At 66.1% G+C, this 56,898-nt stretch carries 53 protein-coding genes, 1 pseudogene and 1 riboswitch (1 of these 55 only partly in view); of the genes and pseudogenes, 21 read left to right on the forward strand and 33 right to left on the reverse strand.

Annotated features, from left to right (window positions below):
* From F4827_RS03010 to F4827_RS03045, 8 genes are all read right to left on the reverse strand, one after another.
* On the reverse strand, positions 1–410 hold a 410-nt coding region (locus F4827_RS03010), incomplete at its 3' end, for an ABC transporter substrate-binding protein (RefSeq protein ID WP_260174945.1).
* A 379-nt stretch (positions 411–789) separates the two neighbouring features.
* Positions 790–3,012, reverse strand: coding sequence for a glycosyltransferase family 41 protein (locus F4827_RS03015; protein WP_183721399.1), 2,223 nt, complete (start codon positions 3,010–3,012; stop codon positions 790–792).
* 209 nt (positions 3,013–3,221) lie between these two features.
* Entirely contained in the window at positions 3,222–4,052 is an 831-nt protein-coding gene (gene metF, locus F4827_RS03020) for a methylenetetrahydrofolate reductase [NAD(P)H] (protein WP_183721402.1), read from the reverse strand.
* Positions 4,053–4,104: 52 nt separating this feature from the next.
* The gene (locus tag F4827_RS03025) at positions 4,105–4,458 is read right to left on the reverse strand and encodes a phage holin family protein (RefSeq protein WP_027816095.1); all 354 of its coding nucleotides are present in this window, start codon (positions 4,456–4,458) and stop codon (positions 4,105–4,107) included.
* Positions 4,459–4,674: 216 nt separating this feature from the next.
* Positions 4,675–6,093 carry an adenosylhomocysteinase gene (gene ahcY, locus F4827_RS03030; protein WP_183721404.1) on the reverse strand — a complete coding sequence of 473 codons (1,419 nt, stop codon included), beginning with the start codon at positions 6,091–6,093 and terminating at the stop codon, positions 4,675–4,677.
* Positions 6,094–6,126: 33 nt separating this feature from the next.
* Positions 6,127–6,257: riboswitch (S-adenosyl-L-homocysteine riboswitch) on the reverse strand.
* Between the two features lie 75 nt (positions 6,258–6,332).
* On the reverse strand, positions 6,333–7,103 hold the full coding sequence (locus F4827_RS03035) for a glycosyltransferase family A protein (protein WP_183721407.1): 771 nt from the start codon (positions 7,101–7,103) through the stop codon (positions 6,333–6,335).
* 178 nt (positions 7,104–7,281) lie between these two features.
* Positions 7,282–8,004: an LrgB family protein gene (locus tag F4827_RS03040; protein WP_183721410.1), complete on the reverse strand. Its 723-nt coding sequence runs from the start codon at positions 8,002–8,004 to the stop codon at positions 7,282–7,284.
* Positions 8,005–8,078: 74 nt separating this feature from the next.
* Entirely contained in the window at positions 8,079–8,540 is a 462-nt protein-coding gene (locus F4827_RS03045) for a CidA/LrgA family protein (protein ID WP_183721413.1), read from the reverse strand.
* Between the two features lie 129 nt (positions 8,541–8,669).
* Between F4827_RS03045 and F4827_RS03050 the strand changes: the two genes are divergently transcribed.
* Entirely contained in the window at positions 8,670–9,617 is a 948-nt protein-coding gene (locus F4827_RS03050) for a LysR family transcriptional regulator (protein WP_183721416.1), read from the forward strand.
* A 64-nt stretch (positions 9,618–9,681) separates the two neighbouring features.
* Here F4827_RS03050 and F4827_RS35780 read toward each other — a convergent pair whose 3' ends face one another.
* From F4827_RS35780 to F4827_RS03060, 3 genes are all read right to left on the reverse strand, one after another.
* Positions 9,682–10,599 carry an OmpA family protein gene (locus F4827_RS35780; protein WP_311672166.1) on the reverse strand — a complete coding sequence of 306 codons (918 nt, stop codon included), beginning with the start codon at positions 10,597–10,599 and terminating at the stop codon, positions 9,682–9,684.
* 123 nt (positions 10,600–10,722) lie between these two features.
* Positions 10,723–11,424 carry a DUF937 domain-containing protein gene (locus F4827_RS35105; protein WP_260174946.1) on the reverse strand — a complete coding sequence of 234 codons (702 nt, stop codon included), beginning with the start codon at positions 11,422–11,424 and terminating at the stop codon, positions 10,723–10,725.
* Positions 11,425–11,696: 272 nt separating this feature from the next.
* Positions 11,697–13,328: a GMC family oxidoreductase gene (locus F4827_RS03060; RefSeq protein WP_183721419.1), complete on the reverse strand. Its 1,632-nt coding sequence runs from the start codon at positions 13,326–13,328 to the stop codon at positions 11,697–11,699.
* A 495-nt stretch (positions 13,329–13,823) separates the two neighbouring features.
* Here F4827_RS03060 and F4827_RS03065 point away from each other — a divergent pair, with 495 nt between their 5' ends.
* Positions 13,824–15,623: an isovaleryl-CoA dehydrogenase gene (locus tag F4827_RS03065; protein WP_183721423.1), complete on the forward strand. Its 1,800-nt coding sequence runs from the start codon at positions 13,824–13,826 to the stop codon at positions 15,621–15,623.
* 33 nt (positions 15,624–15,656) lie between these two features.
* Entirely contained in the window at positions 15,657–17,102 is a 1,446-nt protein-coding gene (locus F4827_RS03070; RefSeq protein WP_183721427.1) for a coniferyl aldehyde dehydrogenase, read from the forward strand.
* Between the two features lie 22 nt (positions 17,103–17,124).
* Here the strand turns inward: F4827_RS03070 and F4827_RS03075 are convergent, their stop codons facing one another.
* From F4827_RS03075 to fliE, 5 genes are all read right to left on the reverse strand, one after another.
* On the reverse strand, positions 17,125–17,532 hold the full coding sequence (locus tag F4827_RS03075; RefSeq protein ID WP_183721430.1) for an EscU/YscU/HrcU family type III secretion system export apparatus switch protein: 408 nt from the start codon (positions 17,530–17,532) through the stop codon (positions 17,125–17,127).
* On the reverse strand, positions 17,532–19,058 hold the full coding sequence (locus F4827_RS03080; protein WP_183721434.1) for a flagellar hook-length control protein FliK: 1,527 nt from the start codon (positions 19,056–19,058) through the stop codon (positions 17,532–17,534). Before F4827_RS03080 ends, F4827_RS03075 begins: the two co-directional genes overlap by 1 nt.
* A gap of 123 nt (positions 19,059–19,181) precedes the next feature.
* Entirely contained in the window at positions 19,182–19,514 is a 333-nt protein-coding gene (locus tag F4827_RS03085; RefSeq protein WP_183721437.1) for a flagellar protein FliT, read from the reverse strand.
* Positions 19,511–19,957, reverse strand: a complete 447-nt coding sequence (fliS, locus tag F4827_RS03090; protein WP_183722680.1) for a flagellar export chaperone FliS — start codon at positions 19,955–19,957, stop codon at positions 19,511–19,513. Before fliS ends, F4827_RS03085 begins: the two co-directional genes overlap by 4 nt.
* Before the next feature lie 146 nt (positions 19,958–20,103).
* On the reverse strand, positions 20,104–20,454 hold the full coding sequence (fliE, locus tag F4827_RS03095) for a flagellar hook-basal body complex protein FliE (RefSeq protein ID WP_183721440.1): 351 nt from the start codon (positions 20,452–20,454) through the stop codon (positions 20,104–20,106).
* A gap of 333 nt (positions 20,455–20,787) precedes the next feature.
* Between fliE and fliF the strand changes: the two genes are divergently transcribed.
* From fliF to fliR, 13 genes are all read left to right on the forward strand, one after another.
* Positions 20,788–22,584: a flagellar basal-body MS-ring/collar protein FliF gene (fliF, locus tag F4827_RS03100; protein WP_183721443.1), complete on the forward strand. Its 1,797-nt coding sequence runs from the start codon at positions 20,788–20,790 to the stop codon at positions 22,582–22,584.
* Positions 22,574–23,569, forward strand: coding sequence for a flagellar motor switch protein FliG (fliG, locus tag F4827_RS03105; RefSeq protein ID WP_183721446.1), 996 nt, complete (start codon positions 22,574–22,576; stop codon positions 23,567–23,569). Before fliF ends, fliG begins: the two co-directional genes overlap by 11 nt.
* Complete coding sequence (gene fliH, locus F4827_RS03110; RefSeq protein ID WP_183721449.1) at positions 23,562–24,251, forward strand: flagellar assembly protein FliH; 690 nt, start codon at positions 23,562–23,564, stop codon at positions 24,249–24,251. Before fliG ends, fliH begins: the two co-directional genes overlap by 8 nt.
* A complete protein-coding gene (gene fliI / locus F4827_RS03115) occupies positions 24,245–25,879 on the forward strand; it encodes a flagellar protein export ATPase FliI (protein WP_260174949.1) in 1,635 nt (544 codons plus the stop codon). The genes fliH and fliI overlap by 7 nt, the downstream gene beginning before the upstream one ends.
* A gap of 40 nt (positions 25,880–25,919) precedes the next feature.
* Positions 25,920–26,369, forward strand: coding sequence for a flagellar export protein FliJ (fliJ, locus tag F4827_RS03120; protein ID WP_183721452.1), 450 nt, complete (start codon positions 25,920–25,922; stop codon positions 26,367–26,369).
* A gap of 143 nt (positions 26,370–26,512) precedes the next feature.
* On the forward strand, positions 26,513–28,060 hold the full coding sequence (locus F4827_RS03125) for a flagellar hook-length control protein FliK (protein WP_183721455.1): 1,548 nt from the start codon (positions 26,513–26,515) through the stop codon (positions 28,058–28,060).
* A gap of 396 nt (positions 28,061–28,456) precedes the next feature.
* On the forward strand, positions 28,457–28,960 hold the full coding sequence (fliL, locus tag F4827_RS03130) for a flagellar basal body-associated protein FliL (RefSeq protein ID WP_183721458.1): 504 nt from the start codon (positions 28,457–28,459) through the stop codon (positions 28,958–28,960).
* A gap of 57 nt (positions 28,961–29,017) precedes the next feature.
* The gene (fliM, locus tag F4827_RS03135) at positions 29,018–30,016 is read left to right on the forward strand and encodes a flagellar motor switch protein FliM (RefSeq protein ID WP_183722684.1); all 999 of its coding nucleotides are present in this window, start codon (positions 29,018–29,020) and stop codon (positions 30,014–30,016) included.
* A complete protein-coding gene (gene fliN, locus F4827_RS03140; protein ID WP_183721461.1) occupies positions 30,009–30,524 on the forward strand; it encodes a flagellar motor switch protein FliN in 516 nt (171 codons plus the stop codon). The genes fliM and fliN overlap by 8 nt, the downstream gene beginning before the upstream one ends.
* Positions 30,521–31,069 (forward strand): flagellar biosynthetic protein FliO, encoded by a 549-nt coding sequence (fliO, locus tag F4827_RS03145; protein ID WP_183721465.1) that lies wholly within the window; start codon positions 30,521–30,523, stop codon positions 31,067–31,069. The genes fliN and fliO overlap by 4 nt, the downstream gene beginning before the upstream one ends.
* 129 nt (positions 31,070–31,198) lie before the next feature.
* On the forward strand, positions 31,199–31,960 hold the full coding sequence (gene fliP, locus F4827_RS03150) for a flagellar type III secretion system pore protein FliP (RefSeq protein WP_183722686.1): 762 nt from the start codon (positions 31,199–31,201) through the stop codon (positions 31,958–31,960).
* 21 nt (positions 31,961–31,981) lie between these two features.
* A complete protein-coding gene (gene fliQ / locus F4827_RS03155; RefSeq protein ID WP_167070205.1) occupies positions 31,982–32,251 on the forward strand; it encodes a flagellar biosynthesis protein FliQ in 270 nt (89 codons plus the stop codon).
* A gap of 64 nt (positions 32,252–32,315) precedes the next feature.
* Positions 32,316–33,107: a flagellar biosynthetic protein FliR gene (fliR, locus tag F4827_RS03160; protein ID WP_183721468.1), complete on the forward strand. Its 792-nt coding sequence runs from the start codon at positions 32,316–32,318 to the stop codon at positions 33,105–33,107.
* 124 nt (positions 33,108–33,231) lie between these two features.
* On the opposite strand, the gene flgL is transcribed toward fliR, so the two are convergent.
* From flgL to F4827_RS03220, 12 genes are all read right to left on the reverse strand, one after another.
* A complete protein-coding gene (gene flgL / locus F4827_RS03165) occupies positions 33,232–34,473 on the reverse strand; it encodes a flagellar hook-associated protein FlgL (RefSeq protein ID WP_183721471.1) in 1,242 nt (413 codons plus the stop codon).
* Between the two features lie 14 nt (positions 34,474–34,487).
* Entirely contained in the window at positions 34,488–36,512 is a 2,025-nt protein-coding gene (gene flgK, locus F4827_RS03170; RefSeq protein ID WP_183721474.1) for a flagellar hook-associated protein FlgK, read from the reverse strand.
* Between the two features lie 282 nt (positions 36,513–36,794).
* Complete coding sequence (locus F4827_RS03175; protein ID WP_183721477.1) at positions 36,795–37,550, reverse strand: flagellar brake protein; 756 nt, start codon at positions 37,548–37,550, stop codon at positions 36,795–36,797.
* Positions 37,551–37,898: 348 nt separating this feature from the next.
* The gene (gene flgJ / locus F4827_RS03180) at positions 37,899–38,897 is read right to left on the reverse strand and encodes a flagellar assembly peptidoglycan hydrolase FlgJ (protein ID WP_183721480.1); all 999 of its coding nucleotides are present in this window, start codon (positions 38,895–38,897) and stop codon (positions 37,899–37,901) included.
* Positions 38,898–38,908: 11 nt separating this feature from the next.
* On the reverse strand, positions 38,909–40,108 hold the full coding sequence (locus F4827_RS03185) for a flagellar basal body P-ring protein FlgI (RefSeq protein WP_183721483.1): 1,200 nt from the start codon (positions 40,106–40,108) through the stop codon (positions 38,909–38,911).
* Entirely contained in the window at positions 40,102–40,842 is a 741-nt protein-coding gene (gene flgH / locus F4827_RS03190; RefSeq protein ID WP_183721486.1) for a flagellar basal body L-ring protein FlgH, read from the reverse strand. Before flgH ends, F4827_RS03185 begins: the two co-directional genes overlap by 7 nt.
* A gap of 71 nt (positions 40,843–40,913) precedes the next feature.
* Positions 40,914–41,702, reverse strand: coding sequence for a flagellar basal-body rod protein FlgG (gene flgG / locus F4827_RS03195; RefSeq protein WP_027816063.1), 789 nt, complete (start codon positions 41,700–41,702; stop codon positions 40,914–40,916).
* 57 nt (positions 41,703–41,759) lie between these two features.
* On the reverse strand, positions 41,760–42,518 hold the full coding sequence (gene flgF / locus F4827_RS03200) for a flagellar basal-body rod protein FlgF (protein WP_183721489.1): 759 nt from the start codon (positions 42,516–42,518) through the stop codon (positions 41,760–41,762).
* A gap of 32 nt (positions 42,519–42,550) precedes the next feature.
* Entirely contained in the window at positions 42,551–43,813 is a 1,263-nt protein-coding gene (gene flgE, locus F4827_RS03205; protein WP_183721492.1) for a flagellar hook protein FlgE, read from the reverse strand.
* 32 nt (positions 43,814–43,845) lie between these two features.
* Entirely contained in the window at positions 43,846–44,490 is a 645-nt protein-coding gene (locus tag F4827_RS03210; RefSeq protein ID WP_183722689.1) for a flagellar hook assembly protein FlgD, read from the reverse strand.
* 153 nt (positions 44,491–44,643) lie between these two features.
* Complete coding sequence (gene flgC / locus F4827_RS03215) at positions 44,644–45,069, reverse strand: flagellar basal body rod protein FlgC (protein WP_027816059.1); 426 nt, start codon at positions 45,067–45,069, stop codon at positions 44,644–44,646.
* A 78-nt stretch (positions 45,070–45,147) separates the two neighbouring features.
* Positions 45,148–45,693, reverse strand: a complete 546-nt coding sequence (locus F4827_RS03220; protein WP_183721495.1) for a flagellar basal body protein — start codon at positions 45,691–45,693, stop codon at positions 45,148–45,150.
* A gap of 227 nt (positions 45,694–45,920) precedes the next feature.
* On the opposite strand from F4827_RS03220, the gene flgA reads away from it, so the two are divergent.
* From flgA to F4827_RS03235, 3 genes are all read left to right on the forward strand, one after another.
* A complete protein-coding gene (gene flgA / locus F4827_RS03225; RefSeq protein ID WP_183721499.1) occupies positions 45,921–47,252 on the forward strand; it encodes a flagellar basal body P-ring formation chaperone FlgA in 1,332 nt (443 codons plus the stop codon).
* Positions 47,253–47,445: 193 nt separating this feature from the next.
* Positions 47,446–47,805, forward strand: coding sequence for a flagellar biosynthesis anti-sigma factor FlgM (gene flgM, locus F4827_RS03230; protein WP_183721502.1), 360 nt, complete (start codon positions 47,446–47,448; stop codon positions 47,803–47,805).
* Between the two features lie 59 nt (positions 47,806–47,864).
* A complete protein-coding gene (locus F4827_RS03235) occupies positions 47,865–48,311 on the forward strand; it encodes a flagella synthesis protein FlgN (protein ID WP_183721505.1) in 447 nt (148 codons plus the stop codon).
* A 202-nt stretch (positions 48,312–48,513) separates the two neighbouring features.
* Here the strand turns inward: F4827_RS03235 and F4827_RS03240 are convergent, their stop codons facing one another.
* From F4827_RS03240 to flhF, 3 genes and pseudogenes are all read right to left on the reverse strand, one after another.
* The gene (locus F4827_RS03240; RefSeq protein ID WP_183721508.1) at positions 48,514–49,245 is read right to left on the reverse strand and encodes an RNA polymerase sigma factor FliA; all 732 of its coding nucleotides are present in this window, start codon (positions 49,243–49,245) and stop codon (positions 48,514–48,516) included.
* 318 nt (positions 49,246–49,563) lie between these two features.
* Positions 49,564–50,403 (reverse strand): annotated as a pseudogene (locus F4827_RS03245) (MinD/ParA family protein); the annotation flags it as partial.
* Positions 50,396–52,492: a flagellar biosynthesis protein FlhF gene (gene flhF, locus F4827_RS03250; RefSeq protein ID WP_183721511.1), complete on the reverse strand. Its 2,097-nt coding sequence runs from the start codon at positions 52,490–52,492 to the stop codon at positions 50,396–50,398. The gene flhF and the pseudogene F4827_RS03245, both read right to left, overlap by 8 nt.
* 360 nt (positions 52,493–52,852) lie before the next feature.
* Between flhF and F4827_RS03255 the strand changes: the two genes are divergently transcribed.
* Together F4827_RS03255 and F4827_RS03260 are read left to right on the forward strand one after the other, a co-directional pair.
* Positions 52,853–53,101, forward strand: coding sequence for a type II toxin-antitoxin system Phd/YefM family antitoxin (locus F4827_RS03255; protein WP_183721514.1), 249 nt, complete (start codon positions 52,853–52,855; stop codon positions 53,099–53,101).
* Position 53,102: 1 nt separating this feature from the next.
* Positions 53,103–53,378: a type II toxin-antitoxin system RelE/ParE family toxin gene (locus F4827_RS03260; RefSeq protein WP_183721517.1), complete on the forward strand. Its 276-nt coding sequence runs from the start codon at positions 53,103–53,105 to the stop codon at positions 53,376–53,378.
* Between the two features lie 157 nt (positions 53,379–53,535).
* On the opposite strand, the gene flhA is transcribed toward F4827_RS03260, so the two are convergent.
* Positions 53,536–55,635 (reverse strand): flagellar biosynthesis protein FlhA, encoded by a 2,100-nt coding sequence (flhA, locus tag F4827_RS03265; RefSeq protein WP_183721520.1) that lies wholly within the window; start codon positions 55,633–55,635, stop codon positions 53,536–53,538.
* Positions 55,635–56,898, reverse strand: partial view of a flagellar biosynthesis protein FlhB gene (flhB, locus tag F4827_RS03270; protein ID WP_183721523.1) — the 3' portion only. Its footprint extends 35 nt past the window's final position; 1,264 of the gene's 1,299 nt are visible here — the last part of the coding sequence; its start codon lies beyond the right edge, outside the window — the gene reads right to left on this strand; its stop codon occupies positions 55,635–55,637. The genes flhA and flhB overlap by 1 nt, the downstream gene beginning before the upstream one ends.

Below are 56,898 nucleotides of genomic sequence, written 5' to 3' on the forward strand. Positions count from 1 at the left end.
TTCGGGTCGAGCATGCGCTGGAACGAGAACACCACGTCGTCGGCGTTGAATTCGCGCGAGGGCTTGAAGAACGAGGTGGTCTGGAACTTCACGCCGTGGCGCAGGTGGAACGTATAGGTCTTGCCGTCTGCGGAAACATCCCACGATTGCGCCAGACCCGGTTCGACCTTGGTGCCGCCGCGCTCGAACTCGACGAGACGGTTGTAGACGGTGAACGTGTTCGCGGTGAAGTCGGTGCCGGTGGTGTACTGCGCCGGATCGAAACCGGCCGGGCTGCCTTCCGAGCAGTAGACGAGCGTCTTGTTCGGAATGCTCTCGGCGTGCGCGAGCGGGGCGCCTGCAATCGAGGCCGCTGCGAGCGCCACGAAAGACGTCATCCGTGCTGCACGCAACAGGTTGTTTTGTTTCATGTTTCCTCCAGTTCGGTGCCGGCCTGGGCCAGCGTAGCGCGATCTTACAAGAGCGAGGGGCGCGCTCACAAGCTAGCCAAAAAGACCCGTCTCTCATGGAAAACGCCTGATTGACAGGCGTGCATCGGAATGTCTCACCGCTTCTTACTGATTACGGTTTAGCAGCGGTTTTTGCCATTTTTTATGCGATTTTTGCGTTTTCCTGGCCGCGCATACGCGGTTTTGGCGATTCTCCCGCCAGTCCGGTCCAAGCCCGGCGCAAAATTCGCGCCGGATCTCGCTTCGCTAAACATAGCGCATCGACATGTCTCCTGTCGTCTAGAGGACACGCTCGGGTGGCAGCGTCTGCCGGGTTTGCATTGGGCGTGCTTAAGCGTGCCTAAGCCTGCGCCTGGCGCGGGCCTGGCTGCGCCTCGCACCAGTCGCGCCACATCAGCCGGTAAGCCGCTTCCAGGTTGCGGGCGAAGCGCGCGCTGTCCATTAGCGGCGAAGCCTCCATGCGTGCGCGCAAGCTGGCGCGCAGCTCCGCCAGCCGCGGCAGGTCGCGCGCGAGCGACACCACCGTATGCACGTAGGCAGTGTCGTCATACGCCACCAGTTCCAGCAAACCGAGATTGGCGAGCAGCGACAGGCCCGCGCGGCCCACCGCCGAACGGCCCACCCGCGTGGGCACCGGCACGCCCATCCAGAGCGCGTCGAGGCTTGTGGTGTGGCCGTTGTACGGAAAGGTGTCGAGCGCGATATCGATTTGCGCCCAGGTGCGCAGATAGTCCGTGCGCGGCTGGAAGCCCACGAAACGCACGCGCGCGGCGTCGACGCCGTGCGCCGCCAGCCACGCAAGCAAGCGTTCGCGCGCCCTGCCCGGCGGCGCCATCAGCACGAGTCGCGCGTCGGGCAGCGCCGCGAAGATGCCGGACCATTGCGCGAAGGTTGCATCGGTGAGCTTGCAGGGATTGTTCAGGCAGCCGAACGTGATGTGCCCGGCCGTCACGGCCGGCAGCGCGCTCGCTTCGGGCGGCGCATCGATCTGCGCATAGCACCAGAACGTATCCGGCAGACGCAGCGATCGTTCGGTGTACTGCGCGTCGATGCCCGGCACGCCCGGCGGATCAAGCCACGGATCGGTCAGGCGCCAGCCGATCGCCGCACTGCCCGTGGTGCCCGGATAGGCGAGCCACGCCACCTGCACCGGCGCGGGACGGCGCGCAAACAGCGCACGCCGGGCCCCGGCCATATGCATGGTGAGATCGACGAGGATATCGATCCGGTCGTCGCGGATCTGCTGGGCGAGGTGCGCATCGTCGAGTTCGCGCACGTCGCGCCAGAGGCCGGCCGTCGCCGCGAGCCTGGCGGTGATGCCGTCGGGCTGTGCGCTCGAATAGCAGATGATTTCGAACTGGGCATGATCGTGCTGCGCGAACACGGGCAAGGTGAAGAGCGACTGGCAGTGGTCGCGGAAGTCGGGCGAGACATAGCCGATGCGCAGCCGGCGCTTGGCCACGGGCGACTCGTCGTGCGGATCGGGCAGATTCGCGCGCGCCGCGGCGGCGGCAAGATACGGGGCTTCGTGGCGAGCGGCGTAGCGCTGCGCTTCGGCAAGGATCGCCATGCCGTCGTCCGTCGCGAACTGGGTCGCGTAGACCAGATTGCAGTGCGCGGCTTCGTTGGCCGCGTCTCTCGCGAGCGCATGACGATAAGCGGCGAGCGCGGCTTCGATGTTGCCCGTGGCCTTGAGCGCGTTGCCGTAATTGCTCCAGGCATCGGCGAAATCCGGGCGCAGTTCGAGCGCGCGCGCGAAGGCGCGCAGCGCTTCGTCGATTTCGCCCCGATCAACGCATACGTTGCCGTAGTTGCTCAAGGCGGGCGCATTTGCGGGCGCAAGCGCAATGGCGCGCGTCAGCACGTTTCGCGCTTCGTCCATGCGGCCCGCGTTGCGCAGCAGCACGCCGAGATTGGTGAGGATATCGACGCAATCCGGATCGAGCGTGAACGCGTGTTCGAGCAACGCTAGCGCTGCCAGCTCGCGGCCGCCCGCGATCAATACATTGGCCAGGTTGTTCCACGCACCCACGTGGCCCGGCGCCAGTTCGATCGCGCGCCGCAGTTCGGACTCGGCGCGTACGCAATCGCCAAGACCGAACAGCACGCTGCCAAGGTTGTAATGCGCCACGGCGTATTGCGGCTCCAGCGTCACGACGCGTTCGAGCAGCGCCGCGGCACGCTCACGTTCGCCGCGCGCGTCGTGCAGATTGGCGAGATTGTTGAGCGCCTCGGTGAAGTCGGGCTTCAATTCCAGCGCGCGCGTCAGTGCGGCCATCGCGATGTCGCTTTCCGTCCGCGGGTCGCAGGTGAGCGCGAAGCTCACCAGGAAGTTCGGGTCTTCGCGCAGCGCCAGTGCGCGCTCGATCAGCGCGCGGGCGGCGGGACGATCGCCGTCAAGGGCGAGCACGGCTGCCAGATGCAGCGCGTCGGCGTTACAGGAGTCAGCCTCGATGAGTTGTGCGCAACGGCGGCGGGCCTCGTCGTGCGCTCCAGCGCGCCAGGCGGCGAGTGCATCGGCGAAAGTCGGCGCAGGAGCGCAATCATGAACCAGAGCGGACATTGTGTGAGCAGCCCGCCTCGCAGGGAAGCAACCTGGCGCGATCAGGCTATCCGGAAAAGAGAATCCTGGATTGTGCTTGCCGTCTCAAAAGGCCATGCTTGCCGTAAATCAAGCAACAATGCGCACGACCCAGAAAAAACCGCGCGGCCCGACAATCCTGGAGCCGCGCGGTTCGTGTCTGCCGCCCGTTGATCGCGATTAGCGCACGATCAGAGCGCCAGCCGTTCGCAGATCGACTTGGTCGCACCGGCCGCGTTGAGCGTGTAGAAGTGCAGACCCGGCGCGCCCGCATCGACGAGACGGCGGCACAGGTCCGTCACCACGTCGAGGCCGAATGCGCGGATCGATTCGCGGTCGTCGCCGAAGCTCTCCAGACGCTTCGCGACCCAGCGCGGCACTTCCGCGCCGCACATTTCCGAGAAGCGCATCAGCTGCGAGTAGTTCGTGATCGGCATGATGCCGGGCACGATGGGGATATCGACGCCGAGCTTCTTCGCATCGTCGATGAAGCGGAAATACGCATCGGCGTTGAAGAAGTACTGCGTGATCGCCGAATCCGCGCCCGCTTTCACCTTCTGCGCGAACGCTTCCAGATCGTGACGCGGCGAGCGCGCCTGCGGATGGTATTCGGGATAAGCAGCCACTTCGATGTGGAACGCGTCGCCGGTTTCCTCGCGGATAAAGGCCACGAGATCCGACGCGTAGCGCAGCTCGCCCATCTCGCCCATGCCCGAGGGCAGATCGCCGCGCAGCGCCACGATGTGACGGATGCCATGCGAGCGGTACTGGTTCAGGATGTCGCGCAGGCCGTCGCGCGTCGCGCCGATGCACGACAGGTGCGGCGCCGCATCGACGCCTTCCTTCGCGATTTCCGCGACCGTGTCGAGCGTGCCCTGCTGCGTCGAGCCGCCCGCGCCGAAGGTCACCGACACGAAGCGCGGCTTGTGCTGGAGCAGTTGCGCACGCGTGGCGCGCAGTTTCTCGACGCCTTCCGCGGTCTTCGGCGGGAAGAATTCGAATGAGAGTTCGATCGGTTTCATGATCGCTTGTGAGATAAGCCGGCCACGGCGCAAAGCCGCGGCGCAGCGTGCATCAGCCGAGGCTGCGGTTGCCGAAGATCAGCGCCGACAGCAGCCAAGAGACGATGCTATAGAGGATCGAGCCAAAGAACGCCGACCAGAATCCCGACACCTCGAAGCCCTTGAGCAGCGACGCGGCCAGCCAGAAGCACAAGGCGTTCACCACGAGGATGAACACGCCGAGCGTGAGGATGGTCACGGGCAGCGTCAGCACGATGAGCACCGGGCGCAGCACGGCGTTGATCAGGCCGAGCACGAGCGCGACGATCAGCGCGGTGCCGAAACTGCGCACGTGGATCGACGGAACGAGCCAGGTAATGATCAGCAGTGCGAGCGCATTGATCAGCCAGGTGAGCAGCACGGTCATGTTGAAAGTCCTTTTCTCGTCGTGGTTATGCGGTGCCCCCGCGCACGTTAAAAATAGCGCGCGGGCGTGTGCACAGCATCGGGCTGGTCTTCGCCCTGCGTGGGACCGGAGTAAGTGCTAAAGCACTAACTCCGGATCGACAAAAAGTGGCTTAAAAAATCGGGCCAGCTTTTAGCGCTTTTGTATCTGACCGTAACGGCGCGCCTTTCGGCGTGCTTAGTAGCGGTAGTGATTCGGCTTGAACGGACCGTTCTTCTCGACGCCGATGTACGAAGCCTGTTCGTCCGACAGCACCGACAGGTTCGCACCGATGCGCGCCAGGTGCAGACGGGCGACTTTTTCGTCGAGGTGCTTGGGCAGCACGTAGACCTTGTTTTCGTACTTGTGGCCTTCGACGAACAGTTCGATCTGCGCGAGCGTCTGGTTCGTGAACGAGTTCGACATCACGAAGGACGGGTGGCCCGTGGCGCAGCCCAGGTTCACGAGGCGGCCTTCGGCCAGCAGGATCACGCGCTTGCCGTCCGGGAAGATGATGTGGTCGACTTGCGGCTTGATGTTTTCCCACGTGTACTGGCGCGTGGACGCAACGTCGATTTCCGAGTCGAAGTGACCGATGTTGCAGACGATCGCGTTGTGGCGCATCGCCTTCATGTGGTCATGGTTGATGACGTGGAAGTTGCCGGTGGCCGTCACGAAGATGTCGGCCTTGTCGGCGGCGTATTCCATCGTCACGACGCGGTAGCCTTCCATCGCGGCTTGCAGCGCGCAGATCGGATCGATTTCCGTGACCCAGACGGTTGCGCCCAGACCGCGCAGCGATTGCGCGCAGCCCTTGCCCACGTCGCCGTAACCGGCCACGACCGCGATCTTGCCCGCGATCATCACGTCGGTGGCGCGCTTGATGCCGTCCACGAGCGATTCGCGGCAGCCGTAGAGGTTGTCGAACTTCGACTTCGTCACCGAGTCGTTGACGTTGATGGCCGGGAACGGCAGACGGCCTTCCTTTTCCATCTGGTACAGGCGGTGCACGCCCGTGGTGGTTTCTTCGGTCACGCCCTTGATGTGCGCCAGACGAGTCGAGTACCACGCCGGGTCGATCGCAAGGTGCTTTTCGATCGACTTGTAGAGCGCGACTTCTTCCTCGTTGGTCGGTTTGGCGATGACCGAGCGGTCCTTTTCAGCCTTGGAACCGAGGATCAGCAGCAGCGTTGCGTCGCCGCCGTCGTCCAGGATCATGTTGGCGTATTGGCCGTTCGGCCATTCGAAAATGCGGTGCGAGAATTCCCAGTATTCGTCGAGCGATTCGCCCTTGAATGCGAACACCGGCACGCCGCCCTGCGCGATGGCAGCGGCTGCGTGATCCTGCGTCGAGAAGATGTTGCACGAAGCCCAGCGCACGTCGGCGCCCAGTGCCGTCAGCGTTTCGATCAGCACGCCGGTCTGGATGGTCATGTGCAGCGAACCTGCGATGCGCGCGCCCTTGAGCGGCTGCTGCGCCTTGTATTCTTCGCGGGTTTGCACGAGACCGGGCATTTCGGTTTCGGCGATATTGAGTTCCTTGCGGCCCCAGGCGGCAAGCGACATATCGGCGACGATGAAATCGTTGGCTTGATCTTGCGGAATTGCGGCGTTCATCACGCCCTCCTTTCTAAAAGTGACTAGAAATTAAAGACGTGAGCGCCGTTTTTTCAGTGCGGCGGCTTCGCGTAAATCACGTGTAAGCCAACCGGATTGAGCATCTTCGAGCCTGGCGGGTCATGCGGATGAAAACCGCGCCCGTCGCAACGCTCCTCGAAGACGAGGCGTGATTGTAGCAAAACGCGATGACAGCCGCGCGGCGGATTCGACCGGCCGCCGCATTCGTGGGCGCGGACTCAGGCGGATCGCGCGAGCGTGCGTAATTGACGCAGATTGGCGGCCGCAGCATCGAGGTACGCCTGCGAGGCGCGCATCGTCTGCTCGCCGGCAACCGGATCTGCCTGCGTGAAACCCATCTGGATATTCATGAAGCGTTCGGCGTGGATGCCGTCGTGATAATGCATGCGCACGCGTTTCGCGTCGCTGAGGCGAGACTGCGCGAAGACCTCGCTGAGCACCCACGAAAGCGCGCCGTCCTCGCCGCCGTGGCGGCGGAACACTTCGTCCATCGGAAAACCGCCCAGCGAAAGATACACGCCGCGGCGGATCACGAGACTGCTCGGCACCGTATTGCTGAGGATGGCCGTGATGCGCTCGAAATCGGCATGCTGGGTCAGGCGCGACGGAAAGCCGGCGAATTCGACGTCGAGGCGCACCGCGGCGTCCTGCGGACGCTGTGCCAGATGCGCTTGCGCGGCCGCCAGCGCACCGGGCAGGTATTCGTCATCGGCGTCGAGAAAGGCGATCAGCGGCGTGCTCGCGTGCAGCGCGGCCCAGTTGCGCGCGCGCGCCGCACCGCCGTTGCTGACGGTCTGGAGCAGGCGGATGCGGTCGTCGCGCATGGCGTAGGTGCGCACGATCGACGCGGACGCATCCGTCGAGCCGTCATCGACTACGAAAATCTGCGCGATGTCGGATTGTGCGGATTGCGCGAGACAGCTTTGCAGCGCGCGCGCAATCGTGGCGGCGCCGTTGTAGCAGGGGATGATGATCGAAATCGGGGACATGATGCGCCACGCGTAAGAGCTGAACCAGCCGATCGAGCCTGACGGGCCGGCTTCGGTGCAGCGATCTTAATCGCGTCGCGAAATTTCAGACTGTCCTGGAGCGCCGCTCGATGCGCGCTTGAGCACGAATCGAATTCGTTCGATAAGGCCGCGCTCAAGCATTTAAACCGGCAGAAACCTAAACCGGCAGAAAACCCAGCGCCGGCGCCAGCAGCACCATCACCACGCCCGCGATCATCATCGTGAGGCTGGCGACCACGCCTTCTTCACGCCCAAGCTCCCGCGCCTTCGCGGTGCCCACGCCGTGCGCCGCCGCGCCGAACAGCGCGCCGCGCGCGAGGCGCGTGCGCAGCGGCACCAGCCCCAGCACCAGTTCGCCGAACAGCATGCCGCACACGCCGGTGGCGATCACGAACAGCGCGGTGAGGTCGCGCGGCGCGTGAATCTTGTCGGAAACGGCGAGCGCGAACGGCGTCGAAATCGAGCGCGTCATCAGGCTGCGTTGCAGTTCCGGCGACAGATGCAGCAGCTTGGCTAGCGCGAGCGAACCGCCCACCGCCACGATGATGCCCACCGTCACGCCGACGCTCAGCGAAATCCAGTGGCGCTTCATCAGATCGCGGTATTCGTAGATCGGCACGGCGAATGCGACGGTGGCCGGCCCGAGCAGCCACATCAGCCAGCGCGTGTCCTGAAAATAGACCGGATACGGAATGTGCAGCAGCAACACCAGCGCGGCGAGCACGGCGGGCACCGCCACCAGCGGCGTGAGCCACGGCGAACGAAAGCGAGCGTACAGCGACTTCGAGGCGAAATAGAGCGCGACCGTGAGGATGAAACAGCCGGCGGCGATCAGCCGCGAGGCGTCGTCGGCGAACAGGGATGCGTAAAACGTGTTCATGACGGGATCATCCTTTGGGAGTACGTAAGGTGTTCGGCAGCCACGCCCGAACCCAGCCGCTTTTCAACTGCCGATCAGGCGCGCGCCAGATGGCGGGCGTGGCGCACGTTCTGCACGCGGCGCAGCGCGAGGCGGCGTTCCAGTTTCGCGGCCTGCTCCACCGCCACGGCCACCGCGAACATCACCATCAGCGTGCCGCCGACCACCACCAGCGCGAGGCGCCAGCCGTCGGCGCGAAACAGGCCGCCGTACTGCACCGCCGCCACGGCGGCCGGGATGAAGAACAGCAGCATGTCCGAGAGCAGCCAGTCCGCGCCCGCCTTGACCCAGCGCGGCGTCACGCCGCCGCAGAACAGCAGCGCGAGCAGCAGCACGAGGCCCACCACGCCGCCTGGCACCGGCAGATGCGCGCTGCGCGTGAGCGCGTCGGCCACATACCAGACTCCGGCGAGCAAGGCCGACTGCGCCGCGATCCGGCCAGCACGTGCCATCAGACCCTTTTGCGGGGCGGCAGTGGAGGTAGTCGATGCAGTCATGGCAAACCCTAAGTGACAGTGGAATGGAACTGAGTATAGGGTGCAGCGCAGCATAAATATAATGACTTGTAATCATCGCCTTCATTCCATAATGGAATGCACGACCCACCGAATTGAGGAGACATAACCGTGGAATTGCGCGCGCTACGCTATTTCATCGAGGTCGTCCGGCAGCAGAGCTTTACGGCCGCCGCCGAAGCGCTGCACGTGACCCAACCCACCATCAGCAAGATGGTCAAGGCGCTGGAGGATGAAACCGGCACGCCGCTGCTGCTGCGCGACGCGCGCCAGATGGTGCTCACCGACGCGGGGCGCATCGTCTATCAGCGCGGCCAGGACGTGCTCGCCGCCCATGCGCAGTTGCAGGCCGAACTCGCCGATCTTGGCACGCTCGGGCGCGGCGAGATCACGATCGGCATTCCGCCGATGGGGGGCTCGTTGTTCACGCCCGCCATCGCCGCGTTCCGCCAGCGCTATCCCCGGATCGAACTCAAGCTCTTCGAGCAGGGCTCGCGCGCGATCGAGGCCGCGCTGATTTCCGGCGAACTCGAACTGGGCGGCGTGCTGCTGCCGGTCGATCCTGAACAGATCGACGTGCTGCCGATCTCGCATGAACTGCTGTGGCTGGTCGCGCCGCGTGGCTCGCGCTGGGACGGAGCGGCAAGCGTGCCGCTCGCGGATCTCGCCGCGGAGCCGTTCGTCTTTTATGGCGAGAGCCTAGCGCTCAACGATGTGGTACTCAACGCCTGCCACGCCGCCGGTTTCACGCCGCAGATCGTGGGCCGCAGCGGTCACTGGGACCTGATGGCCGCGCTGGTGCTCGCGGGCGTGGGCATCGCGCTGCTGCCCGCGCCTTATGTGCGGCGGCTGGATGCGGCGCGCTTCACCTGCCTGCCCGTTGCCGATCCGCAGATCACCTGGGACATGGCGATTGGCTGGAAGCGCAACGGCTATCTGTCGCACGCGGCGCGTGCGTGGCTTGCGGTGGCGCGCGAGGAATACGGCAAGCCCTCGACCTTTCTGGACGACTTCGTGCGCCCGCCCGGTCTGGAAAAATCCGCCGGCACGGGCCGATAAACGCGGCGAAAAAAAGCCGCCCGGCTCGCGCCGGACGGCTTTCAGGCTGCTGCCGCTTCTGCGCTTACTTCGCGGCGAACGCAATGCGGCGGTTGTGGAAACGCCCGCCAGCGGTGTCGTTGCTGTCGACCGGGTTGGCGTCGCCGTACCCGGCGGCCGTCAGCGTCGAAGCGCTCACGCCCTGCGCGACCAGATAGGTCAACACGGCCTGCGCGCGGCGTTTGGAGAGCACCTGGTTGGCCGTCTTGTCACCGACATTATCCGAATAGCCCGCCACTTCCAGATGCACCGGCTTGCCTTGCTTCGCGCAAGCCTTCAGCACTTTGGCCGACTGGCGCAGGTCGTCGCCGGCCGACGCCGGAATCGTCACGCTGCCCGTGCTGAAGTTCACGACCTGCAGGTTGAGCACCTTCGCCACGTCGTCGCCCGCGCACGAGCCATTCGAACCGAACAGCCCCTTGAGCGCATCCTTGAAGGACTGCGTGGCATCGGCCACGGCCTTCTGCACGTTGAATACTCCGATATCGAAGCCCGAGCCGAACAGCGCCTTGAGCTTGTCGAGCCAGCCGAGTTTCGCGTCGGCGGCCGTGCCGCTGAGTTCGACGTGCGAGCCGTCGATCTTCACTTCCGCGCCGGGCAGCGCCATCAGCGGCAGCAGGCCGTCGAGGTGCGCAAGCCATTCGGTGGGCTTCGTCTTCGGATCGACGGTGATGTTGGCGCTGAACTTGCCGTCGCCGAACTTCTTCGTGAGCGCGTCCATCAGATGAGCCTTTTCGGCCTCGGTTCCGACCGTCGCGCTGATCGTCGGCACGCCGGCCTTGTCGACCGTAAACGACAGACGCGAGTCCTGCGTGGGCGCCGGGGCAGGCGCGGCGTCGCTGGCCGACGAAGCAGCCGTGGCAGCCGATGCAGCGCTCGCAGCGGAAGCATCCGCAGCCGAAGCCGAAGCCGCGACCGGCGCGCCGCCGTCCGAAGCCGCCACCACAGCAGGCGCGCTGGCCGCCGATGCAGACGCAGACGTGTCCTGCGCCGCGTCGTCCTTCTGGCAGGAGCGCAGCGCGAAGAACGCAAGGATCAGCGCAATCGCGGCGAGCAGCCACCAAAGCTACGAATGCTTGCGCTTTGCCGGCTCGATCGGCGGCGTGGTGGTGCCCACGGTCTGCGGCGGCGCCGCAGCGGGAACCGGACGCACGACCGGTTGCGGATGTTCCAGATGCGCCGTCACATCCTTCAGACGCGTGAGAATCGAACCCGCGAACGCGGCTGCGGTGCCCAGACCGACAGCGTGTGCGAGGCGATCCGTCAGACTGGCGTTGACCGAGGAGAGTTGATGGCCGAGCAGCGTCGGCAGCGCGCCCACTGAGCCCGACGACGACACGAAGTGCTGCTTGATGATGCCCATCAGCGCCGCGCCCACCACGCCGGTCAGCGAGAATGCCGTCGATTGGGCCGCGCCGGTTTGTGCCGCGACCGCATCAGACAGTGCGCCCACGTTCACGCCGGCGGCGCGCTGGATCAACTCGCGGCCCGAAGTTTCGAGCTGGTTCAGCCCCGTCGTGCTGGAGAGCAGTTCGGGCAGTTGCTTGCCGATCAGCGCGTTCACGTCCGGCGACATGATGGTGGAGAACAGGCCGCGCGCGCCTTCGGCGGTGCTGCCGCGGTGCATGACGGCGGCGACGATCGCAGGCGCCGCAGCGCCCGTGACCTTGCGGGCGAGATCCGGCGTGAGGCCGAAGCGGCCAGCCAGGGAACGGACCACGTCATCGTTCATGACGGTGTCCAGCAGTTGAAAGACGTTGATACTCATCGAGGCGGTTCCTCCAGTTTTCGCGGACGCGCCAACTGACACGCCCAAGGTGCCGCGCGATTATAGGGAGTCCGAAATCTCGAAAAAGTAGAAGGCGCCGATGCCGCACACTCTTTGACGAAAACCCCATCAAAAAGCCACGTTTTCGTCAAAGCAAGGTCAAAAAGCGAGGCGGATCACGCCTCGCTTTGGTGTTGGTCTGCGTCTTTGGTGTGGGTCTGCGTGTTGGGAGCAAGGGCGAAGAGAGCGTCAGGAAAAATCGACATTGCCTGTCAGGCAACGACGTTCGCATCGTACGGGGCGACGCCGGAGCGTCGGGTTTCGGCGATAAAGTCCGCTGCGCGCTCGCCGATCATCACGGTCGGCGCGTTGGTGTTGCCGCCGATCAGCGTCGGCATCACGGATGCATCGGCGATACGCAGATGCGTGACGCCGCGCACGCGCAACTGCGCATCGACGACCGAACGCGCGTCGCCGCCCATGCGGCAGGTGGCCACGGGGTGATAGATCGTGTCGGCGTGTTGCGCGATGGTTGCGCGCAACTCGGCGTCGCTCTGGCCTGCATGCGTGTAGAGCTCGCGCCCGCCCAGTTGCGCGAGCGGGGCGGCGTCGAGAATGCGCCGCGCGAGGCGCGTGCCTTCCACCAGCAGATCGAGGTCGCGCGTATCCGAAAAGAAACGCGGATCGATCACGGGCGCCACGCGCGCATCGGCGCTCGCAAGCGTGACGGTGCCGCGGCTCGCCGGGCGCAGCACGCACACATGCAGCGAGTAGCCGTGCCCCCAATGCAGCCGGCGGCTATGGTCGTCGACGAGCGCGGTGCAGAAGTGCAATTGCAGATCGGGCCGATCGAGCTCCGGACGGCTCTTGATGAAGCCGCCTGCCTCGGCGACGTTGGTGGTGAACATGCCGCGCCGCTTGCTGAGGTAGCGCACGAGTCCAGGCACCATCTTCGCCGCGCCGCGCAGCGAGTAGCCCACGGTCTCGCTCGAATGCACGCGTTTGTTGTAGGTGAAGTCGATGTGGTCGATCAGGTTTTGGCCGACCTCGGGCGCGTCGTGCAACACGCCGATGCCAAGCGCGCGCAGTTGATCGGCGGGACCGATGCCCGAACACATCAGCAGTTGCGGCGAGTTGAAGGCGCCCGCCGCGAGGATCACCTCGGCGCGCGCCTGCAGGATTTCCGTACGGCCGCCGCGCGCGATTTCGACGCCATTTGCGCGCGCGCCGTCGAACACCACGCGCAGCACGGTGGCATCGGCGATCGGATGGAGATTCGCGCGCGCTTTGCCGTAGAGATAGGCGCGCGCCACGGTGCAGCGTTCGCCGCCGCGCTGCGTCACCTGATAGAAGCCGACGCCTTCCTGCTGCGCGCCATTGAAATCGTCGTTAAGCGCGAAGCCCGCCTCGTGCGCGGCGGCGACGAAACGCTCCGCCACCGGATTGCGCTCGCACAGATCGGACACGCCCAGCGGCCCGCCCGCGCCGTGCCACGCGCTCGCGCCGCGCGAATTGTCTTCGGCGCGGCGGAAATACGGCAGCACATCGTCCCACGCCCAGCCCGCGCAACCCAGCTGCGCCCACTCGTCGTAATCGAGCCGATGGCCGCGCGTGTAGATCATCGCGTTGATCGCGCTCGAACCGCCGAAGCCGCGTCCGCGCGGCTGATAACCGCGCCGGCCCGCGAGGCCCGGCTGCGGCTCGGTCTGATACGCGTAATTGTTCTTCGTGCGAAACGGCACGAGCGCGGCCACGCCCATCGGCATGTTCACGAAGAGATTGCGATCGGTGTGCGGCCCGGCCTCGATCAGCGCGATGCTGGCTTCGGGACAACGCTCGGCCAGACGTCCGGCGAGCGATGCGCCGCCCGAGCCGCCGCCTACGATGATGTAGTCGTATTCCATGAGCCTCCCTGTCGGCGGGACTTGGCGCTTTAGCGCTTAGTCCCGCCCCATGCAGAGCTGTCGGCGGGACTTGGCGCTTCAGCGCTTGGTCCTGTCCCAGCAGCGCATGTGTCTCTCAATGTATTGCGTTGCGCCTGGCGCCTGGATGAGGCACGCTAGATGCACGCTCGTTCGATTTCTTTGTATCGCGCATTGTAGGAAGCGTCTGAAGCTACGGTCAGCATTTATGTCAGAGCGCATCCTCTAATTCTGATGCGCTGTAAGTGGCCGATCGGCGGCTACCATAAAAGACGGTTCAGCCGACAGAGCTGACGGATTCCGGCAAGCAGCACAGGGAGCGCCGGAGCATTCCCGCGGCGCATTTGCCGCGGCGCATCAAACCTCGGGCGCTGATCGAGCCAGCCCGCCGCCGCCTCCCGCCTTGCAGCATCGCGAATATCCGGACAACGCGACAGGCCGCGCTCAATGGCGCGCCGCCGATGGAGACAGGTCACGATGGAACCGCTCGACTCGACGCAAACCGGCGCTCACCGGCCCGGTACGACGCACGAGGTCACGAATCAGGCGCCGCCGCTCGCCGATTACAACCTTTTTGCCTGCGACGCCGCGCTGGGCGAGGCGCTCGAACGTGCAGGCGCCCAGTGGCACCGCGAGGCGCTGACGCAACACGGCGCGAAGCTGGGCGCTGCGGCCACACTTGAACTCGCCGATCTCGCCAACCGTCACGCGCCCGAACTGCACACGCACACGCCGCGCGGCGAACGCATCGACGCCCTCGAATTCCATCCGTCCTGGCACGAACTGCTCGCGCTGCTGCGCGCCGAAGCCCTGCATGCACTGCCGTTTTCGCAGCCGCGTCCCGGCGCGATGGCGGCGCGCTGCGCGGGCTACTTCCTGCACGCGCAGCTCGAATCGGGCTCGCTGTGCCCGCTCACGATGACATTCGCCAGCATCCCCGTGCTGCAAAACGAACCCGCGTTGTTCGAGACGCTGCGCGACAAGCTCTACACGCGCGAACACGATGCGCGCGACATCCCGCTCGCGCACAAGCGATCGATGATGATCGGCATGGGCATGACCGAGAAGCAGGGCGGCTCGGACGTGCGCAGCAACCGCACGGAAGCGCGCGTGGCTGACCCGTCCGGCGCGCAGAGCGGACGCGGCGCGGCGTATCTGCTCACCGGCCACAAGTGGTTCTTTTCCGCGCCGCAGTGCGACGCGCATCTGGTGCTCGCGCGCACCGCCGGACACGCCGGTCTTTCCTGCTTCTTCGTGCCGCGTTTTCGCCCCGACGGTACGAAGAACGCCGTCATCGTGCAGCGTCTGAAGGACAAGCTCGGCAACCGCTCGAACGCCAGCAGCGAAGTGGAATTCTTCGACGCCTACGGCGTGATGATCGGCGACGAAGGGCGCGGCGTGCCCACCATCATCGAGATGGCCAACTACACGCGCCTCGACTGCGTGATTGGCAGCGCGGCGCTCATGCGCGCGGCGCTGGTGCAGGCGATCCATCACGCGCGCCACCGCAGCGCCTTCGGCCGCCCACTCGCCCAGCAGCCGCTCATGCAGAACGTGCTTGCCGATCTCGCGCTGGAATCCGAAGCCGCGACGGTGCTGTTCATGCGTCTCGCGCAGGCCTTCGAACCAGACGCCGCACCAGCCGCTCAAGCCGAAGAAAGCGATAAAGCCCGCGTAGCCCGCGCCTGGCGGCGCATCGTTACGCCCGCCGCCAAGTTCTGGGTCTGCAAGCGCGCGCTCGCGTTCACGGGCGAGGCGATGGAGGTCTGGGGCGGCAACGGCTACGTCGAGGAAGGGCCGATGGCGCGCTTCTACCGCGAAGCGCCCGTCAACTCGATCTGGGAAGGCTCGGGCAACGTGATGTGCCTCGACGTGCTGCGCGCGCTGGAGCGCGAGGCCGATGCCGCGCAGGCGCTCTTTCTGGCTTGGCGGCGCGAGGCGGCGGGACATCCCGTATTGAGCGCCGCGCTCGACCGGCTTTGCGTGCTCCTCAACGGCGCGCCCGGCACGCGCGAAGCCGGTGCGCGGCGCATCGCCCAGCAGATCGTGCTGATCGCGCAGGCGATGCTGCTGCGCGCTGGCTCGTCCAAAGCCGCGGGCGAAGTCGCCGACGCCTTTATCGCCACACGCCTGGACGAGCACGAAGCCGATTGCGGCCGCGTGTTCGGCACCCTGCCCGCGCGCTTCGATCACGCCGCGCTGATCGAGCGCGCGTTTCCTGCCGTCGCCGACGCCCACGACGTTGCCCATAACGCTACCCACCACGCCGCACAATAAGGCGCGCCCGACGCCCTCACCCAAGGACCGACCATGAAGCACGATCTGCCCGAAGAAGCCGTCGCGCGCGCCAGCGGCGATGCGCCCCCATCGAACCTCGGCGCCCTGCTCGCGGCGCAGCGCGAAGCGTATCTACGCGCGCCCTTTCCTGTGTGGAGCGAGCGCGCCCGCAACCTGCGCGCGCTGCGCGACGTGCTGTTCGCCAGCCAGGACGCGCTCGCCGAGGCGATGAACGCCGACTTCGGCCAGCGCTCCAAGGCCGAAGTCGCGCTTGCGGAATTCGTGGTCCTCAAACAGGAAATCGATTCCGCGCTCAAGCATGGCGAGCGCTGGATGCGCGCGCAACGCCGTCGCGCCGGCAAATGGCTGATGCCGGGCCGCGCCCGCGTGGTGCCGCAGCCGATCGGCGTGGCGGGCATCGTGGTGCCGTGGAACTATCCGCTGCTGCTCGGCGCGGGGCCGCTCGTCTGTGCGCTCGCGGCGGGCTGTCGCGCGATGATCAAGATGTCGGAGTTGACGCCGCGCACTTCGGCGCTGTTCGGCGATCTGATCGCCCAGACCTTCGCACCCGATCACGTCACGGTCGTCAATGGCGACGCCGCCGTGGGCGCGGCCTTCACGGCGCTGCCCTTCGATCACCTGCTGTTCACCGGCTCGACGCGCATCGGCCACGAGGTCATGCGTGCGGCCGCCGCGAACCTCACGCCGGTCACGCTGGAACTGGGCGGCAAGTCGCCCGCGCTGATCGGCGAGCACGCGCGCTTCGACTACGCCGTGGACAGCCTGCTGCTGGGCAAGACGCTCAACGCCGGGCAGACCTGCATCGCGCCGGATTACGTGCTCTTGCCGCGCGGCAAGGAAGATGCGTTCATTGCCCGCGCGCGCGTGCGATTCGCCGAGTTGTATCCCGATTTCGCCAACAATCGCGACTACACCTCGATCATTTCGACGCGGCATTACGAACGGCTCGAACGTCTGGCCGACGAAGCCCAGGCCGAAGGCGCGCAGCTGCACGCGCTCGGCCCGCGCGACGCCGCCACGCGCCAGTTCGCGCCGGTGCTGGTGACGGGCGCGCCCACGCACACGCAGTTGATGCAGGAGGAGATTTTCGGGCCGCTGTTGCCGATCGTGCCGTACGACTCGCTCGACGAGGCGCTGCGCTACGTGAACGCGCGCGCCCGGCCGCTGGCGCTCTATCTCTACGCCGACGATGCACGCACCGTCGATCGCGTGACGCACGAAACCATCGCGGGCGGGATGTCGGTGAACGAAACGCTGATGCATATCGCCGCCGAAGGGCTGCCGTTTGGCGGCGTCGGCGCAAGCGGGATGGGTTCGTATCACGGCTACGAGGGCTTCTGCACGTTCTCGAAAATGAAGCCCGTGTTCACGCAGGCGCGCCTGAACGCGCGCCATCTGATCGCGCCGCCCTACGGCAAGCTGTTCAATACGCTGATCCGCGTGATGCTGAAGTTCTAGCGTCCTGGTCCTGGTCCTGGTCCTAAGCCTGGCCCGGGCCTTTGAGCGCGGGGAAGCGGAACGGATTGACCGTGAGCGCTTTGGGGTCGGGCGTGCCGGCCGGCGCGGCCTGATTTTGTGTTTGCTTCTGCGCCTGCTTTTCAACGGCCTTCGCGTTCAGATCCACGGCTTCGAGACCGTGCAGCCAGGCGAGCAGTTCCGCCACGGCCTGATAGAGCTGCGGCGGAATCTGCGAATCCAGATCCACCTGCATGAGCAACGACACCATCTCGGGCGCTTCGTGCACGTACAGCCCCGCCTCCCTCGCGCGCTGCACGATCATCTCGGCGACAAGGCCATAGCCCTTGGCGACCACGCGCGGCGCGCCGTCGCGCGAAACCGGGTCGTCGTAGGCGAGCGCCGCGGCGCTCTTGCGATTGGTGCGGCTCATCATCCGCGCTCCCAGTCGGTCGTATCGGCGGCGGACGCTGCGGCTTCAGCGCCCGGGCTTTCCTGAGCCTGGCCTGGAGTCTGCGTAGCGGCATTGCGCGCGTAGGCATCGGCGGCGCGCGCCGCGTCCGCTGAATTCGCGTGCGGCGATACGCCGCCGATCTCGCGGATCGACAAACCGGCCAGCGACAGACCCAGTGCTTCCAGCCGCCCGCGCAGGACTTCGCTGTTATCGGTGAGGCGTTGCGCGCCGCCGGGACTCGCCTGCACGCGCACCGCGAGCGTCGATCCCGTCAGCGTCAATTCCGCATCGACGGTCCCAAGCGAGGGCAGCGACAGCGTGAGCCGCGTATGCCAGGGCGTGGCGTCTTCGTCGGTACCGCGGCCGCTTTGCGGGTCGCGCGCGTCGTATTCGTCGGGCTGGATGGTCCAGTCGAGGCGCACGCCGGGCCACGCCTCGCCGGTCCAGCGGAATTCGCCGGTCGCGAGCAGATCGAGCTGCTGGCGCACCAGCGGCAGCAGCGCCTGGTGCACGCCTGCTGCGGCGCCCGCGCCGCCCGGCACATGGACGGGCGGCAAAAGCGTATCGCCTGACGCCGCAGCCGCCTGGCCGCGCGCGGTTTCCTGCGCGAAAGCGGCGGTGCTGGCCTGCTCGCCGCGTGCAAAGGCCGCGGGCTGCTGCTGCGCGCCCTGCGCCACGTTCGCCGCCGTGCGTGCGGCTTGCTGGCCGGCGTTCGGCAAATCGGTCCAGAAAACGTCGTCGATATCGTCGGCGGCCTCGCTCCAGTCGAGCGGCAATTGCGCGCCGCCGGTCAGGCGATTCTGCGGCTCGTCGGCGAGTTCGCCCGGCAGACGCTGGCCGCGCAGCCATTGCGCGAGGTGCGATTCGTAGAAAAGGCCGCTATTCGCGACGGTCTGCGCCAGCGACGCCGCCAGCGCCGCAACCGGCACGGATTGCGCGGCAAGCGCGACACCCGCTGCGTTCTGCGCGCCTTGCGGGGTCTGGGCGGCGTTACCGTTAGTGGTGTTCGAGGGATTGGCCGTGTTCGCGGCGCCGTCTGCGCTAACGGGATCCTGCGCGCCGCCCGCCAGCGCGGCCTGCGCGTCAAGCTCCGCGAGCAAGGCGGCTTCCAGCGCCTGCGCGGCGGCGCTGGCCGGATTGCCCGGCGTGGCCAGCCCCGGCAGCGGCAAGGACTGCACGTCGCCCGTGCCCGCGCTCGTGCCCGTGCTCGCGTCGGCGGCATTGGGATCGGCCCATACCGGCGCGCGGCCGACCACGGCGGGCGTGGCTTCGCCGCCCGAACGGATGATCGCGTCGAGCGCCAGCGCCACCGCCGACAGCACGGTTTGCGCCGACGCCTGCGGCGAGTCGGCGGCGCTCTGCGCATCGGGCAGCGCGACGGCGCCGCCCGCGAGCGCGGAAACGCCCGTCTGCGCGGTGCCGGCGCTGCCTTGCGAGCCGGTTGGCCCCAGCGCGCCTATGCGGCTCGCGAGCAGCGACGCGGCGCTGGTGTCGATTCCGTTCATGCGGAGCTTGGGGCCTGGTATGACGCCGCGCGCCCCCGTCATCGCGGGCGGCTGCGCGGCTTTATGGTGTTTGCCGGGTGGTCCACCCCGGCGGGGTTCGAGCTAGCCTCAGCGGCGCTAGAATCAGCGCGCGCCGTACATCTCCTGCAGCACCCGCGCGGGATGCGCCGTACCGCGAAACAGCGCCGACAGGCGCGCCATGCACGGGCTGGCGAGATCGCGGATGGCGGCGTCGTCGGCGAGGATCTGCCGGATCAACTCGAACTTGCGCGAACGTTCGGCGATGGTCAGCCGCACGCCGAAATCGGCGTCCTTGAGCGCGTCGACGAGGTTCCGGTATTCCTCCTGGAGGTCAATCAGCTCGTTCCAGTGCGCGTCGCGCGCGGCGCTCAGCATCTGCCCCGAAACCGTCGCGATCGCTTCGTAGTGGGCGAAGTAGTCTGCTTTCGAACTCATCTCGTCAGTGAGCCGGACGAGGGTCTGGCGGCCTGTGCGGCCATCCTTTCCACTTCCGGCGCAATCCCCAGCCAGGCTTCTTCGAGCGTTGCCAGCAGGCCATCGACTTCGACCAGCATGGACTCGCTCTGTTGAATATTCGCTTCCAGCAGGCGTCTTGTCATGTAACTGTAAAGTGAGTTCAGGCGCTGGGCGATTTCGCCGCCCGCCTCGACGTTCAATGCCAGCTGGAGCCCGCTTTCGACGATCCGGATCGCCTTTCCGATCGCCTCGCCACGCGGCCCCACGTTGCCCATCTGCAAATGCATGCGGGCCTGTGCAATCGCCTTGCGCGCGCCTTCATAAAGAAGCGCGATCAGCTTGTGCGGACTCGCGCCCATCACCCCCGTTTCGACACCCACGCGTGCATAGGCGTTGGCTCCAGACTGGGCAGGGGAAAACATCGGCGCTTCTCCTTCAAACGTGCGGCTGTGGATACGGTGCATCCGGCCCTTTGCAGTGACGCGCGAGCCGGTTCTAGCCGGGTTATCGGAAGGAGAGGCGAGAAGCTTTAATGAACATGCAGACGAATGCGCGGGGCGTGCGTCCCTTACACCTGGATCTGCATGATGTCGGTGTAGGCGGCGACGAGCTTGTTGCGGACCTGCAGGCCGAACTGGAAGCCGATATTGGCCTTCTGCATGTCAACCATCACGTCGTTGAGCGACACGTTGCTGGCCCCCAGCTCGAACGCCTGCGACTCGCCGACGGCCTTTTTCTGGTCGCCGCTGATCTTGTCGAGCGACGCCTTGAGCGCCGAGGCGAATTCGCCCGCGCTGGCCGCACCCGAGCTGCCGTCGGTCCGTGCGGTGGCCTCGGCCGCCGAAGCGCCTGCCGCCTGCGTGGCCATCGCCTGCATCTGCGCGAGGGCCGACGTGAGTGGGTTGACTGGCACAGTCATGTTTGCTCCACGATAAAGGGGGTGTGCATGGCGGGCGGCGCACTGCCGTATCCGGCTTGACTCGCGCGGCCCCGGTCCGGCCCGCGCGGTGAGCTGATCTCGCCCTCCAGACCCGACTTGCGTACACGGCTTGCATACACATTTCCGAGTCTGGTCGAGAGCATAGCAGCGGGCTATTTCCGAAAGCCCCGAAACTAGGGGGAAAACCCGGCTCTATTCGCGCAATCGGGTTGCCTTGGGCTCCGGATAATCCACTGTCGTGAAAGTCTGCGCTGCACGTCTCGATTCCTGAGCCGCGGCGGGACATGCAAGTCTCCCGGAGATACCCGTCGCATGGATTCGTCTGCCAACTCTTTGATCAACCCCGACGCCCGCATGGGCCTCGCCACCAGCGGTGCCGCCACGGGCGGGTCCGCGGGCGGCGCCATGCCTGGCGGCGCGGAGGACCTGGGCGGCGGCTTCGCGCAGCGTCTGGGCTCGCTGTCGTCGCTGCGCAGCGTGCGCGGCAATCCGCGTGCGCCGCTCATCATCGCCGTGGCGGTGCTGATCGCCGTGGTCGCGGGCTTGATCCTCTGGTCGCGCGCGCCCGACTACAAGGTGCTCTACAGCAACCTCTCGGATCGCGACGGCGGCTCGATCGTCACCGCGCTGCAGGCCGCCAACGTGCCCTACAAGCTGTCCGAAAGCGGCAGCGCCATTCTGGTGCCGTCGGATCAGGTCGGCGAAATGCGCCTGCGTCTTGCCCAGCAAGGTCTGCCCAAGAGCGGCTCGGTCGGCTTCGAGCTGATGGACAACCAGAAGTTCGGCATCAGCCAGTTCGCCGAGCAGGTGAACTACCAGCGCGCCCTCGAAGGCGAGCTTGAGCAAACGATCCAATCGATCCAGAGCGTGAAGTCCTCGCGCGTGCATCTGGCCATTCCGAAGCCTTCGGTGTTCGTGCGCGAGCGTGAGGCGCCGTCGGCGTCGGTGCTCGTGAACATGTATCCGGGCCGCGTGCTCGACGACGGCCAGGTGTCCGCGATCACGCATATGGTGGCTTCGGCGGTGCCCGATCTGCCGGTGCGCAACGTCACGGTAGTCGACCAGGATGGCAATCTGCTCACGCAGAGCACCACCAGCGCCGGTCTGGACGCCTCTCAGCTCAAGTACGTGCGCCAGGTCGAACACGACACGCAGTCGCGCATCGACCAGATCCTCGCGCCCCTGTTCGGCGCGGGCAACGCCCGTTCGCAGGTGAGCGCGGACCTCGACTTCTCGCACCTGGAACAGACTTCGGAAAACTACGGCCCGAACGGCAACCCGCAACAGGCCGCGGTGCGCAGCCAGCAGCAAAGCATCGCCACGGATTCCGCGCAGACGAGCGCGGGCGGCGTGCCGGGCGCGCTGTCGAACCAGCCGCCGCAACCGGCTTCGGCGCCGATCGTCGCGCCGGCGGGCGCGAGTGGCGCGGCGGCAGCGACGCCGATCTCGGATCATCGCGACACCACCACGAACTACGAGCTCGACAAGACCGTACGCCACTATCAACAGGCGGCGGGCGACATCAAGCGCCTGTCGGTGGCCGTGATCGTCAACTATCAGCAGAAGGTGGACGCCAAGGGCCACGCGAGCATGCAGCCGCTCGACGCGCAGAAGCTCGCGCAGATCGAGCAGCTCGTGAAGGACGCGATGGGCTACGACGAAAAGCGCGGCGACTCGGTGAACGTGGTCAACGCCGCCTTCCAGCAGGACGTCGACCCGAGCGCCAACCTGCCGTGGTGGCGTCAGCCGGAGATGATCGCGCTGGCGAAGCAGATCGCGACGTGGCTCGGCATCGGCGCGGTGGCCCTGTTCCTCTACTTCGTGATGGTGAAGCCGGCGCTGCGCCGCGCCTTCCCGCCGCCGGCGCCGCCCGCGGCCGTCTCGCCCCTCGGCGTCGACGGCGGCGAACCGCTGCTGCTCGACGGCCTGCCGCAGGTCGAGAAGATCGAAGGCACGGGCGGCGAAATCGAAGGCGATCCTGCCCTCCTCGCCCTCGAAAACGAGAAACACAAGTTTGAACGCAACCTGGAATTCGCCCGCAACATCGCGCGCCAGGATCCGAAAATTGTCGCAACCGTTGTCAAGAGCTGGGTGAACGATGAGCGCTGAAGGAGCCGTCAAGAGCGCACTGCTGCTCATGTCGATCGGCGAGGAAGAGGCCTCTCAGGTCTTCAAGTTCCTCGGGCCGCGCGAAGTGCAGAAGATTGGCACCGCCATGGCGGCGCTCAAGAACGTCAAGCGCGAGGAAATCGACGTCGTGCTGCAGGAGTTCGTCAAGGAAGCGGAGCAGCACACGGCGCTCTCGCTGGATTCGAACGACTACATCCGCAACGTGCTGACCAAGGCGCTGGGCGAGGACAAGGCCGGCGCGGTGATCGACCGCATTCTGCAGGGCGGCGACACCAGCGGTATCGAAGGCCTCAAGTGGATGGACTCCGGCTCGGTCGCCGAGCTCATCAAGAACGAGCACCCGCAGATCATCGCGACGATTCTCGTGCACCTCGACCGCGACCAGGCGTCGGAGATCGCTTCGTGCTTCACGGAGCGTCTGCGTAACGACGTGCTGCTGCGTATCGCCACGCTCGACGGCATCCAGCCGCAGGCGCTGCGCGAACTCGACGATGTGCTCACGGGCCTGCTCTCGGGCAGCGACAACCTCAAGCGCAGCCCGATGGGCGGCATCCGCACGGCCGCCGAAATCCTCAACTTCATGACGAGCCAGCATGAAGAAGGCGTGATCGAAAACGTCAAGCAGTACGACGCCGAGCTCGCCCAGAAGATCATCGACCAGATGTTCGTGTTCGAGAACCTGCTCGACCTCGAAGACCGCGCGATCCAGCTCCTGCTCAAGGAAGTGGAGTCGGAATCGCTCATCATTTCGCTCAAGGGCGCCCCGCCCGCGCTGCGTCAGAAGTTCCTCGCGAACATGTCGCAACGCGCCGCGGAACTGCTCGCCGAAGACCTGGACGCGCGCGGCCCCGTGCGCGTTTCGGAAGTCGAGGCACAGCAACGGCGTATCCTGCAAATCGTGCGCAACCTCGCCGAGAGCGGCCAGATCGTTCTAGGCGGCAAGGCAGAAGACGCTTATGTCTGACGAAGCAACGCAAGAGGCGACGCTGCGGCGCGCGCGCTCGGCGTATCAGCGCTGGGAGATGGCGTCGTTCGACCCGCCTCCCCCGCCCCCGCCGCCGCCCACGCCCGACGAGGAAGCCGCGTTCGCGGCCGAGCTGCAACGCCTGCGCGACGACGCCCATCAACAGGGTCTCGCCTCCGGCCACGTGGCAGGCCAGGCGCTGGGCTACCAGGCCGGTTACGAACAGGGCCAGAAGCAGGGTTTCGAGCAGGGTCTCGAACTCGCGCGCGGCCAGGCGAACCAGCTGGCGCAGCTCGCCCAGCGTTTTTCGGACGCCTTGCAGACCGTCGAAGCCGGGGTGGCCGACACGCTGGTCGAACTGGCGCTCGATATCGCGCAGCAGGTGGTGCGTCAGCATGTGCAGCACGACCCCACGGCGCTGTTGGCCGCGGCGCGCGAAGTGCTGGCGCATGAGCCGCAGTTGAGCGGCTCGCCGCAGCTGGTGGTGAGCCCCGCCGATCTGCCGGTGGTGGAGGCGTATCTGATGGAAGACCTGCAGGCGCGAGGCTGGACCGTGCGCACCGACCCCACGCTGGAGCGCGGCGGCTGCCGCGCCCAGGCCGCGACCGGCGAAACCGATGCGAGCATCTCGACGCGCTGGGAACGCGTGTCGGCGGCGCTCGGCAAGGCGCGGCCATGGTAAATCCTTCGCTCCATCAGACCGTGCAGCAAGCCATCCACACGGGCGGCCTGACGCCGCTCGAACAGGAACTGGCGCTGGCGTCGTTCGGCCCGGCCGCGCACGACCCCGCGCAAACGGCTGCCGTGCTGGTGGACGACGATGGCGAAGGCGCGAGCGCGCACGCCGCGGAGCAAGACGGCGCCGCGCTCGTGAAGGACGACATACCGCCCTACGTGCCGCCCGCCAATTACGACCCGAACAACCCGCATCTGGGCGTCTGGAACGCCCATCTGAACGCCGTACGCGCGCGCAATGCTCTCGCGCTGCCGTTGCGCGGCTGCGGCCGTCTCACGCGCGCGGCGGGTCTGGTGCTCGAAGCCGTGGGGCTGCGCCTCGCGGTGGGCGCGGAAGTGATGATCGAATTGCCGCCGGGCAGCTCGCTGCCGATGGCCGAAGCCGAAGTGGTCGGCTTTGGCGGCGACAAGCTGTTCCTGATGCCGACCACCGAAGTCTCGGGCCTGTTGCCCGGCGCGCGCGTGTGGCCGCTCGAAAGCGCGCCGATCGCCGATCCCAAAGCGGGCGCGAAGCGTCTGCCGGTGGGCTGGGGCATGCTCGGCCGCGTGGTGGACGCCTCGGGCAAGCCGCTCGACGGCCTCGGCCCGCTCAACACGGAAGCCGACGCGCCGCTCACCGCGCCCGTCATCAACCCGCTGAACCGCGAGCCGATCCACAAGGTGCTCGACGTGGGCGTGCGCGCGATCAACGCGCTGCTGACGGTCGGGCGCGGCCAGCGCATGGGCCTGTTCGCGGGCTCGGGCGTCGGTAAATCGGTGCTGCTCGGCACCATGGCGCGCGCCACCAGCGCGGAAGTCATCGTGATCGGCCTGATCGGCGAGCGGGGCCGCGAAGTCAAGGAATTCATCGAGCAGATCCTGGGCGAGGAAGGTCTCGCGCGCTCGGTGGTGGTGGCCGCTCCCGCCGACGTCTCGCCGCTGCTGCGCATGCAGGCGGCCGCGTACACCACGTCGCTGGCCGAATATTTCCGCGATCAGGGCAAGCATGTGCTGCTGCTGATGGATTCGCTCACGCGTTACGCGATGGCGCAGCGCGAGATCGCGCTGGCGATCGGCGAGCCGCCCGCGACCAAGGGTTATCCGCCTTCGGTGTTCGCCAAGCTGCCTGCGCTGGTCGAGCGCACCGGCAACGGCCCGGAGGGCGGCGGTTCGATCACGGCGTTCTACACCGTGCTCACCGAAGGCGACGACCAGCAGGACCCGATCGCCGACTCGGCGCGCGCGATTCTGGACGGCCATATCGTGCTCTCGCGTGCGCTCGCGGAAGCGGGGCACTATCCGGCCATCGACATCGAGGCCTCGATCAGCCGGGCCATGACCGCGCTGATCGACGAGCAGCATCTGAACCACACGCGTGCCTTAAAGCAGATGCTCTCGCGCTATCAGCGCAATCGCGATCTCATCAATGTGGGCGCTTATATGAGCGGCCGCGACGCGGTGCTCGACCGCGCGATCCAGCTGTATCCGCGCATCGAGGCGTTTTTGCAGCAAGGTTTCCGCGAAACGGCGGACTATGATCAGAGCGTCGGCATGCTTGGCGCACTGCTTGGCAATGGCGGTGCGGGCCGCGCGTAATGCGCATCGAGCGCCCGCCCACTGAGCGAGGATTGACGACATGACGAAACAGACCGCGTTGCAAACCCTCATCGGCCTCGCGCAGGACGACGTGGACGCCGCGACGCAGCGCCTCGGGCGCGTGCAGCGCGAGCGCAGCGAAGTCGAAACGCAGCTCAAGGCGCTGATCGACTACCGCGAGGAGTATCACGTGCGCTTCACCGAGTCCGCGCGTGCCGGCATGGCCGCGGGCAATGTGCGCAACTTCCAGGCGTTCATCGATACGCTCGACTCCGCCATCGAACAGCAGCGCCGCATGCTCGATCAGGCGACCCAGCGCGTGGAGGCGGCCAAGCCGGAATGGACCCGCACCAAACAGAAGCTGGGTTCCTATGAAGTGCTGCAAACGCGCCAGGACGCCGTGCAGGCGCGCAAGGAAGCCAAACGCGATCAGCGCGATTCCGACGAGTTCGCCGCGCGCGCGCTGCGCATGCGTACGTCGCCGCTTTAAGGCTGCGCAGCAAGACAGACGCTGTAAGGCAATACCGTTTGGACTCTCTACAAGCCGTACCCAAAAATAGACGCCGACGCCCGCATCGCATAGCTTGACGGGCGTCGCGATTGACACCGAACACGTTATCCGGGGCAGACCTCATGTCGCTTCTTTCCGCAGTCAGTTCGCTCTTCGGGGCCGTGGACTCCGCCACCAGCGGCAGCGCCGGCGCCAGTCAGGCGGACCAGGCGAGCCAGGGCTTCGCGCAGACGCTGCAGCAAAGCATGGCCGCGCAAGCGAGCCAGAACGCCAGCAACAGCCAGCAGGCGCTCCAGCAACAGCAGAGCGCGCAGGCCGCGCAAAGCTGGAACAGCGCGCAGAAAAGCGCACAGAGCTCGCCATCGACGCAATCGACTCAATCGACTCAATCGACGCAATCGAGCCAGACGAGTCAATCGAGCCAGTCCACGCAAGCGTCGGGCAGCAGTTCGTCGACGCAAGGCACGAAGCACACCTCGACGACCGACCATCGCGGCGACGATGCGCGCACGCAGCAGGCGCAGTCCGACGCAGCCGCGCAGGCCGCCGCCGCGCAGGCGCAGCAGGCGCAACAGGCCCAGCAGGCCGCGCAGCAAGGCCAGGATCAGGCTTCGAGCGACGCTGGCAGCGACGCCAGCCAGGCTGGCACCGATGCCACGCTTGCCAGCGTAGCCTCGGCGGCCGCAGCGGCTGGTGCGGCTGGTGCAAACGCCGCCGGCACGGCTGCGAACGGCACCACGGCGACTGCCTCGAAGTCGGCCAGCGACGCGCTCACCGCCGCGCTCAACACGCTGCGCAGCGGCGCTGCCACGCTGAACACGCGCGGCGCGGCTTCCACGGCGACGGACACCAGCGCCGCTGCGGGTGGCGCGAGCATCGCCAGCAGCTTCGCGACGCATCTGGGCGCGCAGGCGAAACAGAAGACGCTCGGCACCGTGATCGACGATAAAACCGACGCTGCCGGCACCGCCAGGACCGTCGCGGGCGCGACCACCGAGGCCGCCACGCAGACCGCCAACGCAGCGCTCGCCGCAGCGGCCCAGGCCGGCACCACGCAAACGGATACGTCGAGCGCCACCAACGCCGTCACGGATGCGCTCGCCGCCAGCCAGGCCGCTGCCGCAGCCGCCCAGGCCCAGGCGACGCAAGGCGCATCGGCTGCCAGCAATCCGGCCGCGCAATCGGCGGCGGCTGCCAGCACGCTGTCGCCGCAGGTGGGCACCTCCGACTGGGAAGACGCGCTCAGCCAGAAGGTGGTGTTCCTGTCGAACGCGCATCAGTCGTCGGCGGAACTCACGCTCAATCCGAAGGATCTCGGGCCGCTGCAAGTGGTGCTGCAGGTCGCGGACAACCACGCGCACGCCCTGTTCGTCTCGCAGCACCAGCAGGTGCGCGAGGCCGTCGAAGCCGCGCTGCCGAAGCTGCGCGAGCAGATGCAGGAAAACGGCATCGGTCTTGGCAGCGCGAGCGTCACCGACGGCTTCTCGCGCCAGACGAACCAGCAGGCGCAACAGGACAGCAGCGGTTCGGGTAGCGGCTCGGGCAGTTCGCGTTCGTCGCGCTCGGGCGGTTCGGGCGTCGCCTCGACGGGCGGTGTGGACGACGTGGCGAGCAGCGCCGCCACCACGGCCACGACGCGCACCGTCGGCCTGATCGACACCTTCGCTTAAGCGTCCGCCACCAGGCGCTCCAGTGCGCACCTGAGCACGTACCGGCGCGGCCCGGCGCAAGCCGCGCCTGGCGGCGCGAATACGCTGAAAGGAAAGGGCCGCTGCGCGCGCTCGCCCGCGCCCAGCCTTCCTGCTACGCTCCATCCCCCATTCCCGCAGCATCGTTTTCCGGCCTTTTGCCGCCCTTTTGCCGCCCTTTTGCTGGCCGTTTGCTGGTCCTTCGCCGACTGCGCCGCACAAAGCCACGAGATAGCCGGAAATCTCCCGTCTATTCTTCCCATCGCTGTAAGGCAAAAGCCGGAACAATGCAGGCTGCCGGAATGAATGCGGGCGCGCGCCATCAGGGCGTCGCCCGCGTCTTTCGAACCCCAGATGTAATCGAACCCGCACACCGACATGGCGACCACGACCGCAAACCAGCAAGCCGCCCCGCAAGGCGCAAAACCCGGACCGCTGAAGCGCATCCTTCTCATTGCGATCATCGCGATCCTTGCCGCTGGCGCCGCCGGCGCGGGCGTGTGGTTCTTCATGTCGCGCCACGCCGCGAGCGCCCCGGCTGCCGCCGCGCCGCCGCCGCCCGCCGTGCCGGTCTACTACGCGCTCGAACCGATGACGGTCAACCTGCAGTCCGACGACGGCGAGACGCACTATCTGCGCATCGGCCTCACGCTCAAGCTCGACAGCCAGGCGACCCAGGACGCGCTGGTCGCTCGCATGCCGGAGATCCGCAGCCGCGTGCTGCTGGCGCTCTCGAACAAGCATCCGTCCGATCTGGCGCCGCTCGACGGCAAACGCACCCTCGCGGCCGAGCTCGCGAAGCTGATCGCCCAGCCGTCCGACTCGCGCGCCGAACCGGCCAAGGTCGAGGACGTGCTGTTCACCGAATTCGTCGTGCAATAAGCGTATGCAAAGCGGCATGCACAGCGCGCAGACATCCGAGGATTTCGCATCATGAGTATGGGGCACGACGAGTTCATGTCGCAGGAGGAGGTCGATGCCCTCCTCAAAGGCGTCACCGGCGAAGTCGATACGGAATCGAGCCAGGCTGAAAAGCAGGGCGTGCGTCCGTACAACATCGCCACGCAGGAACGCATCGTGCGCGGCCGGATGCCCGGTCTCGAGATCATCAACGAGCGTTTCGCGCGACTGTTGCGCGTAGGCATCTTCAATTTCATGCGCCGTACCGCCGAAATTTCGGTCGGTCCGGTGCGCGTGCAGAAGTACAGCGAGTTCACCCGCAACCTGCCGATTCCGACGAATCTGAACCTGGTGCACGTGAAGCCGCTGCGCGGCACGTCGCTGTTCGTGTTCGATCCGAATCTGGTGTTCTTCGTGGTGGACAACCTGTTCGGCGGCGACGGGCGCTTCCATACGCGCGTCGAAGGCCGCGACTTCACGCAGACCGAGCAGCGCATCATCAGCAAGCTGCTCAATCTGGTGTTCGAGCACTACACGAACGCCTGGAAGAGCGTACGCCCGCTGAACTTCGAATACGTGCGCTCGGAAATGCACACGCAGTTCGCCAACGTCGCCACGCCCAACGAAATCGTCATCGTCACGCAGTTCTCGATCGAGTTCGGCCCGACCGGCGGCACGCTGCACATCTGCATGCCGTATTCGATGATCGAGCCGATCCGCGACGTGCTGGCCTCGCCGCTGCAAGGCGAAGTGCTCGACGTGGACCGCCGCTGGGTGCGCGTGCTCTCGCAGCAGGTGCAGGCCGCCGAAGTGGAGCTGACCGCCGATCTGGCCCAGGTGCCCATCACCTTCGAGCAGATCCTGAACATGAAGAAGGGCGATGTGCTGCCGATGAACGTGCCCGAGCACATCGTCGCCAAGGTCGATGGCGTGCCGGTGATGGAATGCGGCTACGGAATTTTCAATGGTCAATACGCGTTGCGGGTCCAGAAGATGATCAGCGCAGCCGACACGATGAAGGAAGGTGGATATGAGTGACATCAACGGCACGAGCGCTGACGAACCGGTGCTCGATCCCAACGGCCCGGAGGCCGCCGCGCAGGCAGAAGCGATGGCCGCAGCCGCGGCTGCGAATACGACAACGAGTGCAACGAGCACGGAAGACGAAATGGCGATGGACGATTGGGCTGCCGCACTGGCCGAGCAGAACAGCAACGACGCACCCGCAGCACAACCCGCGGCCGTGTTCCAGCCGCTCTCGAAGGTCGATCAGAACTCGACGCGCAACGACATCGACATGATTCTGGACATTCCCGTCCAGATGACCGTCGAACTGGGCCGCACCAAGATCGCCATCCGCAACCTGCTGCAACTGGCGCAGGGTTCGGTGGTGGAGCTGGACGGCCTCGCGGGCGAGCCGATGGACGTGCTCGTGAACGGCTGCCTGATCGCCCAGGGCGAAGTGGTGGTGGTGAACGACAAGTTCGGTATCCGCCTCACGGACATCATCACGCCGTCCGAACGGATCCGGAAACTGAACCGATGAAACGCCAGGCCGTGCGCAGGACCTCCGCTATCACTGTGGCTTTGGCGTCGCTTGCCAGCGTCGCGGCTCGCGCCGCCGACCTGCAGGCGCTCAACCAGGCAACGCAGGCGGCGCGCTCGGCCTCGGGCGCATCGGCCGTGGTGACGGGCAGCGCGGTGCCCTCGCTTGGCTTTGGCGCGGTGCTGCAAACGGTGTTCGGCCTCGTGCTGGTGATCGCCGTGGTGTTCGCCTGCGGCTGGCTGGCGCGCCGTCTCGGGCTGCAGCACGGCCCGAAGAATGCGCTGATCAAGACCGTGGGCGGCGCGTCGCTGGGCGGCAAGGAGCGCGTGGCGGTGGTGGAGATCGGCGATACCTGGCTGGTGCTGGGCGCGTCGCCGGGCAGCGTGACGCTGCTGCACACCATGCCCGCGGGCGAATTACCGAATGCGGCTGGAGCGTCAGCCAACGGCCCGGCCCTACAGGGCAGCTTCGGACAGCGTTTTCGTGACGCGCTCAAACATGAAGCGGGCAAGCGTTTTAAACGTCACGACGGCGGAGCGCAGTAAATGCACGGCAGTTCCCTTTCCGACGCGGCGGCGGCGGCGGTTCCACCCTCCCGCGCCCGCGTGCAACAGTCCTCGATCGTGACATCGAATCCCGGCTTTCTCTCCCGCTGCAAGCAACGGCTCTCGCGCATGGCGCTGCCGCTCGCCTTGCTGTTCGCGCTGACCGTCGTGCTGCTGATGCTGCCGCACCTCGCCCACGCACAAGCTGCGCAGCCGCAAGGCCTGCCCGCCTTCAACACGAGCCCCGGCCCCGGCGGCGGTACGACCTATTCGCTGAGCGTGCAGACGATGCTGCTGCTCACGATGCTGTCGTTCCTGCCCGCGATGGTGCTGATGATGACGAGCTTCACGCGCATCATCATCGTGCTGTCGCTGCTGCGCCAGGCGCTCGGCACGACCACGACGCCGCCTAACCAGGTGATCGTCGGCCTCGCGCTGTTCCTGACGCTGTTCATCATGTCGCCGGTGCTCGACAAGGCCTATAACGACGGCTACAAGCCGTTCTCGGCCGGCACCCTGCCGATGGACGAAGCCGTTGCGCGCGGCGTCGCACCGTTCAAGACCTTCATGCTGCGCCAGACCCGCGAGTCCGATCTCGCCCTGTTCGCGCGCATCTCGCACGCCGCACCCATGCAGGGCCCCGAGGACGTGCCGCTCACGCTGCTGGTGCCCTCGTTCGTGACGAGCGAGCTGAAAACCGGCTTCCAGATCGGCTTCACGATCTTCATTCCGTTTCTCATCATCGATATGGTGGTGGCGAGCGTGCTGATGTCGATGGGTATGATGATGGTCTCGCCCGCGACCATCTCGCTGCCGTTCAAGCTGATGCTGTTCGTGCTGGTGGACGGCTGGCAACTGCTGATCGGCTCGCTCGCGCAGAGCTTCACGTAAGGACCGACGAGGACAGCCGCGATGACGCCCGAAATGGTCATGACCCTCTCGCACGAAGCGATGTATGTGGCGCTGCTGCTGGCTGCGCCGCTGCTGCTCGTGTCGCTGATTGTCGGTCTGGTGGTGAGCCTCTTTCAGGCCGCCACGCAGATCAACGAAAGCACGCTTTCCTTCATTCCCAAGCTCGTCGCGATTGCGGTGACGCTCGTGATCGCCGGACCGTGGATGCTCACCACGATCCTCGACTACATGCACCGCATGTTCACGAGCATTCCCGCACTCGCGGCCTGAACCCCGCGCTGGCGCGCGCCCGGCAGCCTGCCGGCGCGAACGCGAGCGCCCTTCTCTCCACGCGATGTTCACCGTCACCTACGCGCAGCTCAATCTCTGGCTTACCGCGTTCCTGTGGCCGTTCACGCGCATCCTTGCGCTGATCGCGACCGCGCCCGTGGTCGGCAACCGCGCCATTTCCACGCGCGTGAAGATTGGCCTCGCGGCCTTCATCACGCTGATCGTCGCGCCTACGCTTGGCGCCATGCCGCAGGTCACCGTGTTCTCCGCCGAAGGCGTGTGGATTCTGGTGAACCAGTTTCTGATTGGCGTGGCGCTGGGCTTCACCATGCAGATGGTGTTCGCCGTGGTGACAGCCGCCGCCGACCTGATGGGCGCGGGCATGGGCCTGTCGTTCGCGTCGTTCTTCGATCCGCAGTCCAACACCACCTCGCCCGCGCTGTCGTCGTGGTTCAACATGATGGCGATGCTGACCTTCCTCGCCTTCGACGGCCATCTGCAGATGATCGCCGCCATCGTCGAGACCTTCACGAGCGTGCCGGTCTCGGCCAATGTGCTCAATGGCAACGGCTTTCGCCTGCTGGTGGGCTGGGGCGCGATGGTGTTCAATTCGGGGCTGCTGCTCTCGCTGCCCGTGGTGGTGGCGCTGCTCATCACCAATATTTCGCTGGGCATTCTGAACCGCGCGGCGCCGCAGATCGGCGTGTTCCAGATCGGCTTTGCGGTCACGATGCTGGTGGGGCTACTGCTGATCCAGTTGATGATGCCGAGTCTGATCCCCTACTTCTCGCGGCTGTTTGAAAGCGGTCTGGAGCAGATGGGACGCGTGGCGGCGGCGCTCAAGCCGCTGGGTTGAGGGGGCGGCAAGCAGGGTTCCATGTAAGGTTCGAAGCGGGTTCGAAACAGGCTTCGACAGTGCAAACAAAAACGGCGGCAAGCCTTCAGGCCTGCCGCCGTTTTTTTAAGCGTGAACCGCTAAATCAAGGATTGATGTACTGGAACAGCGAAAGCTGCTGCGTGGCCGCGAAGCTCTTCTGCGAGGCCGACAGCGCGTTCGAGATCTGCTCGTACTGCGTGATCGCCGCCACCGTATCCGTGCTCACCAGATCGTCGAGGTTCGACGTGATCTGCAGCGAGTTGGTCGACGTGACGGTCTGCAGCGCCTTCACTTCCTGCTCGCGACCGCCCACCGACGCCTGCAGCGTAATCACGTTCGAGGTCGAGTTGCCGATCTGCGTGAGCCCGGCCTGCAGCGCGTTCTGCAGATTCGCCGTCGCGCTCGGGTTGCCCGTCGCGGAGGTTTGCAGCGCCGAGATCACAGCGTCGATGCTCGAAAACACGCTGCTGTTCTGCGCCGCCGTGGCCGGCGTCACCGAAAATTTGTCGCCCACTGCCGGCGTGCCCGAGATCGTCACGTTCATGCCCGTGCCGAGAGCGATGGCCGAACCGTCCGTGTAGGGCTGGTTCGTCGCGAGCGCCGTGGCGGGCGAGGTCGAGTTGTCGGTCACCGTGTAGGTGAGTGCACCGGCCGTGCCGCCAATCTGGATCGACAGGTTGTGGCCGTTGGTTGCCTGGGTCGGGTCCGTGACCGTCACGCCGCTGATGGTGCCCGTGCCGGTATTCAACGAATTACCCGCGGCCACCGCCGAGGTGCCCACCGACGACACCGTCTGGAACACCGCCGCGCCCGTGTCGCTGATGGCGATCGAACGCGAGCCCGCCACCTGCACGGTGCGCTGGCCCAGGTCGCCGTTGTACGTCACGCCGCCGCCCGGCTGGTTCGTAAACACCTGCGAGGTGCTCTGAAAGCCCGAGAACAGATAGTTGCCCGCGCCGTCCGTGGTGTTGGCGAGCGTGAGCAGCTGGCTGCGTTCGCCGGTGAGCTGCTTGGCGAGCGCCTGGCGGTCGTTGTCGTTGAGCGAGCCGTTGATGGCCGACTGGATTTGCTGGCTCATCGCCTGCAGGGTCGTCGTCACGCTGGAGAGCGTCGAATCTTCGAGTTGCAGCGACGACAGCGCCGAGCTCTGATTGCTCGCGTACTGCGAGAGCGTGGCGCTGGTGGCCGAAAGCTGCACGGCCTGCGCCGCGCCCAACGGGTTGTCGGCGGGATTGGAGATGGCCACGCCCGTCGAAATCTGCTGCTGGACCGCCAACAGGTTGGACTGCTGGTTTTCCATCGTCGAAAGGCTCGACGAGTAAATCTGGGAAGTCGCGATACGCATGGTTGGTCAGCGCCTCACTGGAAAATGCCGATCAGGGTCTGGAACAGCGAAGCCGCCGTCTGGATCACCTTGCTGTTGGCCTGATAGAGCTGCTGGTACTGCAGCAGCTTGGCCGCTTCTTCGTCGAGGTTCACGCCCTGCACCGACTGCTGCTGCGAGGTCAGTTGCGTGACCAGTGAGGTCTGCGACGTGCTCGACGCCTTGAGCTGGCTCGCCGTGTTGCCGATCGCGTTCACGTAGTTCGAATACGCGTTGGTGAGCGTCTGCGAATTGGTGAACGAGGTGCCCGACGTCAGGTTGGCGAGCGCCAGCGCATTGCGGCCGTCCTGGGAGCCGCTGGTGTTCTTGCCGATGGTGAAGGTGTCGCCCGTCGCAGGCGTGCCCGTCATCGAGAAGCTCACGTTGTTGGTGTTGCCGCTGGTGGCCGACGTGATCGTGAAGGTCGCGCCGCTGCTCGGGGTGTAACTCACCGGCGAGCTGACGTTGCCCAACGCGTCGGTCGTGTAGGTGGTGGGCGAGCTGGCGCCCGGCACCGTCACGGAAATCGTCGAATTCGCCGGGAAGCCGCTGAGCGTGCCGCCCGAGCCGGAGCTGGCCGCCGTATAGGTGAGCTTGATGGGCGTCGACGACACCGCGTAACCCGAGGTCACCGTGCCCTGCGTGACTACCGCCGTGCCCGCGTTGCCGGTCGCGGCCGACACCAGCACCGGCGAGGCCGCGGCGATCGCCGAAGGATCGCTGGTCGCCACGCTGAAGCTGTCGAGTGCGCCGGCGGTCGGCTGGATCGCGTACGAATCGCCGTTGGCCATCGTGCCGGTCGAGGTGATCGACAGTCCCGCCGCCGTGAACGGATTGGCCGTGCTCGGCTGGGTGGTGGTCGTGCCGACCACCGAGTTGGTGGTCGAATCGGTCAGCGTCCAGGTGCCGCCTGCGGTGCTCGAATACGAAAGCGTGTAGTTATCGGTCGGCGGGCTGACGGCGTTGGTGAGCGTCGCCGCAACCGTGGCGCTGCCGGTGTTGTTGCGGTTGCCCGTGACGACCGGTGCGCCCACCGTGAACAGATTGCCGCCCGCCGTGCCGCTCAGCGTCAGGCCCAGCGCATTCTGCGAGTTCACCTGCGAAGCGAAGCTGGTGGCGATCGCGCCCAGCTGCGATTCAGCCGGATCGAGCGTGTTCTGCACGAACGACACGAGGCCGCCCACCGTGCCGCCCGTGAGCGCCGCGCTCGACAGCGCTTGCGGCGCGGTGGTCGAACCCGGCAGGCCTTGCCAGGCCACCGTCAGTTCCGACGGGTTGGTGTCGGAGGCCTGCGTCGTGAGGTTGTAGTTCTGGCCGCTCACCACCAGCGGCTGCCCGTTGCCGAGGAACACGCTATAGCCGCTGCTGTTCTGCACGACCTGCACGCCCACCAGTTGCGACAGGTTCGAGACCGCCTGGTCACGCTGGTCGAGCAGCTGGTTCGGCTGCTGGCCCGAGGCGCTTGCCGTGGCGATCTGCGTATTGAGCTGCGCAATCTGCTGCGAGTAGGTGTTGATCTGCGAAACGGCGTTGGTGAGCTGGGTGTTCACGCTCTGGCGCAGCGAGTCGTATTGCTGGCCGGCCGAGTTGATCTGGTCCGCCAGCGTCTGCGCATCGGACAGCGCGGTCTGACGCACCGAGCTGCTGCTCGGCGAGTTCGAGACGTTCTGCAGGCCCGTGAAGAACGACGTGATCGACGAAGCAATGCCCGAGGTCGGGCTGCCGACAAGGTTCGACAGCTGCGTCGCCAGCGTGTACGAAGCGGTCAGCGAGCCGTTGGTCGACTGCGCGTTGTTGAGCGCGGTCGTGATGTACTGGCTATAGGCGCGCTGCACGGTCGCCGTGTTGACGCCCGCGCCGATGTATCCCGAGCCGGTCGCCTGGCCATTCGCTTCGCTGTACACCGCGCTTTCCACGTTGTAGCCCGCGGTCGACGAATTGCTGATGTTCTCGCCGGCTGTGGCGATGCCGATCTGGGCCGCCTGCAACCCGGAGAGACCGATCGAGAAAATGTTGGACATGCGTAATCCTCGTGGACGGCCGGCCCGACGTCTCGGTCGGAGGGGCCGCGTGGGTGAACTTATGTGATAACGGCAGCGCAGCGCCGAAATTAAGCGGCGGTAAGGAAGAATTTGGCGGGGAAAACGTTTGGCGTGGGGCGCGTGTCGCGTCCCGCCCTGCGTCGGCAAACGGGTGCATGCCCGGCGCATCGGGAAGGCGCGCGGCGCACGCGAAGGGCGCGCCGCGCAGACTGCGGATCGCAGACGCGGCAGTGGCCTCGATGGCCCCCGCCGCGGTGAAGCTCAGGCGCGCTGGAAGGCGCGACGCTTCATTTCGAGCTGCGTGATATAGCGCTGCAGGCTGTTTTCCGCTGCACCCGGCAGCGTCTCGAAACGCAGGCCAAGGTGATAGCGGCGATCGCCGTTGGGCAGATCGATAAAGCGCAGCACCACCAGCGCGAGATCGACGCGCAGCGTGCCGTGCCCACGCAGCTCCAGCTCCACGTCGACGAGCTTCAGCCCCATGTCGAGCGCCGCAGCGCGTTCGTCCGTGGTGCGCAGCCCCAGCCCCCCCAGCGAGATGTCGTGCACCTCGAACTGGAAGCGCTGGCCGTCCATCGGCAGCGCGCCGCGCACGATGCACGGCTCCATCACGGGCGTATCGACGCGGAAGTACTCGCGGCGCTGCATGTAGTAGAGCACTTCGGGGAACGTAGCCTCGAAGGCGGGACGCCCTTCGAAGGTCGTCTCGCGCGGCATGCCCGTGGTGAATTCCACGCGCACGCCGTCGGGCGAGGCATGGAACTGGCACTCCTGGGTGGACAGCACCTCGCGGTTCTGATCGGACACCGCGCCCCAATCGAACGTGAAGGTACGCTCGCGCGAATTGACGTCGAGGATGCGCGTGACCAGCTGGCCCCCGCGGTATTGCAAGGTCAGGAAATCGCCGCGATTGGCGAGATTGCGCAACTGCACCCCGACTTCGAGCGGGTTGCGACGGCCATAGTCGGGGCTTTCGCCATCGACTTGTTCCTGTTGATTCGACTGAACGGTATTCATCGGCCTGCCGGAATTTCGTGGACATGCCGGCGCGCTTCGGAAGGTCTCGTGGCGCGCCGTCCGGGCGGTCTTTGCCGCCCCTGATTCTCTTGGATCTCGCCTGCATTAGCGGCAGGATGACACGGAAATTTAGGGGTTCGCCGGAAAAATTCTGCGTTTCCCGAATTAGCCCGGCGCACACCGGGCAGGCTTTTTTTGCGATTCTGCCGCGATCGGACGCGAATCCGCGTACAACGTCGCGAAGCCAACGTTTGCTGGCGACAGAAAAGGCGCACGGCATGTTATGCGCGGCGCGTAAAGAAATCAGGCGGAAATCAGGCGACAACCAGGCCAATGCCCAGCCAGGCGTCAGGCCATGCGCTGCATGATCGACATGAGCTTTTTCGCGTAGTGCGGGTCGGTCGCGTAACCGGCGCGCTGCATGCCCTGCGCGAAACTCTCGGCGCTGCGCGAGCCGTTGATGACCGAGGCGTAGCGCGGATTGCTCTTGAGCACGTTGGCGTAGTCGGCCATCGCGTCTTCGTACGAGTCGTAGGCGCGGAACTTCTCCACCACGCGATGCGGCGCGCCGTTCACGTATTCGGTGGTCATGGTCGACACCGTCTTGCCGGTCCAGTCCTTGGTGGCCTTGATGCCGAACACGTTGTAGCTGGTCGAGCCGTCCGCCTTCATGATTTCGCGCTTGCCCCAGCCCGATTCGAGCGCGGCCTGGCCGACGATGAAGCGCGCCGGAATGCCGGTCGATGCGCTGGCCTGCTGCGCGCCATTGGCGAGCTTGTTGACGAAGGCGTCCACCTTGTCGTCGCCGCTGCTGCGCACGGGCGGCGTGAGCGCGCTGTTCGCGTCCCAGCCCTGGCCCTTGCCGAGCGCGCCGTTGGCCGAGGCGTTGCCGTAAGCGCGGCCAAGCGCGCTCAGCATCGCCATATTGCCTTCGTTGCCGCTGCCGCCCGAACCCGACAGCCCCTGCATCGCGCTGGCGATGCCGCCCGCGCCGTTCGCGCCGCCTGTGCTGTTGGGATCGCCGCCCATCGCGCGCGTGAGCTGCTTGATCATGGCGTTGGCCACGCCAATGCCTTTGTTCGACATCTGCTGCGCGAGCTGCTGATCCATCATCGACTGGAACTGCGCGCCGTCGCTGGAATCGAGCGGGCCGTCCGAGGGCGTCGCATCGCGCATGCTCTTGAGCATCATCTGCGTGAACACGGCGTCGAACTGCTTCGCGGCGGCCTTCACGCCCTGCTGCGGCGAGGCATTGGCGGCCGCGCGCATGGCGTCGAAACCCTGCACGTCCAGCGCGAAGCGGTTCGTGATGTCGAGATTGCCGTTGCCGATATTCGACTTATCCATTTTTCACGTCCTCAGATAATTTCGAGGTCGGCGCGCAACGCACCCGCCGCCTTCATTGCCTGCAGGATCGACATCAGATCCGCCGGCGTCGCGCCCAGCGCATTGAGCGCCTTGACGACTTCCGCGAGATTGGCGCCCGCCGTGACGAGCTTGAGCGCGCCGTTATCCTGCTTCAACTGGATCTGCGACTGGCGTGTCGCGACCGTTTGTCCATTCGAGAACGCGCCCGGCTGGCTGACCGCCGTCTGCGTGTTCACGACCACCGAGAGATTGCCGTGCGCCACCGCGCACGATTCCAGCGTCACCATCTGGTTCATGACGATCGAGCCGGTGCGCGCGTTCAGGATCACCTTCGCCGCCGGCTGGGCCGGGCGCACGTCGAGATTCTGGATCTGCGCGATGAAACCGACCTGCGAAGCCGGATCGGCCGGGCCGTGCACCTGGATCGTGCGGCCGTCGACCGCCGCCGCGGTGCCCGCGCCGAACATATTGTTGACCGCCGCCACGATGCGCTGCGTCGTGTCGTAGTCCATATCGTTGACTTCCATCTGCAGCAGGCCGCCCGGCTGCGAAACCGGCGACGGCACCGCGCGCTCGACCGTCGCGCCCGCCGCGATACGGCCCGCCGCGAGCTGGTTGACCTGCACCTTGCTGCCGTTGGCCGACGCGCCCGCGCCGCCCACCGCCACGTTGCCCTGGGCCAGCGCGTAGACCTGGCCGTCCGCCCCCTTGAGCGGCGTGAGCAGCAGCGTGCCGCCGCGAATGCTCTTGGCGTTGGCCAGCGACGACACCGTCACGTCGATCGTCTCGCCCGGACGCGCGAACGGCGGCAGCGTCGCCGTCACGATCACCGCCGCGACGTTCTTGAGCTGCATGTTGTTGAGCGTCTGCGAGGAACCGCTGGCGCTCGACGTGTTGTTGATCGAGATGCCCAGGTTCGCGAGCATGTTGGCAAGCGTCTGCGTGGTGAACGGCGCCTGGGTGGTCTGGTCGCCGGTGCCGTCCAGCCCCACCACGAGGCCATAGCCGATCAGCGGGTTGTCACGCACGCCCGCGAACGAGACGAGGTCCTTGACGCGTTCGGCGCGCGCGGGAGCGGCATAAGCCAGCAGCGCCCCGCAGGCAAACACGAAGCCCGCCACCACGCCGAAAGCGGTCAGGAGATCTTTCACGCGCGAGCGGCGCGTGCGCTGGAAACGGATCTTTACCATGGCGCCACATTCAGGAAAAAGCGTTGCAGCCAGCCCATGGTCTCGGCCTCGTCGATTACGCCTTTCGCGGAGTATTCGATCTTCGCATCGGCGACATCGGTCGAGAGCACGGAGTTGTCTCCGGCAACGGTGTTCGGATTCACGACGCCGGAGAAGCGTACGAATTCATTGCCCTGGTTGATGAGCATCTGCTTTTCGCCCGACACCACCAGGTTGCCGTTGGGCAGCACGTTCGTGACCGTCACGGTGATGACGCCCGTGAAGGTGTTGGAGGCGTTCGCACCGCCCGTGGCGTCGAACTGGTTCGCGCCGGTGGCCGACAGATTCGCGCGCGAGAAGAAGCCCGGCGCGAAGCCCGCGGTCGGCACGTTGAAGCTGGTGCTGCCGCCGCGTTTGGTGTTGGCGCCCGAGGATTTCGTGGCGTTGATGTTTTCGGAAATGACGATGGTGAGAATGTCGCCGGTATTGCGCGGACGCTGGTCTTCGAACAGCGGTCGCCCCACATAGCCCGGGTTGTAGATCGAACCCGGCGAGGTGTTGACGGGCGGCGGCGGCGGCACGGCCGTCATCGGCTGCTGCACGATCGGCTGCCGGTTCGGGATATAGGCGCAGCCTGCCAGCGCGGCCAGCGCAAGACACAATGCGGACGACAGCGACGCCGCCACGGCGCGCGAGGTCGCCCGGCGCACTGCGTGCTGCCGCGAACGAGAGTTGAACTGAACGGACTGGCCCATATTCCTCACCACTTCTATTGCGTACTGCTATTGCGGTTGCTTCAAAAGTCCTGCGGTGCCGCGCGCGGTGCTTAGACCTGCATCTGGCTCAGGGTCTGCAGCATCTGGTCGGACGTCGTCAGCGCCTTGCTGTTGATTTCGTAGGCGCGCTGCGTCTGGATCATGTTCACCAGTTCCTGCACCACGTTCACGTTCGACGATTCGACGTAGCCTTGGTTGAGCGAGCCCGAACCGTTCAGGCCCGGCGTCGTCACCGTGGGCGCACCCGACGAGGCCGTTTCCGACACCAGGTTTTCGCCGTTGCTTTGCAGACCGGCCGGGTTGATGAACATCGCCACCTGCAGCGAGCCGATCGTGGTGTTACCGGTCGAGCCCGGCGTCGTCACCGTCACCACGCCGTCGCTGCCGATAGTCAGCGAGGTGGCGTTGGCCGGCACCGTGATGGCGGGCAGCACCGGATAGCCGCTCGCGGTCACCAGCTGGCCTTGCGAGTTGGTCTGGAACGAGCCGTCGCGCGTGTACTGCGTCGTGCCGTCGGGCATCTGCACCTGGAAGAAGCCCGCGCCGTTGATCGCCACGTCCTTCGAGTTGCCGGTCTGCTGCAGGTTGCCCTGGGTGTAAAGGCGCTCGGTGGCGACCTGCTGCACGCCGGTGCCGACCTGGCTGCCCGACGACATTTCGGTGGTCTGGGTGGAGTTCGCACCCGGCTGACGCAGCGTCTGGTACATGAGGTCCTCGAACACGGCGCGCGAACCCTTGAAGCCATTGGTGCTCACGTTCGCGAGGTTGTTCGAGATCACGTCCATCTGCGCCTGCTGGGCGTTCATGCCGGTAGCGGCAATGTAGAGCGATCGGTTCACGGTGTCTTTCTCCCGGCGCGTAGTCTGCTTGGTGCGAGACCGGCGGCCTAAAAATACTTAGCTGAAATTGAGCAGCTGGTTAGCGCTCTGTTCGTTCTGGTCGGCGGTCTGCAAAAGCTTGGTCTGCATCTGGAACTGGCGCGCGTTGGTGATCATCGAGACCATCGCGGCGACCGGATTCACGTTGCTGCCTTCGAGCGATTCGGTGGCGATCTTGACCGTCTGGTCCGCATCGGCCGGATTGCCGTCGGCGGTGCGGAACAGGCCGTCGTCGCCGCGCTGGAGCGAACCCGCGGGCGGATTGACGAACTTGATCTGGTCGATCATGGCGATGGCGCTGGACGGGCTTCCCGGGGCAAGCGCCGACACCGTGCCGTCGGAGCCAATCGTCACCGCCGAACCCGGCGGCACCGCGATCGGGCCGCCGCCGCCGATCACCTGCTGGTTGCTGGCCGTGACGAGCTGGCCGTTTTCATCGACGTGCAGATTGCCCGCGCGCGTGTAGGCCTCGTTGCCGTCCGCCGTCTGCACGGCCATGAAGCCGTTGCCCTGGATCGCGATATCGAGCGGATTGCCGGTCTTCGAAATCGCACCGGGCGTCATGTCGGAGCCTGGGGTCGCCGACAGCACGAAGGTGCGCGTGGTCGAATCGTTGACGGTGGAACCGTCGCCGAACGACATCGGCACGGAGCGGAAATTCGCCAGCTGCGCGCGAAAGCCCGTGGTCGAGACGTTGGCCAGGTTGTTCGCGACGACGGCCTGCTGCTCGAGCGCCTGGCTCGTGCCCGTCATCGCGGTATAAATCAGTCGGTCCATGATGTGCCCGGTGCGAAGTTAGACAAACGTGCTTACATCTGCAGCAGCGTCTGGTCGACGGTCTGCTGCGTCTTGATGGTCTGCGCGTTGGCCTGGTAGTTACGTTGCGCCGTGATCAGGTCGACCAGCTGGTTGGTCAGATCGACGTTCGACGATTCCACCGCGCCGCCCGTGAGCGTGCCGTGGTTGGTGCTGCCCGGCGTCGAGACCTGCGCCACGCCCGAAGCCGCGGTTTCCTGGAACTGGTTGCCGCCCAGGTTCTGCAGGCCGTTCGGGTTGTTGAAGTTGGCGAGCACGACCTGACCGAGCGTCTTGGTCTGGCCGTTCGAGTAGTTGCCGGTGATGGTGCCGTCCGAGCCAACCGTGAAGTTCGACAGCGTGCCGCTGGCGTAACCGTCCTGCGCGAGGTTGTTCACGCCGTTGGTGCCGCCGTACTGCGTGGTGCCCTTGAAGTCGAGCGTGACGGCCATCGAAGCCGCGCCGTCCGCGAGCTTGCCGCCCGCCGTGCCGATCTGCAGCGTCATCTGGCCCGTGCCCGTGGCCACACCCGCCGTGTCGGTCGACGAGACCAGCGAGCCCGACGAGTTGAACGACATCGTGCCGACTTGCGACGTGGTGCCGCCCGACACGCCCGAGTACACGGTGTAGAGCTGGTTGCCGCTCGCGTCCGTGCCGCCCTTCACGAAGTACATGTTGACCTGCTGCTTGCCGCCAAGCGAGTCGTAGGCCGTGATCGACGTCGAGTAGTTGTAGCTCGCCGAATCGGTCGCGCTGAAGGTCGTGTCGGTGGGCGTGCTCGCCTGCGCGTTCAGGTTCAGCTGCGCCGTGACGCTGGTGGTCGCGACCGGTGCGATGTTGGTCGTCGGCACTTGCAGCGGCACAGTTTGCGCCGTGTTGACCACGCCGCTCGTACCGGCTGCGTAGCCCATCAGATCGTTGCCGGCGGCATCGGTGATGTAGCCGTTCTTGTCGAGCTGGAACACGCCGTTACGCGAATACGTGACGGTGCCGTTGTTCGACATCTGGAAGAAGCCGTTGCCGTTGATGGCGACGTCGAGCGCCTGGCCGGTCGTGGTGATCGTGCCTTGCGAGAAGTTCTGCTGCACTTCGGAGAGCGCCGCACCCAGACCGATCTGCGTGTTGACCGAAGTCGCCACGGTGTTCGCGTAGACATCGGCGAACTGCGCCGCGCTCTGCTTGAAGCCAACGGTATTGGCGTTGGCGATGTTGTTGCCGATGACGTCGAGGTCGTTCGACGAAGCGGCGAGGCCGCTCAATCCTTGCTGGTAGCCCATGAGTGCTTACTCCGCGCTGTCGTTTATCGGGTTCAGAGAATGCCGGCCACGCTCGAAAGCGGGACCGTCTTGCCGTTGGCGAGCGAAAGGCCCGCCGTGCCGTCGGATTGCTGGATCACGGCGTTGACCTTGCTCGCGACGAGCGCCGTCGCGGCGGTGGCCTGACCGTTGACCGTCGCGCTCGCGCTGATCGTGTAGTCGCCGTCGGCAACCGTTGCGCCCGACGAGTCGGTGCCGTTCCAGGTGACCGGCACGGTGCCTGCCGACTGCGCGCCCAGGTCGAGCGTGTTGACGACTTTGCCCGCCGAGTTGGTGATCGTGATCTTGACGTCCGAGGCGGCCGACGTGAGCTGCACGCCGAGCTGCGGCGACGCGCCGCTGGCAACCGTTGCCGTGCTGCCTGCGGCCAGCACCGTCGAGCCGATCAGCAGCGCCGACTGGGCGTTCTGGCCCGCGGAAAGCTGCGTCGACAGCGACGAGAGCGAGGTGTTCAGGCTCGCGATGCCCGACACCGTATTGATCTGGGCGAGCTGCGAGGTCATCTGCGAGCTGTCCATCGGGCTGGTCGGATCCTGGTTCTGCAACTGCGTGACGAGCAGGCGCAGAAAGGTCTGTTGCAGATCGCTGCCGCTGGTCGCAGACGACGAGCTCGAGGAGCTGGCCGACGTACCGTTCATGGTGTCGAGCAGGGTCTGCGAAACGGTGGCGGAACTGCCGCCGATGGTGGTGTTGCTGGAGGTCAACGCGTTCTCCTCGGATACGCTGTCTGTTGCTGGGTAGCGTGTGGTGTGGTTCCCGGTCCTGCGCCGGCTCAGGTCTGCTTGAGTCGCTTACGTGCCGATCGTCAGGGTCTTGAGCATCAAGGTCTTGGCGGTGTTCAGGGTTTCGATGTTGGCCTGATACGAGCGCGACGCCGAAATCATGTTCACCATTTCCTGCACCGGATCGACGTTCGGCATGCTCACGTAGCCGTTGGCGTCGGCGGCGGGATTGTCTGGGTCGTAGGTCTGCTTCATCGGCGTCGGATCGTCGATCACGCCCGTCACCTTCACGCCGCCCACCTGCTGGCCGGATGCGCTGCGCGCGCCGCCGAGCGGATTGACCGCGAACACGACCTGCTTGGCCTTGTAGGGCTGGCCGTCCGGGCCGGTCGTACTGTCGGCGTTGGCGAGATTGGACGCCGTCACGTTCAGGCGCTGCGATTCCGCCGACATGGCGGAACCGGCAACGCTGAAGATATTCATGAGGGATGGCATGGTTTCGTTGACCTCGGGTCGGTGCGTGTCGGTGCTGCTGGCTTAAAACGTTTGCTGTGTCAGGCGGTCAAGGACGGCTTAGCTCGAACCCGACTGGATCGCCGAGAGCATCGTCTTGATCTGCTGCGACACCACGGTCATGCCCGATTCGAAATGCAGCGCGTTGTCCGCGAACTGCACGCGCTCGGTGTCGAGATCGACCGTGTTGCCGTCGAGCGCGGGCTGCGTCGGGATGCGGTACATCACCGGGCTCGAATACGTATCGGCCGGGCCGCCGGTCGCGATCAGCTTCGCGTTGCCCGCGAGGTGACCCGCTTCGGTGGTCGCCATCGACATGCCGCTCGTCACGCCGGCCGGTTGCGCGAGCGCGAGCGGCTGGAAGTTGCCGGTGGCGGACGTGCCGGTAGCGGACGTGCCGGTGGCGGACGACGCTGCGCCGCCCGGGGTGGCCGCGCCCGCGTGCCTGAGCGCACCCGCGAGCGAAGCCGAAAAATCGACGTCGCGCGCCTGGTAACCCGGCGTGTCGGCGTTCGCGATGTTCGAGGACAGCAGCGCCTGGCGCGTCGCGCGCACATCGAGCGCTTCGCGGCCAAAGGCGAATTCGGCGTCGAGTTTGTCCAGCATCGGGCGTTCTCCGTTACACGAAATGAAAGGCTGCGTCGGCGCATTCATCGCGCATCCGTTGTTTGGATCGAACGCGCAGGCCTTTTCGCATGGAGAGGAATGTTAGGCGGGGTACGCAAGAACCAATCGGACGAATAGCCGGTAACTCGCCCCTCTATTCAACGCCAGGAAGCCGGGCGCGCCACCTAGAATGCGAGGCGTGTCAATGCAATCGAGAGAGAACGACCATGCCGCAGACAGCTCACCTGCGCGCCCACCGCGCGGCAGCGACAAGGCTCGCGCCCGGCCGTTCGGTCCGCCAACCCGCCTGGCGCGCCGCTTGGGCCGCGTTGGCCGCGCTGATTGCGGCGTCGAGCCTGCTTGCCAGCGGCGCGGCCAGCGCGCAGAGCGACGCATCGGCCCAGCAGATCTATATCGCGGGTCCTGGCGACCGCGCCGGTGAAGACGCGCAACGCATGAGCGCGATGCTCAACGAGCCCTCGAAGAGCAAGGCCGCCGCCAACGCCGCGGCGTATGCGGAAATCGCGAAGTCGCTGTCCTATGGCGCGAACGCGCGCGCAGCGCAGGCCCCCGCCGCCCAGAGCGGCATGATTTCGATTCCCGGAGCGGGCGAGCGCGGCACCGCCGTCGCCCAGAACGCCGGCGCCAGCGACGCGCCGCAGATCGTCACGATTGCTTCGCCGGGTACGCCAGCCGCACCGGTTACCTCGTCCCTGCAGCGCCCCGCGATCGTGCGCGCCGTGCAGCCGATGCGCGTGCCGCCCGCCGCGATGAATGCCAACATGAATCCGAATGCCACCGCCGGCGGCTTCCAGCGCGTGAGCGTGGCTGCGCCGTCGCGCGCGGTGACGCCGGTCGTCGTGCCGGGCGCGGCGGCTTACGGCCAGTCCGTGCAAGTCGCCCAAGCCGTGCAGGCCGTCCAGCCGGTGCCGCCCGGCCAGGAAGACGGCGAGCGCATCCGCGCCGCCGCCCTCGCCTACCTGCAACAACAGTCGGCGGGTTTGCCCGGCAAGGTCGAAGTGAGCGTCGCGCCGGTGTTCCCGCGCGGCCTCGCGGCTTGCGACGCGCTCGAACCGTTCATGCCGCCCGGCGCGCGCAGCTTCGGCCGCACCACGGTGGGCGTGCGCTGCGTGGGTGCGAAGCCGTGGACGCTCTACGTGCAGGGCCGCGTGGTCGTGCAGATCACCTATTACGTCGCATCGCGCCAGATCAACCCGGGCGAGGCGCTGTCCGCCGTCGACTTCGTGCCGCGCGACGGCGATCTCTCGACGCTGCCGCAAACCGTCATCACCGATCCCTCCCAGGCCAACGGCGCGATAGCGCTCATGCGCATCACCTCGGGCCTGCCGCTGCGCTCAGACATGCTGCGCAGCGCCTCGTCGGTGGTGATCGGCCAGACGGTCAAGGTGATCGCGGTCGGCGCGAATTTCACGATTTCCTCGGAAGGCAGCGTGCTCAACAACGCCGCGCCGGGCCAGCTGGTGCGCGTGCGCACGCCCAACGGACAGATCATTAGCGGCGTGGTGAAAGACGCCGCAACGGTGCAGGTGCAGATTTAGGGACGAGTCAAGATCCGAACGACGCCCGATCGACGCCGGACCCGATGCAGAACGCATCGCGATCGGGCCCGAAAATGCCCAGGATGGCTATGTGCGTAAGGACACGTAACATCGTGTAACGGCTGGAGATTCGCGCTAAAGTTCGCGCGCCCCCTTGCCGTTATCAAGGCCATACGGATCAGGAAGCCCCATCGTGAAAATCGACACCTCCAACCGCAATGACGCGCTCCCGCTGCAGGATGGCCTGACGCGCGCGCAACAAGGCGAAACCGCAAGCACTGCGACGACCGCTGGCGCGACGTCCAGCGCCCCGGCCGCGAGCGCCGCAAGCGCTCAAAGCACGAGCTCGGACGCCAACGTGAGCCTTTCCAACCTTTCTTCCTCGCTGCGTTCGCTCGCGGCGAGCGGCTCGGCCGACATCGACACGGCGCATGTCCAGTCGATCAAGGACGCCATCAAGAACGGCACGCTGCAGATCGACACCGGCAAGATCGCCGATGGCATTCTGGAAACGGCGCGCGGCCTGGTGAAGCCGGCTGCTTCCGGCAGCTAGTCAGCCAGACAGCGCGGCGGCGGGCCGTCCCTCACAACCCGCTTTAACGGTGGTACCCGATGAAAGACGCTCTTCTCGCCACATTGATCGACGAACACGCCGCGGTGGAGGCATTCGCCTCGCTGCTCGCCTTCGAGGAGAAGGCGCTCACCACGGCCGACGGCATGGATTCGCTGCCGCAGATCGTCGAGCAGAAGACGACGCTCACGCAACGCATGTCCGGTCTCGAAAAGGTGCGCGACGCGCAGCTCAAGGGCCTCGGGCTGCCGACCGGGCGCAAGGGCATCGAAATGGCCTGCGCCGGCGACACGCGTCTGTCGGGTCAATGGGAACTGCTCAAGGGTTCGACCGAGCGTGCGCGCCGCCAGAATCTGACCATCGGCATGATGGTGCGCACCCGCATGGAACATAACCGCCGGGCGCTCGCGATCCTGCGCGGCGAAACGAATAGCGGCACCTCGATGCTGTATGGGCCGGATGGCCGCCTGCCACAGTTCGGGCTGTAACTGACTGATCCGTAAAAGATGATGGGAAAAGCCGAGGCCTGGGTGCTTCGGCTTTTTGCGTTTGGGTCTCGGGAGGCCGACACATCGGCACGCACCCGCGCGTGACACAAGCCCCCCAAGAAAAAAGCCGAAGCGCTCACACGCTCCGGCTTCCCCCTCCCCGTAGCGCCGATCTCGCGGCGCCGTGCTTGTTCAAGCCTGTTCAGTTCTCCTGCCCGGCCCACGCCATCTCGCGCAGACGCGTGCGCAGTCGCGCCACCGCCTGGCTGTGCAGCTGGCACACGCGCGATTCGCTGACTTCCATCACCGCGCCGATTTCGCGCAGGTTCATGCCGCGCTCGTAGTAGAGCGACATCAGCAGCTTTTCGCGTTCGGGCAGGCGCTCGATCGCTTCGACCAGCGCGCCGCGCAAGCTGTCGTCGAGCAGCGCCGAGAGCGGGTCCGAGTGATCGACGCAGTAGCGGTCGAGAAACGGCTCGTCGTCGGCCGAGCGGTCGAAGTCTTCGTAGTAGATCAGCTGGCTGCCATGCAGGTCCTGCAGCATCGACTGGTATTCGTCGAGCGGCATTTCCAGATGGTTGGCGATCTCGGTTTCGCTCGCGGAGCGGCCCAGACGCTGCTCGACCTTGTGCACCGCGCTTTCCACCTCGCGCGAGGTGCGACGCAGGCTGCGCGGCAGCCAGTCGTTGCTGCGCAGCTCGTCGAGCATCGCGCCGCGGATACGCTGGCTTGCATAGGTTTCGAATTGTGCGCCCTGGTCTTCCTTGTAGCGGTTGGCGGCGTCCATCAGGCCGATCATGCCGGCCTGGATCAAGTCATCCAGATCCACGCTCGCGGGCATTTTCGCCACGAGTTGCAGACCCAGGCGCCGTACCAGCGGCGCGTATTTCGCCAGCACGTCGGCCTGCGAAATCTTTCCTTGAGCGTTGTACATCGTGCTCTCCTTTCGACCGCAGCCCAAGGCTTTTACGCCCGCTGCGATCCCATGCAAATTAATCGCTTGTTTCCCTTGCCTGCGCTCTCGAAACCCACGTCAAGCGTGTTGGGGCGTCGGGCGAGGCACGGGCGGGTCCGCCCGCCATCCTGCATGGGCCGACGCAGGCGCGGATGGAACGCCAGTGACGGTCGAAACAAATGATTCAGCGGCATTGCCGTGCCCCGCCTGGGCGCTCGCGAGCGCCGATACCGCGGCAGCCGCCACGCCCGCAGGCGCGGTTTCCACCTTCGACGCCGACGCCTGGGCGCTATCGGCCGCCACCGCCTCGGCGAAACTCGAGCGGCCCGAGCCGCTCGAACGGGCCGACAGCGCGGGGCGCATCGGCCAGTGCGGCAGCTCGGCAGCGACGTGACGGAAGTCGCGTGCGGCCGCCGTCGACGGGAATGCATCGACGATGCAGCGCGACAGTTGCACCGCGCGCGGCATATGCGGGTCCGCTGCCACGCAGCCCGCGTTTTCGATCGACACCGTCAGGTAGCGGCTGGCCACCCCGGCGAGGTTCTCGAACGCAGCCTGCGCTTCCGGTCCATGCTCGATGTGGTTCGCCAGCACGCGGAACTGGCCGATCGCATGCGCGAAGTGCAGCCGTTTCATGCAGGCGTAGGCATCGGTGATCGCCTGCGCGGAAACACGCATCACGATCAGCAGGTCATGCGCATGCATCGCGAGCGGCGACAGCGCGCCTTCAGCGTCGAGCTGCGCATCGATCAGCACGAAATCGGCCGGACCAGTCAGCACCTTGTTCAACTGCGCGCTGGTGTACTGCGCGCGGTGCTCGCGCGAGGCGGCCAGCACGCCGAAGCCCAGGGCGTGACGCCCCACCGCTTCGTCGAGCGCCATCTCGCCGCGCATCACCGCCGCGAAGTTGCCCGCGCCGCGCACGCCGCCGAGCAGCCCGCTCACCGAGCGAGGCCCGAGGCATTCGTCGATGATGAGCACGTCCTTGCCTTGCGCGGTCAGCGCCGCTGCGAGGTTGATCACGGCGGTCGTGCGTCCCGGCGCACCGGGGCCGCCCGTCACCGCGATCACCCGCGAGCCTTCGCGCGCCAGCAGCCGCCGCAGGCCTTCTGCCTGATCGATCACAAACTTATCCAAACCGGACCTCGTGGGCTTGCGAATTCGAGCGGTTCGACAGCGCCGACAGCAGTGCCGGAATGTCGTCCTCGTGCGGCACGAACGGCGAGCGGTCGCGCGGCACGCAGAAGGCGCTGCGAATCAGGAAGCGGCGCGTGGCCACGTACAGGTTCTCAGGCACCTTCTGGCCGGTCGAGACGTAGTGCACCGGCAGCTTGTAGCGCAGCACCGTATCGAGCGTGCTGCCGAGGTTGGTGGCCTCGTCGAGCTTGGTGAGAATGCAGCCGGTCAGCGGCGATTCGTCCGGGCCGCTTTGATAGGCCTGCACCACTTCGTTGAGCGTGTCGCCGTGGTTGGTCGCCGAGAGCAGCAACAGACGCTGCACCGGGCGGCCCGTGCCGCACAGCATGCCGATCTGGTCGGCCACGGCGCGGTCGCGCTGGCTCATGCCGATCGTGTCGATCAGCACGATGTGCTTGCTCTTGAGTTCGGTGAGCGCGAGCTCCAGATCCGCGCCGTCGCGCACCGCGTGCACGGAAACGCCCAGGATCTTGCCGAAGATGCGCAGCTGCTCGTGGCCGCCGATACGGTAGCTGTCGGTGGTGAGCAGCGCGACCTTGCTGGCGCCGAAGCGCATCACGCAGCGCGCGGCGAGCTTCGCGGTGGTGGTGGTCTTGCCCACGCCCGTCGGGCCCATCAGCGCGAACACGCCGCCGCGCTCCATCAGCGCTTCTTCGTCTTCGAGCACCGGCAGATTCGATTCGAGCACCGACTGGACCCATTCCATGCCGGCTTCTTCGGTTTCCACATCCGGCAGACGCTCGATCATCATCTTGACGAGCTGCGCCGAGAAACCCGCTGCGAACAGCTGCTTGGTGAGCGCGCCCTGCACCGGGCTGCGACGCTGGCGCTCACCCCACAGCAGACCCGCGAACTGCTCTTCCATCATGCCGCGCATCGACGCAAGCTCGTTCATCACGGTCTCGTTAACGACCTGCTCGATGCGCGAGCGGATCGCTTCGCTCACCGTTTGCGCCGTGTTCGCGGCTGCCGCTGCGGCGGCCTGTTCGGACGGCGCCGGACCGGCAGCGTCGGCGCTCTGGCCGATGCTGCGCGCAGCGCGGCGGGCGGCGGCGTGGGCCGCTTCGAGCGCCCATTGCGGCTGGCTTGCTTCGATATCGGCGGGATGCACGGGATCGGCGGTCATGCCCAGACCCCTGGCCATGGCCGCGGACGGCGACATGCCGGGCACCTTGGCGCTTTCCTGCTGGTTTTGCTGATTCTGCTGGCTGGCGATGCGGCGCGCGTGGTCGATCAGCCAGGGATTCGTTTCGGCCATCGTGCGCGGCGCGCTCGCCGGTTCGCCGAACGGTTGCGCGACGGCTTGCTCCAGCAGCGCAGCGGCTTCGCGTGCGGCGCTCGAGGTCGAGGCCGGGCGGTTTGCTGCGCCGTTGGCCGGGAAGGTGCCGAACGGCGAGGCAGCCATCGTCTGCGAGGTCGGCGGCATGGTCGATTGCTGCGCGGCCTGACCGGCGGCGGCGCGCGAGGCGGGGGCGTTCACCGGTTTGGCGGGCTTCGGTTGCAGCGATTGCGCCAGCGAGACGCCGAGGTCGTCGGCGTGATCGTCGTCGCTATCGTTGCCATCGTTGCCATCGTCGCGATCGTTGCCATAGGCGCCGCTCCTGCTGTCCGCACCTGCGGCGCCCGGTTCCACGCCCACTTCCGGACTCGCGCCGAACACCGACGAGAACACGTCGGGCATGCCGCCGCTCGCGTAGGGGTTGCCGAAGCTCGCGGCGGCGGCGGACGCTGCGGGCGAAGCTGCCGTGGCGGGCGCGCTCATCGGGCTCGCGGCGCCGGGCAGCGCTGCGCGCTGCATGCGCGTGGCGAGCGCCTGGGATGGCGACGACGATTGCGGTTGCGCTGCACCGAGGCGCGCTGCATCCGCCGGCGCGATGGCCGCGAGGTCGCTGTCCGCGAGCGCGACGATTTCGACCGTGCCATCGTCGAGCGTGCGGTTCGACAGGACGACGGCGTCCGCACCCAGCGCTTCGCGCACGAGGCGCAGAGCGTCGCGGCTATTGCCACCGATGAATTTGCGAATGTTCAAGCTATGCCCCTGATGAGGAATGCGGCCTGCGCCGCCTGTCGTATGCCGATGGATTGCGTCTGGATCACTGCGGGAACACGCATCGCGTGAACCCTTCTCCGATGTTGGAATTATTTCGAAGGTGAGCCACTCACGATCGATGGATCAGGACGGGGAAATGTGGGCAATTCGGCCAATGACATGGGACGGGGGATGGAGGCACGCGATCGGTGCCCAGCAACTGTCGCCACCACGCGATAGATCATGCGCGGTCGTGGAGACCAAATATGCGACTAACTAATCGACCTATAATCCGGTCTATTGACCGGCGTCACCACGCGCCGCCTGCGACCTGTTCGCTTCATTTGGGAAATCCGCAAAATGGAAAGCATCCTGGCAAGAGCATCGATTGGCATCAGCGAACTGAAGGTGAACCCCATGGCAGCGATCGAACAAGCCGACGGTCCCGTCGCAATCCTCAACCGGAACAAGCCGGTTGCTTACCTGATTCCCGCAAGCGAATGGGAAGCCATCTGTGACCGGCTCGAAGACATCGAGCTCGCGGAGCTTGCGCGTTCCCGTATGAACGACGGTCGCAAGACAGTGAGAGTCAAGCTCGAAGACCTATAACTTGCATTTTCACGAAGATGCGCTCAAGGAATGGGAGCGCCTCGATGCCACTGTTCGACGGCAGTTCACGAAGAAGCTAACCGAGCGGTTGATGAAGCCGCGCGTCAAATCGGCGCGATTGGGAGGCATGGGCGACGCCTACAAGGTCAAACTCGTCGCTTCGGGTTATCGCTTGATCTATCAGGTCATCGACGACGAGCTAATCGTGCTGGTGATCGCAATCGGCAAGCGGGAGGCGAACGAGGCGTATCGAAAGGCACACACCCGCCTGACGTAAAAAATGCCCGCGAATTGCGGGCATTCCTGGGAGCACAAATTGAAAAAGCCACGCCTGTTCGACGCGTTACAGCAAGGATTCAAAGACCTGGCCGAACTTCGGGAACGCGCACCCGGTACAGAACATCAATCCGCTCCGGCGACTGCCCTCACCTCTCTCAACCCACCCCCACCACATTCACCACCTTCACATTGCGCGTATCCGGCACTTCCGCGTACGACAGCACCTTCAACTGCGGCAGGCTGCGCCGCAGGAAGCGCGAGAGCATCGGACGCAGCGCATGCTGCACCAGCAGCACCGGCGCCAGACCCAGCACCTGCTGACGGCCCATCGCCGTTTCGGTCTGCGTGAGCAGCGTATGCGCGAGGCCCGGCTCCAGCCCCGGATTCGGCCCGGAGGTCAGCGTCTGCGACAGCACACGCTCCAGGTTTGCGTCGAGGCCCATCACCTGCATGTCGCCGTTGCCCGGGAACCACTGCTGCGTGATCGCGCGGCCCAGCGATATGCGCACCGCCGCCGTGAGATCGTGCGCGTCCGGCGAGCGCTGCGCGTGTTCGGCCAGCGACTCCATGATCGTGCGCATGTCGCGGATCGGCACGCCTTCTTCCAGCAGGTTCTGCAGCACCTTTTGCAGCGTCGTGACCTGCATGATCTTCGGCACCAGATCGTCGACCAGCGACGGCGTGTCTTTCTGCACGCGCTCCAGCAGGGCCTGCACTTCGCGGCGGCCGAGCAGTTCTGCGGCGTGCGTCACCACGAGGTGATTCAGGTGAGTCGCCACCACCGTGCTCGAATCGACCACCGTGTAGCCGAACACCTGCGCCTGTTCGCGCATGTTCGAATCGATCCAGATCGCCGGCAGGCCGAACGCGGGATCGGTGGTCGGCGTGCCCGGCAGCACTGCGCTCACCTGACCCGGGTTGATCGCGAGCCACTGGCCCGGATACGCCTCGCCCGAGCCCACTTCCACGCCCTTGAGCGTGATGCGGTAGGCGTTCGGACGCAGTTCCAGGTTGTCGCGGATATGGATGACCGGCGGCAGGAAACCGATTTCCTGTGCGAACTTCTTGCGGATGCTCTTGATGCGCTTGAGCAGTTCGCCGTCGGTGTTCTTGTCGACCAGCGGAATGATGCGGTAGCCCACTTCCAGGCCGAGCGTGTCGATTAGCGCCACGTCGTCCCAGCTCGCCTCGGTGTTTTCGACCGGCGCAGCGGCCGCCGGCAGCACGTCGGCCAGCACGGCGCTCGCCTTCTTCGCCTCGGCGCTCTTTTTCATCACGCGGCCAAGCTGGATCGCGCCGCCGCCCAGCAGCAAGAAGGCGAAGTGCGGCATGCCCGGGATCAGACCCATCATCAGGAGGATCGAGCCGGTGATCACCAGCACGCGCGGGTTCGTGAACAACTGGCCCGTCAACTGCGTGCCGATGTCTTCGTTGGTCGCCACGCGCGAAACGATCACGCCGGCGGCGGTCGAAATCACCAGCGACGGAATCTGCGCAACGAGGCCGTCACCGATGGTCAGCAGCGTGTAGGTTTCGCCCGCCGCGCCGAACGCCATGCCGTGCTGCACCACGCCCACGATCAGGCCGCCGATGATGTTGATCGCCATGATCAGCAAACCGGCGATCGCATCGCCGCGCACGAACTTGCTGGCGCCGTCCATCGAGCCGTAGAACTCGGCTTCCTGGGCAATTTCCGTGCGGCGCTTGCGGGCGGCTTCTTCGTTGATGAGACCGGCGTTCAGGTCGGCGTCGATCGCCATCTGCTTGCCCGGCATCGCGTCGAGCGTGAAGCGCGCGGACACTTCAGCGATACGCCCCGCGCCCTTGGTGATCACCATGAAGTTGATCACCATCAGGATCACGAACACCACGATACCGACGGCGAAGTTGCCGCCCACGAGGAAGTGGCCGAACGATTCGATCACCTTGCCCGCGGCGTCGGGGCCAGTGTGGCCTTCGAGCAGCACGATACGCGTGGACGCCACGTTCAGCGACAGGCGCAGCAGCGTGGAGAACAGCAGCACGCTCGGGAACGCGGCGAAATCGAGCGGCTTCATGGTGTACATGCTGACCAGCAGCACCATCACCGAGAGCGCGATGTTGAAGGTGAACAGCAGATCCAGCAGGAACGGCGGCAACGGCAGGATCATCATGCCGAGGATCATGCAGATCAGGATCGGCCCGGCGAGTGCGCGCAGATTCGTGCTTTGCAGCATCTCTGGGCGCCGCGCGAGGAAACCAGTGCGGGCGTTCATTACGTTGCTCCTTCATTGCCGTCGCGCGCGGTGTCGGCGCGACCTGCGGTGCTTGCTTGATTCGGTGCTGCGTTCGCGGCATTGGCTGCGGCAGCGTCAGTCTTTGCCGCGCCGTCTTCCGGCGACAGCGTTTCGTCGGCTTCCTCGGCGGCGTCCTCGTCGCTCACGCCGCCCTTGTCCAGTTCCGGCGGCACGTCCAGGTCGGTGGGCGCCATCGGCACGTCGCCGCCATGTTCGCGAAAGCGCTTGAGCTGATAGACCCACGCGAGCACCTGCGCGACCGCGCCGTAGAGCGGGCCGGGAATTTCGCGGTTCAGATCGACGTTGTGATAGAGCGCGCGGGCGAGCGGCGGCGCTTCGAGCAGGGGGATGTTGTGCTCGGTGGCGAGATCGCGGATACGCGCCGCCACCAGGTTCACGCCCTTGGCGACCACGCGCGGCGCACGCATTTCGCCGTCGGTGTATTGCAGCGCGACGGCGAAGTGCGTCGGGTTGGTCACCACCACGTCGGCCTTGGGCACTTGCGCCATCATGCGGCGGCGCGCCATGGCGCGCTGCTGCTGGCGAATGCGGCCTTTCACGTGCGGATCGCCTTCGCTCTCGCGGTGCTCGCGCTTCACTTCTTCCTTGGTCATGCGCAGCTTGCGGTGATACGACCAGAGCTGATACGGCACGTCGATGGCAGCCAGCAGGAACATGCCCGCGACCGTCATGCCGCAGCACACCACGATCAGGTGAAAGGCGTCGGCGAAGGCGCGCGGCGCCGGCTGCATGCCCAGACCCAGGATCTCCTCGCGGTGGTTCCACAGCGCCGAGCCGCCGATCGCACCCACCAGCAGCGTCTTCACCGTCGACATCCCCAGCTGCACCGGACCGTTGAGCGAGAAGATGCGGCCAAGACCCGTCATCGGATTGAGACGGTCGAACTTCACGCCAATCGACTTGGTCGAGAACAGCCAGCCGCCCAGCGCCAGAGGTGAGAGCAACGCGGCTGCGCCGGTCAGCGCGAGCACGGGCAGCACCGCGAAAACGCCTTCGCGCGCGGCCACGCCTGCGCCGGTGAGCATGCGTTTGGTCTCGAAGGCGCTGGCGTGATTGAACGTCAGCGCGCCGCGCAGCATCGCCAGCAAATGTCCACCGATGGTGTCCGACATCAGCCACGCGCCAAAGCACCCCGCCGATAGCAGCGCGAACGTGGAAAGCTCCCGCGAACGCGCAATCTGCCCCTCCTCACGCGCCTTTTCGAGGCGCTTGGGAGTGGCG

It is taken from the genome of Paraburkholderia bannensis (assembly GCF_014200455.1).
In the GTDB taxonomy this organism is placed as follows: domain Bacteria; phylum Pseudomonadota; class Gammaproteobacteria; order Burkholderiales; family Burkholderiaceae; genus Paraburkholderia; species Paraburkholderia bannensis_A.

Coding starts and splice junctions, on each gene's coding strand:
- F4827_RS03015 (WP_183721399.1), bottom strand. CDS start 3,012: ATGTCCGCTCTGGTTCATGATTGCGCTCCTGCGCCGACTTTCGCCGAT.
- metF (WP_183721402.1), bottom strand. CDS start 4,052: ATGAAACCGATCGAACTCTCATTCGAATTCTTCCCGCCGAAGACCGCG.
- F4827_RS03025 (WP_027816095.1), bottom strand. CDS start 4,458: ATGACCGTGCTGCTCACCTGGCTGATCAATGCGCTCGCACTGCTGATC.
- ahcY (WP_183721404.1), bottom strand. CDS start 6,093: ATGAACGCCGCAATTCCGCAAGATCAAGCCAACGATTTCATCGTCGCC.
- F4827_RS03035 (WP_183721407.1), bottom strand. CDS start 7,103: ATGTCCCCGATTTCGATCATCATCCCCTGCTACAACGGCGCCGCCACG.
- F4827_RS03040 (WP_183721410.1), bottom strand. CDS start 8,004: ATGAACACGTTTTACGCATCCCTGTTCGCCGACGACGCCTCGCGGCTG.
- F4827_RS03045 (WP_183721413.1), bottom strand. CDS start 8,540: ATGACTGCATCGACTACCTCCACTGCCGCCCCGCAAAAGGGTCTGATG.
- F4827_RS35105 (WP_260174946.1), bottom strand. CDS start 11,424: ATGAGTATCAACGTCTTTCAACTGCTGGACACCGTCATGAACGATGAC.
- F4827_RS03060 (WP_183721419.1), bottom strand. CDS start 13,328: ATGGAATACGACTACATCATCGTAGGCGGCGGCTCGGGCGGCGCATCG.
- F4827_RS03065 (WP_183721423.1), top strand. CDS start 13,824: ATGGAACCGCTCGACTCGACGCAAACCGGCGCTCACCGGCCCGGTACG.
- F4827_RS03070 (WP_183721427.1), top strand. CDS start 15,657: ATGAAGCACGATCTGCCCGAAGAAGCCGTCGCGCGCGCCAGCGGCGAT.
- F4827_RS03075 (WP_183721430.1), bottom strand. CDS start 17,532: ATGAGCCGCACCAATCGCAAGAGCGCCGCGGCGCTCGCCTACGACGAC.
- F4827_RS03080 (WP_183721434.1), bottom strand. CDS start 19,058: ATGAACGGAATCGACACCAGCGCCGCGTCGCTGCTCGCGAGCCGCATA.
- F4827_RS03085 (WP_183721437.1), bottom strand. CDS start 19,514: ATGAGTTCGAAAGCAGACTACTTCGCCCACTACGAAGCGATCGCGACG.
- fliS (WP_183722680.1), bottom strand. CDS start 19,957: ATGTTTTCCCCTGCCCAGTCTGGAGCCAACGCCTATGCACGCGTGGGT.
- fliE (WP_183721440.1), bottom strand. CDS start 20,454: ATGACTGTGCCAGTCAACCCACTCACGTCGGCCCTCGCGCAGATGCAG.
- fliF (WP_183721443.1), top strand. CDS start 20,788: ATGGATTCGTCTGCCAACTCTTTGATCAACCCCGACGCCCGCATGGGC.
- fliG (WP_183721446.1), top strand. CDS start 22,574: ATGAGCGCTGAAGGAGCCGTCAAGAGCGCACTGCTGCTCATGTCGATC.
- fliH (WP_183721449.1), top strand. CDS start 23,562: ATGTCTGACGAAGCAACGCAAGAGGCGACGCTGCGGCGCGCGCGCTCG.
- fliI (WP_260174949.1), top strand. CDS start 24,245: ATGGTAAATCCTTCGCTCCATCAGACCGTGCAGCAAGCCATCCACACG.
- fliJ (WP_183721452.1), top strand. CDS start 25,920: ATGACGAAACAGACCGCGTTGCAAACCCTCATCGGCCTCGCGCAGGAC.
- F4827_RS03125 (WP_183721455.1), top strand. CDS start 26,513: ATGTCGCTTCTTTCCGCAGTCAGTTCGCTCTTCGGGGCCGTGGACTCC.
- fliL (WP_183721458.1), top strand. CDS start 28,457: ATGGCGACCACGACCGCAAACCAGCAAGCCGCCCCGCAAGGCGCAAAA.
- fliM (WP_183722684.1), top strand. CDS start 29,018: ATGGGGCACGACGAGTTCATGTCGCAGGAGGAGGTCGATGCCCTCCTC.
- fliN (WP_183721461.1), top strand. CDS start 30,009: ATGAGTGACATCAACGGCACGAGCGCTGACGAACCGGTGCTCGATCCC.
- fliO (WP_183721465.1), top strand. CDS start 30,521: ATGAAACGCCAGGCCGTGCGCAGGACCTCCGCTATCACTGTGGCTTTG.
- fliP (WP_183722686.1), top strand. CDS start 31,199: ATGGCGCTGCCGCTCGCCTTGCTGTTCGCGCTGACCGTCGTGCTGCTG.
- fliQ (WP_167070205.1), top strand. CDS start 31,982: ATGACGCCCGAAATGGTCATGACCCTCTCGCACGAAGCGATGTATGTG.
- fliR (WP_183721468.1), top strand. CDS start 32,316: ATGTTCACCGTCACCTACGCGCAGCTCAATCTCTGGCTTACCGCGTTC.
- flgL (WP_183721471.1), bottom strand. CDS start 34,473: ATGCGTATCGCGACTTCCCAGATTTACTCGTCGAGCCTTTCGACGATG.
- flgK (WP_183721474.1), bottom strand. CDS start 36,512: ATGTCCAACATTTTCTCGATCGGTCTCTCCGGGTTGCAGGCGGCCCAG.
- F4827_RS03175 (WP_183721477.1), bottom strand. CDS start 37,550: ATGAATACCGTTCAGTCGAATCAACAGGAACAAGTCGATGGCGAAAGC.
- flgJ (WP_183721480.1), bottom strand. CDS start 38,897: ATGGATAAGTCGAATATCGGCAACGGCAATCTCGACATCACGAACCGC.
- F4827_RS03185 (WP_183721483.1), bottom strand. CDS start 40,108: ATGGTAAAGATCCGTTTCCAGCGCACGCGCCGCTCGCGCGTGAAAGAT.
- flgH (WP_183721486.1), bottom strand. CDS start 40,842: ATGGGCCAGTCCGTTCAGTTCAACTCTCGTTCGCGGCAGCACGCAGTG.
- flgF (WP_183721489.1), bottom strand. CDS start 42,518: ATGGACCGACTGATTTATACCGCGATGACGGGCACGAGCCAGGCGCTC.
- flgE (WP_183721492.1), bottom strand. CDS start 43,813: ATGGGCTACCAGCAAGGATTGAGCGGCCTCGCCGCTTCGTCGAACGAC.
- F4827_RS03210 (WP_183722689.1), bottom strand. CDS start 44,490: ATGAACGGTACGTCGGCCAGCTCCTCGAGCTCGTCGTCTGCGACCAGC.
- flgC (WP_027816059.1), bottom strand. CDS start 45,069: ATGCCATCCCTCATGAATATCTTCAGCGTTGCCGGTTCCGCCATGTCG.
- F4827_RS03220 (WP_183721495.1), bottom strand. CDS start 45,693: ATGCTGGACAAACTCGACGCCGAATTCGCCTTTGGCCGCGAAGCGCTC.
- flgA (WP_183721499.1), top strand. CDS start 45,921: ATGCCGCAGACAGCTCACCTGCGCGCCCACCGCGCGGCAGCGACAAGG.
- F4827_RS03235 (WP_183721505.1), top strand. CDS start 47,865: ATGAAAGACGCTCTTCTCGCCACATTGATCGACGAACACGCCGCGGTG.
- F4827_RS03240 (WP_183721508.1), bottom strand. CDS start 49,245: ATGTACAACGCTCAAGGAAAGATTTCGCAGGCCGACGTGCTGGCGAAA.
- F4827_RS03255 (WP_183721514.1), top strand. CDS start 52,853: ATGGAAAGCATCCTGGCAAGAGCATCGATTGGCATCAGCGAACTGAAG.
- flhA (WP_183721520.1), bottom strand. CDS start 55,635: ATGAACGCCCGCACTGGTTTCCTCGCGCGGCGCCCAGAGATGCTGCAA.